This is a genomic window from Idiomarina sp. T82-3, from assembly GCF_001577655.1.
Classification (GTDB): Bacteria; Pseudomonadota; Gammaproteobacteria; order Enterobacterales; family Alteromonadaceae; genus Idiomarina; species Idiomarina baltica.
This window is the reverse complement of record NZ_LSBQ01000005.1, coordinates 57,672-115,342: the sequence shown is the minus strand read 5'-3', so window position 1 is coordinate 115,342 and position 57,671 is coordinate 57,672. Positions and strand designations below refer to the sequence as shown.

Sequence of the window (57,671 nt, the reverse complement as noted above, 5' to 3'; positions counted from 1 at the left end):
ATACACCCGTGCTTGTTTTTCGTTTTCGAGTACACGACTCCCCAACGCAATAGGATGAACCTGGCGAGGTGAAACAACGCGAACTTCTTCGCCTATGGGTCCAGAGGTATCTGCAGCAGGAATTTTGTAACTATTACTGTAGTCAGGCGTTTCCAAACCCGAAGGAACGTTTAACTCGGGTCGTTGCTTTAAGTTGACATAATCAAAGTCACCATTCGCTTGCTCTTTTTCAATCGAGCTACACGACGCGAGGGTAATCATCGCCAACGAAGTCACGATGGCTGTACGGCGAAAATTCATTTCCACTCCTGCTACTTAAGTAAGTGTAATTGGTTGAGGGCGCGCTCGATAACAAGCTGACTGTCTTCGCTTGGCGGCGTCAGAGGTAAACGATAATTGGCGCTACATTTACCCATTAACGCGAGAGCCCACTTAACTGGAATCGGATTTGATTCAACAAACAATGCATTATTGAGTTCACGGAGTTCACTATCGATTTGTTCAGCTTTTTCACGTTCTCCACGAGTCGCAGCATCAACCAGCGCTTTTATTCGGCTTGGCACTACGTTGGCTGTAACACTGATAACGCCATGCCCACCGCGCAACATAAATTCACACGCGGTCGGGTCATCGCCACTCAGCAAAATAAATTGGTTGCCACAGCGACGCTTCAGTTCTTCGACACGAGAAACATCGCCCGTCGCTTCTTTAATGCCAATCACATTATCAATTTCAGCGAGTTGTTCAACCACTTCAGGTGGCATGTCTAATGCGGTTCGACCGGGCACATTATATAAAATCTGCGGTTTATCTGAGGCGTCAGCGCAAGCTGAATAATGGGCGATCAGGCCTTCTACTGAAGGCTTGTTATAGTAAGGTGTGACGTTGAGAAAACCATCGACACCAAAGTGACTCATCTTCTCTGTGAGTTGCACGGCCTCGGCGGTGGAGTTTGAGCCGTTACCTCCAATTACTTTGATGCGGCCATTAGCGAGTTCGACCATCGCAGCAACAACATCAATGTGTTCTTCATGGCTGAGTGTGGTTGACTCCCCCGTTGTGCCTACCGCGACAATTGCGTCTGTCCCGGATTCAACATGGAAATTCACGAGTTCTTCAAGTTCGTTATAGTCGATATTCCCATGCTTAGTCAGCGGTGTGACTAAGGCAACAATACTACCTGTTAGCATATAGGCTCCAAATTCCTAATCATGGGGCCTAATGTTACTGGTAGCCCCAAATAAACACAAGACTAGGAACACGTAGCACGTAATTTGTTCCCTTCATTTTAATCCAAACCCAGCTTCGCTATCATATATATACTGGATCTTATCGTTAGGAGTTAGAAATGGAACGTTTACAAGCTGGCGACAAAGCGCCTAACTTTGAACTTTTAGATAAAAACGAAGAAAAAGTATCTTTACAAGCATTACTGAAAGACCATCGTGTGTTGGTGTATTTCTACCCAAAAGCAATGACCCCTGGTTGCACTGTTCAAGCGCAGAACTTGCGTGATGAAAAAGATCGTTTACTAGAACACAATGTCATCTCAGTCGGTATTAGTCCTGATGCGCCTAAGCGATTAAATAAGTTTACTGAACGTGACGAGCTTAACTTCACGCTACTGAGCGATGAAGATCATGCGATTGCAGATAAGTTTGGAGTTTGGGGTCCAAAAAAATTTATGGGCAAAGAGTACGATGGTATTCATCGAATCAGCTTTCTAGTTGAACAGGACGGTACGGTGAGTCACGTATTTGATAAGTTTAAAACAAAAGAGCACCACCAAGTGGTACTCGATCATTTAGAGCAGAACTAAAGTCATTTCGGAATAAGGCGCACTGAGCGCCTTATTCTTCGGCTGGACTACTCTTCTCAATCAGGGCTTCTCGACTTGACCAAGCGGTTATCACCGCTTTGACTAAGCTCGCCAACGGTATCGCGAAAAATACGCCCCAAAAACCCCAAATACCACCAAAGATAAGCACCGCAGCAATAATATAGACCGGATTAAGGCTCACCGCCTCGGAAAACAATAATGGCACGAGCACGTTGCCATCTAACGCTTGGATAATGAGGTAGCCAATCATCACGTAAATGAATGGACCTGTAGCACCGAATTGAAATAATGCCACTAATGCGACGGGTATGGTCACCACGACGGCACCAATGTACGGTATCAATACTGATAACCCGACTAAAATTGACAGCAACGTCGTGTAACGTAAATCAAAAGCAAAGAACACAGCAAAAGAGGTCACGGCAACCACAATGACTTCCAGAGCTTTGCCGCGGATGTAGTTCATGATTTGCAGGTTCATTTCCTGACCGACTTGCGTAATTAAACGACGGTTAGTGGGCAATATGCGGCTGAAATGAGCAAGGAGCGTATTCCTGTCTTTGAGCATGAAAAAGACTAATAACGGCACGACAATTAAGTAAACCAGCATCGCCATTACATTGACCAGTGAAGTCAAAGAGCTCGTCAATATTTGCTCGCCGAGCCCTACGACACGACGTTTAACAGTTAGCATCAACTCGGTTATTTGCGATTCATCAATCACCGATGGAAACAATTCGGGTAGTTTGTGCAACCACACTTGCAAGTTCGCCAACATATCAGGTAGCTCACGAATCAGCGTTGTGCTTTGTTGCCAGACCACTGGCACGAGCGTAAACAGGCACAGCGTCGCAATACAAATGGTGAGGCTCATAACAATAATGGTGGCAGCCAAACGCCCCATCCCCGCGTCAATCAATCGATTTACAGGCCAATCAAGTAAATAAGCGAGCGCAATCGCAGCTAGAATGGGTGCTAATATTCCACCGAAAAATACAATCAATAGAACCGACACAATGAGCAATAAAAATAGCGTCACTGCATTGGGGTCTGAAAACTTATTCCGATACCACTGCTGAATATGTTGGAACATTCCGAGCTTCCTGTTCGGTGTGATTAAAGGTTCACGATGCTTGCAATCTTACGGTAACACCATAGAGTAGAAAAGGAACTTATTGTAAATTAATAACTCTACGTAGAATATTGCGTTATAACAGCGGTTAATGTGAATGTTGTATCTCAGAAAAACTCAGCGCTTTATGACAAGCGGGATCGCGCTTGCGCTCATGCTAGCGCTTCCCTCCGCGTTTCAAGCACCCGAGGCCCTTGCTCAGCAACATAGAAATCTGCCCGAAATCGGCACCACCGGAGCGGGCTTTATGAGTATTGAGCGAGAAAAAGTCGTTGGCGACTACTATATGCGCCAACTACGCGCAACGGCGCCTATTATTCAGGATCCTGTATTAAACAGCTATCTTAAAGATGTTGGTCAACGTTTAGTGCGTAATGCGGACAACGTGCGCTACCCTTTCTCATTTTTTTGGTTAAATATTAACGAAATAAATGCGTTCGCCTTTATGGGGGGATATGTTGGTGTCCATACCGGGCTCATTCAGCAAGCTCGCAATGAGTCTGAGTTCGCAGCGGTCCTAGGGCACGAAATAGCACACGTAACTCAGCGCCATATTGTGCGGAGTATGCAAGAGCAACAACAGAACATGCCGCTCACAATAGCCGGCGTGATTGGCTCTATCTTGTTAGGGATTGCCAATCCAGAAGCAGGCGCTGCCGGACTCTACACAACGATCGGCGCAACGGGTCAGGCACAAATCAATTATACACGCCTATTTGAACAAGAAGCCGATCGTATTGGCATAACAACACTCGCCAATGCCGGTTTTGACCCCATGGGGGCGCCTAATTTTTTTGGTCGTCTAGCCGACCAATACCGTTACGTATCAAAACCTCCTGAAATGTTACTGACTCACCCCGTTCCCGAGTCCCGTATTGCGGATACGCGCACCCGTGCTGAGGCATTAGGTCGTCGTGATGTACCACAAAGTCTAAACTTTGAACTTGCTAAAGCGCGAGTTGATGCGCGTTATACACGCAGCACGCCGAATAGTGAGTTCGTTAAAATGACCAAAAGCGATAATATCATCACTCAACAAGCCGGCGGCTATGCATTGGCCATCAGAGCACTCGATGCAAGCAATCCTGATACGGCACAACAATGGTTAACCCCGTTACTTGAGCGCGATCCTAGAAATCGTTTCTATATTGATGTGCAAACCGATATTTACCTTGCCTTGGAACAAAATGGTAAGGCACTTGATATGCTGAAGCGTGAGTACACACGAAGCCCTGACGATCCGGTGATTATACTCAACTACGCGAATGCTGCGATTCGTTCAAATGAGGCTGAGCTGGGCGTGAAATTATTGCGCAATTATCTGTTAGCTGAACCAGATTCATTAATTGCCCTCGATCTGCTTACCGATGCCTATCAGCGAACTTCTGATAGAGCCGCGATGTACGAGACACGCGCGGAAGCCTTGGCACTCCGCGGTGGTTTCGATCTTGCTATTGATCAACTACAAACAGCGCAAAATCACACACAGAATAAGCTAACCGAGAAACGACTTAACGCGCGTATTGACCAATTACGCGCCGAAAAGGAACGCCTGAAAGGACTACTCTGAGCGCACTTTAGCAATCGCTTTTCGTAGACTCGCTCGTGTTTGCTCACCCAACAGTGGACCGGTCACCTTTCCACCTGGACCAACAATGTAAGTGGCCGGTAACATACCCGGCTTATCAAACGGTAATTTCGGTGCTGGCAGGCTCAACGCCAAAGGAAAATCAATATCATGTTTTTCCGCCAGCGCGTTGATTTGCTGATTACTCATCGGATCAAAACTGATGCCAATCAGTGTTAGTTGGCTGTCGTCACTGACTTCGTTGTGATAAAACTCGTTAAGTTCAGGCAACTCACGCAGGCAGGGAGTGCACCACTCGGCGAAGTAATTCACCACCACGGTGTTCGCTTTACCATTTTGCCAGTTTATCTGGCTTTCGTTGTTGAGTTGAATGTCCGGCTCTTGTGAACAACCCACTACACCCAATGCTAACACTGTCGCAACTAGCAATGACAATTTCATATTCGGCCCGTATTCGTTATGATAAGAAACAACGTTTGACTAATAGAGTGAATCAATATGTCTAAAGTTACCATATACCATAATCCGCGTTGTTCAAAGTCACGCCAAACGCTTGAGTTATTGCAACAGCATGGTATCGAGCCAACCATTATCAAATACCTCGAAACCCCACCAAGTCAAGCCGAACTGAGCAGTTTGCTGAATAAACTCGATATCAGCCCTAGACAACTGATGCGCACAAAAGAAGCGGTATATAAGGAACTTAAGTTAGCCGACGAGTCGGATGATGAGGTATTGCTCACTTCGATGGTCAATAACCCCAAGCTTATTGAACGTCCGATTGTCGTTAAGGGTGAGAAGGCCGTATTAGGACGCCCGCCGGAGAATGCGTTGGAGTTGATAAAGTGAGTGGCTGTAACGTCGTCATATTTTATTTTAGCCGAGGCGGTCAGACACGTTTACTTGCAGATGCCATAGCCGAAGGCGTTCAGGCAACCGGAGCTGAAGCGCTTTTACGCACGGTCGAAACCGATAGCGATGCCGCGAGTATGCGTGATTTACTTCTTGATAAAAATGAGCTGATCAACTGTGATGCGTTAATAATGGGAAGTCCAACTCGTTTTGGTCACATGAGCGCACACCTGCAAAAATTTTGGGAGACGACCAGCCGCGAATGGCTAAATGGTGATCTAATTGATAAACCTGCAGCCGTTTTTACGACAACCAGTTCATTACACGGTGGTCAAGAGAGTACCCTACTTAATATGGCATTGCCTCTGCTTCATCACGGCATGCTACTAACGGGCATTCCTTATGAGCAACCGAGTTTACATCACGATAATGCAGGTGGTTCGCCTTACGGTGCTGGTGCGTTAAATGCATCATCCAATTTGACATTATCGGCCAATGAGCGAGCCAGTGCCGTTGCTTTGGGTCAACGAGTTGCAACAATTGCACAACAGCTAAAATCAACCAAGGATGCATAACATGGCCGTTCAAATGGCACCAAAAACACGCTTTTTTCGCATCGCCACACAGACCGGTTACTGGCTGCTGTTGGCACTTCTGATTCTGTGGCATGGTCTCATTCCAGAAAGTGACACGAGTGCCCTACCCACTTACCTATCGTTAATTTTTTGGGTTTTACCGATGTTATTTCCACTCGTTGGATTAGTTAAAGGGAAGCCCTACACACACGCTTGGTTTAATTTTATTTTGATGTTCTACTTTTTGCACGGACTCACAACCGTATACACACATCCTGATGAACGTGTATGGTCAGTTTTAGAAATACTTTTCACGACAGTTGCTTTTGTCGGTGCAACAGGGTTTGCACGGCACCGCGGACGTGAATTAGGGCTGGGCCTTAAAAAGCAAAAAGAGGCTAAATAGCCAATACTTGTTTCACAAATGGAATCGTGAGTTTTCGTTGGTGCGCGATAGAGGCTTTATCGAGTTGATCTAAGTGCGCCAACAACCCTGCCATATCGCGTCCCAACCGATGCAACATGAAGATAGCCACATCGTGCGGCAACTGCAAACCTCGCCATTGTGCACGAAGCGTCAATGCGCTTGCCTTGCCATCATCATTGAGTGGGCTGAGTTGAAACGCCGTTGCCCATTGTAAACGAGAACGCAAGTCAGCGAGTTCAACTGATAACTGACTCGCACTCGCATGAGCGGTCATCATCAAGCGACAGTGCTCAGCATCTGTAATCGTGTTAATTAATTTGAATAACTCATAGCACCAAGTGGGGTCCTTAAGTACCGTATCAATATCATCTAGACAGATAATATTGAATGCATCCAAGCCTGCTAGCACTTGCTCGGCGTTGCTTTCTTTCAAATCCGCCAACGGCAAATACATGACTTGGGTGTGTTGTCCAGCTAATGAGACAATCGAATGTAACAGGTGACTTTTCCCTGAGCCCGAAGGACCTGATAAAAGTGTCAAGCGTTCGCCCTGCGTTTCACTCAGAGGTTTTGTTGCGATTTGCTTGAGCCAACGCACCACATTATCATTCTGTTGCTCTAAGTAGGTGGTAAAATTTTCATCATCAGGCAACTGCACTGCAAGTGTTAGTTGCTGAGGTTGTTGCTTACCGGCTGTCATTATTCTGTTGCCACCCACCGATAAGTCGTTTCCTCCTCAGCGCTTTGCTCGCGCAAAGCAAAGGGATCGCGACGCTTTTGTTGTAAACGCCCATCTAACTCAATAGCTTGTAACAGATGATCGGGCGTATCCGTTAAGGTCACCTCAAAGCGGCTGAATGTTGGGCTGTAATCAGTTAGCTTGACTTGCTGTACAGAGGTCACACTCGCAATGAACCTTTGAATATCTAGAATACTTTGCCAACCCTGCAAACCTTCCACACGAATAGGAAACTGAATCAACTGACTCTCACCTGACGCAATCAAAGCAAATTCATTAGCAAGCGATTCATGCAATTGATTCATGAACGGACCTGCAAGAAAGTCGCGTGAATTTGCAAACACTTCGCCCGACTTTCTAATATCGCCCACACGGACCACCCAGTCTAACCGCCAACGGCCTTTTTCGGCTTCGCCCTCGGCTTTAGGTTCATCATCCGTCACGCCGCGTTCTGCTACCTTCGCGACCAAATAGCCATCTGCTCGATATCGCTGTGAAGCGTCGCCAATAGGGGTCAAAAAACGTCCCCAAATGTCAGAAATAGAGACTGACGTTGCATCCGTCAAATCCATTAAAGGAAACTGTAAGGGTAAACCGCGTTGCTTAGCGAGGTGGCGGATCTGTTGAATAAAGATAGACTCGTCGTTTGCTGCTAAAATATGCCGTTTGCCACGCTCGTCGCTACTGGCTACCCACATCAACAATTCCGGACGTCGACTCCCCCAGTAGGGCAGTTGATTAACCTTAAATAACTCAGACAGCTTACGTCCATCAAAGTTGGCGGTAAGATATAACGTATTCCCGTTACGCCGATAACCGTACTGTAATAGGTAGTCGTCCAACTGACTCTTAGCATTCTTTATTGCACGATGCTCGAGTGTCTTCTCGCTTCCCGATATTTTTAATATCACCTGTTCAAACGCTGTGCGCAACGCTTCATCACGTTGGCTCGCTGCCTGCGAAGACACTTCTATTTCCGCTGAGAAAAGATCATCAATAAGTCGACCCTGTGCCGAGAAGCACAGTAATAAACTTACCATACAGATGAAGTATTGAACTGTTGCGCGCATCATAGGCCAGCCTTCAAAAAATCGTTCATGAAATGCATGTTAAACACCCAAACGCAACACGGCAAGTGACAACTTGTGGATAACCTTGTGGGAATGCCCTCGACAACGTAAATTCAAGTAATTTATCGATAGCCTAGTCAAAAACCGGTCACCTCGCTAAAATGAAACAAATTTTGTGACTAGGAACATTATGCTTAAAAAACAATTACGTGGCATTAGCTCGTTATTATCGAGTATCAGCTTGATTGGGGTCTGTGTCGGTATGACCAGTACGCTCCTCAGTTTACGCGCCACGATTGAAGGTTTTGGCACCTTAGTCACTGGTTTTATCATGTCGGCCTACTTTATTGGCTATTTATTTGGCTCGACTCGCGCCCCCAAAGATATTCGTCGAGTCGGTTATATACGTTCGTTTGGCGGACTGGCTGCCCTCGCCGCGGCCAGCGTGTTAGTTCAAGCTATCTGGATTGACCCTGTCGTCTGGTTTGTCATGCGGTTTGTGACTGGCTTTGCGATATCAGGCATCTTCGTCATTGTTGAAAGTTGGCTAAATACCATGGCTGATAACAAGAGCCGTGGCACCTTGTTATCCATTTACCTCGTTATCATTTACAGTGGTCTGATTGCCGGTCAGTTAATACTCGGTGTCGCAGATCCCGGCGGCTTTATCGCCTTTGCCATTGTGGTACTGCTTATCAATTTAGCGCTAATCCCCATCTTAGTAAGCGTTACCGTTGAGCCAACCACGCACGAAAATCGCAAGGTACCCGTTAAAATGTTATTGAATACAGTACCATTGGGGGTTATCAACGCATTTGTAATGCAAGCATGTTACGCCATGTTTTACGGTATCGGTCCGATGTATGCTTCGTATATTGGTCTTTCCGTACTACAGATCACGTTCTTTATGTCAGCGTTTATAGTCGGCGGACTTCTCTCGCAAACACCGTTTGGCTTGCTATCAGATCGCATTGATCGTCGTATTGTTATCGCCATTTGTGCCGCAGGCGGAACCGCTGCAGCTATTTTACTTGCTCAGCTTGGTGCCGGAAATGCCTTACTCATTTATCTAGTCGTAGCGGTGCTTGGCGCCTTTATTCTACCGCTCTACTCGCTCGGTATGGCACACACCAACGATTACCTCGAGAAAGACCAGATGGTTGGTGCCACGGGCGCTATCATCAAAATCGGTGGTGCAGGTAGTATCATTGGTGCGCCGGCGGTCGCTGCGTTAATGCAGTTCGGTGCTATTAACTACTTCTTTCTACTGCTTGGTGGTCTCACCGCTTTTGTGGGTTGTTACGCACTGTACCGCATCACGCGTCGTGCTAAAGCTGAGGAACAATTACACAGCAACTTTGCTATTCTAGCACCGTCACAAACCTCCGATGAGCTATTAACTTCCATGGCGGAAGAGGCGCCAGATGAAGAGGACGATACCGAAGAAGAAGTGGATGGTACGGCGGTACTGAAGCGCTAACGCGCTTCAGTACACTAACAATTACTGAATAAGCTCAGCGACCCAGTCGCGCGCTTCAGCAATGATTTGCTCGAGGTGTGCGGCTGATTTAAAGCTTTCCGCATAGATTTTATAAACCGGCTCAGTGCCTGAGGGTCGTGCGGCAAACCAGCCATCTTCTAACACGACCTTGACACCGCCAAACTGAGCGTCATTACCCGGCGCTTTTGTAAAAATATCGACAACGTTACTTTCAGCTAACGTGGTTAATTTCAATTTGTAGGCTCGAATATCCTTGAAGCGCGCGTTCTGTTCCAACGACGATGTCGTATCAACCCGCTGATAAAACGCTTCGCCGTGCTGCGCACATAATTTTTTGTAATAAGCGCTCGGGGATTCACCGGTGGCAGCTTGCAGCTCTGCCGCCAACAATACCATCACGATACCGTCTTTATCGGTGGTCCAAACATCACCTTGGCGATCAAGCAAAGTGGCTCCTGCACTTTCCTCGCCTGCGAAACCAATATCACCATCACGCAGCTGCTGAGCGAACCACTTGAAGCCAACAGGCACTTCATAAACCTTACGCTGATTATCTTCTACAACGCGATCTATCATTTGGCTAGAAACGAGTGTTTTACCGATTGCAACATCGGCTGCCCATTCCCGCGACTTACACAAATAATCAATAGCCACAGCAAGGTAATGATTAGGATTCATTAGGCCATCCGGCGTAACGATACCGTGGCGATCATAATCGGGGTCATTTCCCCCGGCTAAATCGTATCGATCTTTATAAGCCAACAGACCTGTCATCGCATAAGGTGATGAGCAATCCATGCGTATCTTGCCGTCTTTATCGAGGGTCATAAACTGAAAGCCTGGGTCGACGTGATCGTTGAAAATATCGATATTGAGCCCATAAGTCTCAGCGATTTGGTGCCAATAATCAGCACCTGCGCCACCCATTGCATCGACCGCAAGACGCAGGTTTGCGCCTTTGATAAGGTCCATATTGATACAGCGGGGCAGATCGTCAATATAGTGCTTACGCCAATCAACAAAGACTAACTTTGGATGTGATAACACATCTTCCCGTTCACAGGTATTAACGCCTTGAAGCCCAGACGACAGTAGTGCATTCGCATATTTTTCAATGACTCGCGTAGCATCAGCATCAGCCGGTCCCCCATGCGGCGGATTATATTTAAAGCCGCCATCCTGTGGTGGATTATGTGAAGGCGTGATGACCACCCCGTCACATTGCTTTTGATGGTTTGCGTTGTACATCAAAATAGCGTGACTCAATGCAGGCGTGGGCGTATAACCATGCTTTGTTTGTACATGTACTTCTAACCCATTACCTAAAAACACATCGAGTGCCGAAATGTAAGCCGACTCTGAAAGTGCATGGGTGTCCTTGCCGAGTAGAATCGGACCCTCAATGCCTTGTTCTTCACGATAGGCACAAATTGCTTGTGCAATTGCTAGAATATGTGCTTCATTGAAACTTCGCGCCAGCGCAGAACCGCGATGACCCGATGTTCCAAAACTCACTTTTTGATGAGCTTTACGTGGGTCTGGCTCATACACATAATATGCACTGACCAACTGCGCGATGTTTACGCTATCCGCTGCGGTTGCGGGCTGCCCCGCTCGTTCATGCACCGTCATTATAAAAAGTCCCTAATTTGCTCGACTTCAGGTTTGCTGTATCCAAGCTTTTGCGCAACCTGAGTCAACATCGATTTTTTCTTCGTCGTATTATTGTTCGTCACCACCCAAAAAGGTGATGAGGGAATCGCCTTAGGATTCGTACTATTACCACTGGTCAGCAACGCCTCTTCCGAACGGGCAAAATATTGGCGGTCACGGCCGCGAATAGTCAATACGGTTTCAAACTGTTCGGGATGAGTCTTATACAGCATGCTCAAAATGTAGAGAAATCGTGCCACTACGCTTTTCTGTACATTAACATCTTGCTGATTTAGACGGTTAAACACAGAGTCAGTAGCACGCTCTTCGACCTGCACCGGTTCAACCTGAGCAATGCTGTCGAAGCCCAATAGACGGCGCAAAATATCTGATGCGCTCTCACCGATTTGTTGCGTGTGGCTCGCGATATACGCGTATAAATCGTCTTCAACTTCGATGCGTTTCATCGGTTTTTAATTCCTCATTGTTATCGATTCGCAGGGTTGACTTGCAACCAACCACTAAAGCTCGGAAAATATTAGCAAAGTTTAACACTAAAGGCACAACGATGGCAGAGTCAGAATTACTGCATTACGAAACCATGGGTGACAAGCAGAATCCCGCCGTTATTATCATTCACGGGTTGTTCGGAGATGGAGATAACCTAAAGAGCCTTGCTCGCGATTTGGAGCGCGACTACTTCTGTGTTCTACCCGACGCTCGCAATCACGGTGATTCTCCTCACCATGACAGTATGACCTATACGGAAATGGCGGACGATATTGTGGCACTTGCAGATGCATTAGCCTTAAAGAAGTTTTCGTTAGTTGGTCATTCCATGGGCGGTAAGATTGCCATGGAAGTGGCTATGCGCTACGAAGAGCGTGTCCAAGCAGCGGTGTTCGCAGATATTGCTCCAGTCGCCTATCCTGCTCATCACAACACAATATTAGATGCCTTAGCGGGTTTAGATTTACACCAAATAACGAGCCGCACGGATGCTGATAAACAACTGAGTTCGGTGATCAAAGAAAAAGGTGTGCGCCAATTTTTACTGAAAAACCTCCGCAAGGATGGCGACCATTTCGCGTGGCGACTCAATTTAACCGCGATTACCGAGCGATATGACGATATCGCCGGCAGTGTCAGCCATGGCGATTATTCCGGCCCTTGTTTGTTTATAAAAGGCGGGAATTCAGACTATCTAACCGAACAACATAAATCGCAAGTCACCGAGCGTTTTAGTAATACGCAGGTTAAAGTTGTTGAAAACACTGGGCATTGGTTACACGCCGAAAAACCGCGCATTTTCAATCGTCTTGTAAAGGATTTTCTAGCGAGCCACGGTCGTCTTTAACGGTCGACTGTGCTATTATAAGAGGCGTTTCTGTCGGCCTATAGGGTGGTATCTTAAGGATGTTGGCTGAATATTATGAGCAAATAGAAGTACTCGTTACTAATATTACGCTAGGTATACTTTTCTTACTAATAGGCTTAGCTATTCGAGATGTGCTTAATCGCTCATCGGTCCCCAAATTCGGACGCATTATCGTATGGATGGTGTTGTTTCTTGGCTGCTTTGGTTTTATTGCTAAAGGCATTATCCAAGTGATTTGGGAGGTCGGTGTCTAAAATCGACCGAAAACACATGGCAAAAGAAAACACGGATAAAGTAACGATCGATTTGTTCCTTGATCAACCGCGTAAAGGTCGACCTCGAACAAATCCACTACCACGTAATGAGCAGTTAAAAATTAATAAGCGTCGGCAACTGCAACGAGACCGACGTCAAGGTAGAAAGCGAATAGAATTGAAAGTCGACCAGTCAGTGCATGAGCATTTGAACGAAGTCGCATCATCCTCGGGCTGCACCCGCAGCGATTTAGTCGAAGCGATGATTAAAATCTCGCTGGCAAACCAAGAACAAGTGCTGCCAGCTGTCGTTAATTTAGTAAAATCAGGTGAAAGTTGATTTATGGCAACTGTTGGAATTTTCTTTGGAAGTGATACGGGTAATACCGAAGCGGTCGCCCACATGATTGAAAAAGAACTCGGCAAAAAGCTTGTTGAGGTCAAAGATATTGCAAAATCGAGTAAGGAAGATATTGCGAGCTACGATCTTCTTTTATTTGGTATCCCCACTTGGTATTACGGGGAAGCGCAGTGTGACTGGGATGACTTCTTCCCTGAGTTAGAAGAAATTGATTTTACTGACAAACTCGTCGCCATCTTCGGCTGCGGAGACCAAGAGGATTACGCCGAGTACTTCCTAGACGCAATGGGTATGGTGCGCGATATCGTTGAAGCAAGAGGAGCAATCATTGTTGGTCATTGGCCAACCGAGAGCTATCACTTTGAGGCGTCAAAAGGGTTGGTCGATGAAAATCATTTTGTGGGTTTAGGTATCGATGAAGATCGTCAGCCAGAACTGACAAAAGACCGTGTTACCCAATGGTGTAAACAGGTTTATGAAGAGATGTGTCTCGCAGAGCTAGCCAACTAGGATGGTTTTGCGCTATTTTGAGCAGAGCTATTGAACAACTAAACAAAAAGCGAAGAGCACCATGGCGACAAATGATGAACAATTGAAAAAAGCTGGTCTTAAAGTAACGTCCCCACGCGTAAAAATTTTGGAGATCCTTAAGCAACCAGATAATCAGCATATCAGTGCCGAAGACGTCTACAAGATTTTGCTTGAGCAAAAGGATGAAATTGGCCTCGCCACGGTTTACCGCGTGTTAAACCAGTTCGATGATGCAGGTATTATTACCCGTCACCATTTTGAAGGCGGTCGTTCGGTCTTTGAACTCAGTGCGAAAGAACACCACGATCATTTGGTGTGCTTAACCTGCGGTCACGTGTTTGAGTTCGAAGATGATGTTATCGAAGAACGTCAGGTACGTATTGCCGAGCAAAATAAAATCAAACTAACTAATCATAGCTTATATCTTTATGGCGAGTGTCAACGAGGTGAAGGTTGCGAATATAAAGCAGCTGAGGAAGCCTAACGATGGCACTGCGTTGGCTTATCTATGGTGCAAATGGATACTCAGGTAAACTCATTGCTCATAAAGCCGTCGCACGAGGTTATCACCCTGTACTTGCAGGGCGTAACGCAACCGAAATCGAACACTTCGCTGGGGCGCTTCAGCTCCAGCACCGTGTTTTCAGCCTTTCAGATCCGTCACAGGTCAAACAGCAACTGATTGACATCGATCTGGTTATCAATTGTGCAGGTCCTTTCAGCAAAACGGCCGCCCCGCTCATTCAAGCCTGTATTAGCACCGCTACGCATTATCTTGATATTACTGGCGAGATTGACGTGTTTGAATATGCACACTCGCAGTCTGAGGCTGCTAAAAAAGCAGGTATCGTGCTCTGCCCAGGTGTGGGCTTCGATGTTATTCCTACGGATTGCTTGGCTGCGCGTTTATACGCACAGATGCCCGACGCAACACACCTTGCTTTGGGGTTTGATTCGGCGTCCAGAATGAGTCGTGGTACGGCTAAAACGAGTATTGAGCGTTTAGGGCATGGAGGTGCTGCGCGTATCGACGGTATTGTCAGCTCAGTGCCATTGGCATGGAAAGAGCGCCGCATTGACTTTGGTAACGGTGTTAAGTCGGCGATGACCATTCCATGGGGCGATGTGGCGACCGCATTTTACACCACGTCGATACCCAATATTGAGGTCTATATTCCAGCGCCGCCCAAACTGATTAAACGGCTCCGTCTGGTTAATTGGTTTCGTTGGATATTTAAATCACGTTGGATACAAAAGCAGCTCAAGGCAAAGGTTGATCAACGTGATAGCTCAGGTCCGGATGAAAGCGCGCGTAAAGCCAACCCGACCTATATTTGGGGAGAGGTCAAAAATAAACGTGGAGACACGAAGTCTATGCGCTTCAAAATAAAAAATGGCTATACCGTCACAGCAGAAGGAGCCGTTGAAGTCGCACTTTATATTTTACAACATGAAGCTTTGCCAGGTGGCTATTACACGCCATCTCGCCTATGTGGCGCCAAACTACTCGACTCGTTTATTGAACATTAAAAAACCGGCTCATGAGCCGGTTTTTTTGTTGATAAGCACTTATGCAGCATCGCCCTGCTGTTCGATTTTAGCCCAGCTATCACGTAGACCCACGGTTTGGTTAAAGATAAGGCGCTGTTCTTTCTCAGCGTCACTATCCAACACATAATAACCTAAACGTTCAAACTGGTACGGTTGCTCAACTTTCGCCTCGGCTAAGTTGGCTTCAACAAAGCCGTGCTTAACCACGAGTGAGTCAGGGTTTAGCGCAGCGAACAAGTCATCTTCCGCAGCAGGATTCGGCACACGGAACAGACGGTCATAGATACGAAACTCAGCTTCTTTCGCTGTATCTGCCGAAACCCAATGGATAACGCCTTTCACTTTACGACCATCGGCTGGATCTTTGCCCAAAGTATCAGGGTCATAGGTACAGTATACGGTCGTTACTTGCCCGTCACTATCAACATCACAGCGTTCAGCCTTAACCACATAACCATTTCTGAGACGAACTTCTTTGTCTAACACCAGTCGCTTAAACTTCTTGTTAGCCGATTCACGGAAGTCTTCACGTTCAATGTAGACTTCACGTGAGAAAGTTACTTGGCGGCTCCCCATATCCGGGTTATTCGGATGATTAGGCGCATCAAGTAGCTCCTGCTGACCCTCTGGATAGTTTTCGATAACCAGTTTAATGGGGTCCATTACCGCCATCGCACGCGGTGCGTTTTCGTTTAAGTCATCACGGATACAGGCTTCAAGCATACCCATTTCAACTTGGTTATCCATTTTGGTGACACCAATACGACGACAGAACTCACGGATAGACGATGGCGTGTAGCCACGACGACGCAAACCCGCAATACTCGATACACGAGGGTCATCCCAACCTGAAACTTTGCCTTCCTCAACCAAGTTATTGATGATGCGTTTACTCATCACGGTATATTGCAAGTTCAAGCGCGAGAATTCGATCTGCTGAGGATGACAGTCGATACTGATATTATCCAAAACCCAGTCGTACAAACGGCGATTATCTTGAAACTCCAAAGTACACAATGAATGCGTAATGCCCTCTAACGCATCAGAAATACAATGTGTGAAGTCATACATTGGATACACACACCACTTGTCACCGGTTTGGTGGTGATGCACGTGTCGCACGCGATAAATCACCGGATCGCGCATGCACATGAACGGCGATGCCATATCAATTTTAGCTCGTAAGCAACACTCACCATCCTTAAATTCGCCCGCTGTCATACGCTTGAATAAATCCAAGTTTTCTTCGACCGACGTGTCCCGGTAAGGGCTGTTGGTGCCCGGCTCTTTCAGCGTGCCACGCATTTCACGCATGGTCTCTTGGTCAGAGAAATCCACGTACGCGAGTCCCTTTTCAATGAGCTCCATCGCAAACCCGTGTAACTCATCAAAGTACCCCGATGAATAACGAGGCTTACCTTCCCACTGATAACCTAACCAAGCAACATCGCGTTTGATCGACTCGACGTAATCAACTTTTTCTTTTAATGGGTTGGTATCATCAAATCGCAGGTTACAGGTACCCTGGTAATCTTCGGCAATACCAAAGTTCAACACGATTGATTTAGCATGACCAATGTGCAAAAAACCATTCGGTTCCGGTGGGAACCGAGTATGTACTGACGTATGCTTTCCTTCTGCCAAATCTTTATCAATAATTTGGCGAATAAAATTACTTGGACGATGCTCAGTTTCTGACATGCGTGTATGTTCTCCAACAACTTTTGAGCTCAAAAAAGGATATTACTTATGATCGCAATTAATGATCCGTCTGGCAAGCAGGTGTGATGCCAAAAAAGTCATAATAGTTCTTTAATTGCTGTTGTACTTTAGCAACTTCAACTCGAGTAAACTGCACGGTTTGACCCGGTCGACATTGTGCCAAACGTGACAGATCCAGTGGACTTATATTACCAAGCTTAGGGTACCCCCCCAACGTTTGGCGATCGTTCATCATAATAATAGGTTGGCCATTCGGTGGCACCTGCACTGAGCCAATATTGATTCCCTCTGACACTAAACCTTTGCCCGCATACTCAATGGCAGGCCCTTCGAGTCGAATCCCCATCCGATCGCTTTGCTGGCTAATTTTATACTCGTGGAAACTCAGTTTTTCGCGCTCAGCCATGGCAAACTGATCGTACTGAAACCCGGGTATCAGACCTAAGACCGGTGGCTTACTGTAATCAGGACGGTAACGCCATGGAATGCGCTGCGTTAACTCACAGGTTGAAGACTCAATAGCCAATGTATCGCCTTTTTGCAGCGCACTACCATCACCGCGGTGACCGCCTAATTGCTCACGCTTAACCGTCGCGCAACTGCCCCATTGCGGCTTGACCTGTATTCCACCTGCAACAGCTAAATAGGCCCGCAATCCGCTACGTGCAGGCCCAATACTCAACACCTGCCCCGCTTCAACCTGAAACGTCTCCCAAATATTGCGCTCTTCGTCATCCAGTTTTAAGCTAACATCTGCACCGCACACGGCGACTGCAGCAGCGGTGGAAAACTTAAACTTTGAGCCACCCAATACAATTTCAATCTGAGCGGCACCCGGCTCATTTTTTAGCAGATAGTTGCCCCATAAAAAGGCATTCTCATCAATAGGTCCGCCGCGTGTTAAGCCTTTTTTTAAGTAACCTAAGCGACCAAAATCCTGAATAGTGGCGTACATGCCGGGTTCAATCACTTCAATCATTCGAATGCCTCCACTGAGCCGCCAGCCGCGATAAACTCATCCTTTGAAATCGCCTTAAATCGCACCGTATCACCTGAGTTAAGTTGATTCAGAATGCCTTTCTGAGGTTCATATAATGGAAAGGTCGTGCGACCAATGATGTTCCAACCGCCAGGCGATGCTAAGGGATAAATTGCTGTTTGCCGTTCAGCAATGGCAACACTCCCCGCTGGAATTCGTGTTCTAGGTGAATCCAGCCGAGGTGCCTGTAAATCTTCGGCGACTTCGCCCATGTAAGCAAAGCCCGGTGCAAACCCCAATGCATATACGCGATAGCTGTCCCGACAATGGCGCTCTATAACCTCCTCGACACTACATTCGTGAAGCTCCGCAATACGTGCTAAATCAGGCCCGACCGTCTCGTCGTAATAAACAGGAATGACGTGTGTTTGCCCCTGCTCCGCGTTAACCTGTTGGAGTTCAGGCAGGGACTCAATGATAGCTTTGATCGAGGCACGTATATCGGTATCTGAATGCCGGGTAATATCGTAATAAACCATGAGCGATGAGTATGCCGGTACGGTTTCGAGTATCGCTAAATCGCTGCTGGCTATCGCTGAATCAAGTTGCAGTACGCGTTGGTTCGCCTCGATGCTGATCTCATCTGCAAAATAGACGATCACCGCATCAGCACCCGCATTGACTATGGAAGGTTTCACGCTCAGTTTCCCTCTTGTTGTTATTCGGGTATCGAGTGGAGTAACTCACGTATTTTCGACACGGTTTCGACCGCGGATGGGTTGTCGCCGTGAACGCACAGTGAGTCGATACTAATCATTCGCTCGTTACCATCTTTGTCAATAATAGGCTCGCGTCGAGCAAACCGGTTCGCTTGTTCAAGTACATCGGCTTCCTCGGTCAGCACCGAGCCGCTTTGCTTTCGTGATACAAGCCGACCTTTATGGTTATAGCGACGGTCTGCAAAACCCTCAAACCATAAGTAAACGTCATAGTTAGATGCTAATGCCTGCCACTCAGAGTTTTGCGGAGTTGCCATAACCATCAGTGGTAGCGGTTGACGTTGTTGGGTTTGCAAGTAACTAACTGCCTTACACACCGCTTTAAATATCTCACTGTCACGCAGCATATCATTATACAACGCACCGTGAGGCTTAACGTAAGCAACCGATTCATCATAACGTGCGGCGATACCATTAAGTGCACCGACTTGATACATGATGAGAGCAATAATTTCTTGCTCTGAGCAGTCCATATGCCGCCGCCCAAAACCAACAAGATCTGGATAGCTCGGGTGAGCCCCAATCTTGACTTGGTGTTGTGCTGCCAGTGCCACCGTCTGAGTCATCGTCAGTGGGTCGGATGCGTGAAAGCCACATGCAATATTAGCGCAGTCGATGTGCGGCATGATAAGTTCATCCTCGCCCATCTTATAAGCGCCAAAGCTCTCACCGATATCACAGTTGAGTGTAATTTTTCTAATCGTATGCGTATTCATACGACAAAGTATATCATGATTTGGTTTTGTCTTGTTTACGTGCGGTAATGTCACCTGTTAATCGAGTGTAGCTCACTGCAAACAAATACAACCCGACACCGATACTGGCAATTTGCAGGGCAGGTAAAGCCAGCACGACTAGCTGGTGTTTAGCGAAAATAGCGACAGCACCCACGAGCCCCATCGTCGTTAAGCCGCTTGCTATCAAAGTAATCGGAGGCAGCCAACTCAATAGCTTTTGAATACGCAACAATGCGAGTAAACCACCCAAAATGATGCCCCATGCAACTGGCACACCCAGTTGATACCAACTCAATTGATAGTCAGCAATTGCAGCGACTAATTGGTCTTGTGAAGCGGTATAAAAAAATAGACCCACCGCGCCCGCTAAAATGACAATTCGCTTAAAAAGATTCATGCCTGCTTTCCTTACAGCGCTAAGCTCACACAATAAATAATAATGCCTATCACGGGCACCCAAACAATTGGAGACTGATACCACTTGAGCGGCTGTTTACTTTGTTCATTCAGCTTATTCAACGTGGGCAACCGATACAGCCAAATTAAAGCCACCAGCATTAAGCCTGCGCCCGTTAGCCGAATGGTAGTATCAAACTCGCTTACGACTCCGAGTACAGCTAAAAGTAAACCTACAATCAGCAGTACTATTGCAGTAACACGTTGCCACATTTATTCACCTCGTTATTATTATGCTTTGGTCGAATACCACCATAACGCTTTTTTAACAGACAAAAAAGAATATGTTACCTTAGAGCCTACGCTGACAGGGATTGAACAATACATGCAGATATTTAAACGAATGGCGCTGATCATTGCGGCCGCTGGCGTGACCTTTGGTTTAATCGTAATAAGTATCGTGGTGTACCAGTACACCATCATGGCACCCGACCTACCCCATGCCGGTGACTGTCAGTTACAACAACTCGAACAAACTCAAGATCGTGCTGCTGAAGTGCACACCTATCAATGTACTCGCGGTTCAGAAACGACTTGGCAGGGTACCGAGATATGGCTCTATGAACCTTTGACTGAAGAGTGGCAGCGGATGTTAACCGTTGCAGGCGAACCCTGTGTGCGCATTCGCCTCAACGAGCGTCGTCTAACGGTCTCCCATGCGGGCAACAAGCTCGATTTTAACCTCGCTGAACCGGTCTTTATCTACAAGGATAAAGAAGGCACAAGCCATAGCTTGGCTGTCGCAATCGATAACCAAGCAACGGCATGCGATGATTAATTAGGTCAGTTTGAGCACCCAACTCAGCGGTAAGCGCTTCATTAAAAAACCAATAACGCACCACGGCCAACCGGGTACATAGGCTTTGACGGGCGCTTTCTCTATGGCTTTTACCATTTTACGACAGCCCTCTTCGGTGCCAATCATAAAGGGTGTGTTCTTTACTTTTTCATTAATTTCCGAGCGAATATAACCCGGGAATAATGTGGTGACTTTGATAGGACTGTTGTTGCCATAGGTCTTAAGCAAATCAGCGCGGATCCCTTCAGACATCGATGCTAAACCGGCTTTGGTTGCCGCATATACCGTCATTGCACGCGGCATGCCACGCAATGCACTCATCGAGGCGATGGTGATCAAATGACCTCGCTCTTGTGCTCTGAAAATACCCATAGCCGCCTCGCATTGGGCCAACGCAGCAACAAAGTTCGTTTCAGCCGTGGCTCGATTAGCGGCAAAGTACCCTGTGCCTAACGAAGCGCCTTTACCCATCCCAGCATTAACAACGATTTTATCAATCGCGCCTGCCTCTGATTTAAACCGCTCAAACACGTCAAATACATCATCGTGTTGGTTAACATCAAGCGCTGCAATGTATACGTTGGCTTTTGGGTAAGCTTGCTCGATTTCACTTTTCAATGCTTCTAAACGCTCAATGCGCCGTGCGCACAGGCACAAATGATACCCTTTACTGGCAAATTCCCTTGCCATGCCCTCGCCCAGTCCAGAACTGGCGCCCGTTATTAATACGGTTTGTTGTTTTTGCATAATACACGTCCATTTATTGTTTTATTTTGCGACGGCAACGCCATAACAAGTAGTTGACCAAAAACCAGAAGTTTTTAAACGCTGGATTATTCGTTTGCTTATGGTGATAACGATAATAAATCTGCTGAGCAATTACGGCGAGGCGGAATAAACCAAACACCTCATAGAACTTAAAGTCAGCCACCGCTACGCCCGTCTGCTGACAATAATAGTCGATGATTTCTGCTCTATTTAACATACCTGGATAATCACTCGGTTGTCGTTTCGTCGCCCGGGCAATTTTGTCGTCGTCAGATTGAATCCAGTAGGCCAACGCATTACCCAGGTCCATCAGCGGGTTACCGAGCGTCGCGAGCTCCCAATCAAGAATGCCAATGATGTGAGTCGGATCATCGGCATCTAATACTAAGTTGTCCAAACGAAAATCATTGTGCGTCATGCAAATGGTCTCGTCGCTCGGTTGGTTTTCTCGAATCCAGCGCATGATGCTTTTAGCGCCAAATACGTTCCATGTTTTCGCCCGCTCAAATCGATTGCACCACCCTTCTACCTGCCGCTGGGTATAGCCTTTGCCTTTCGCTAACCGTCTTAGACCCGATGCATTGATATCTACATTATGTAACGCGACAAGGCGGTCAATCGCGTTTAAACATAATTGCCGCGCTTGTGTTTCACTTAACTCCAGTTGGCGGGGAAAGTGACGACGCGGAATAATTCCCTCTATATGACGCATCACATAAAATTCAGCACCAATAACCGACTCATCCTTGCAGTGTGCAAGCACTTCCGGCACCTCTGGAAAATACGGCTTAAGCGCTTTTTGAAAACGATACTCGCGCCCCATGTCGTGCGCCGACTTCGCCTTAGTGCCATCGGGAGGACGACGCAAAACAAGAGTAATATCTCGGTAGTCGAGTCGATAAGTCCAATTTGATGCCCCGCCGGTATACTGAGTAATAGCTAAATCGCCCGAAGACTCACTGACCACCTCAGGTAGTTCGGCTTTTAGCCACGCATCAAGTGACTCAATGGGTAATGACTCTTCCGTTCTAACCGGAGAAGACTGGTCAAGTACGCTATTTGCATCAACGCTCATTCATTCGCTCCTGCCATGCTCTTACTTCAGTTTTAGCAATGGTTGCACGATGCACTGCGTCAGGGCCGTCGGCAATACGCAATGATTTAGCGACCGCTAATAAATCGGGTAAAGGCGTATCATGACACATCGCGGCGCCACCATACAGCTGCATGGTTTCATCCACCACACGTTGCAGTACTTGCGGCGCAACCAATTTAATAGACGAAATCGCTTTAATCGCCTGCATTGCACCCACCTTATCAATTTGCCATGCTGCATGAAGGGTGAGTAAACGCGCTTGATCAATGGCAACCCGTAAATCTGCGAGACGTTCTGTATTGCCACCCAACTTTAATAAAGGTTGCCCAAACGCAATACGCGATGTACCGCGCTCGATAAACATATCGAGCGTCCGTTCAGCAGCACCGATGGCGCGCATGCAATGATGAATACGGCCTGGACCTAAACGTCCTTGCGCTATTTTAAAACCTGCACCCGGTCCCACGATGATATGGTCCTTAGGTACGCGCACATCATCAAATACCACTTCGCCATGACCATAAGGCGCATCGTATTCGCCTAGCGCAGGGAGCATGCGCTCAATATATACGCCGGGTGTATTTAAAGGCACAATCACCATCGAATGACGGCTATGCTTATCAGCATCCGCGTCCGTCAAACCCATCACGATGGCAAATTGAGCGTCGGGATGCCCAAGCCCTGTGCTCCACCATTTACGTCCGTTTATCACCCACTCATCGCCGTCAGCGGTAATCGTGGATTGCATGTTGGTTGCATCAGATGACGCCACATCAGGCTCCGTCATACAAAACACCGACCGAATATCCCCTGCCAGGAGAGGTTCAAGCCATTGCGTCCTTTGCGAGGCACTCCCAAAGTGATACAGCACCTCCATATTGCCGGTATCAGGTGCATTACAATTAAAGATTTCCGGCGCCAACAAGCTGTGCCCCATACACTCGGCTATAGGCGCGTACTCAAGAGTTGTTAGTCCCTGCCCAAGCTCAGCGTCGGGCAAAAACAGGTTCCATAACCCCGCCTTCTTAGCCATGGCTTTTAGTTCTGCCACATGCGGTGGCACCTGCCATTCACGCCAGTGCGGACCGGCATTAAGACGTTGGTTTTCTTTACGATAATCAGACTCATAAGGGACGATATGCTGTTCGATAAATTCTTGTACGCGTGACAAATAATCACAACTTTTATCTGAAAGTGAAAAGTCCATTCTACGTTTCCTTTAAATACCTAATAACCGCATTGTAGGCATGAATGATTTTCTGGTACAACCAGTTTAAGCCGATTACTCTGCTTGTAGTGGAGTCCAATTTCCATTACGGTTAAAAACAAAATAGAAAAATTAATCTATGCGCATAATAATAGTCACTTTTCTTCTTCTGCAGTTAACAGGCTGTACAGCCCTCGTTGCTGACCAAGTAGCTCACCCCCATGGAATGAATCTAAACTTTATTGATGAACAATCAGCTCTAGAAATCTTTAACCTGCAGCCCCGGAAGGTCGGTAACCTGGATTATTTTTATGCACCTGCCGCTGGATTTGCTCAACAAGAAACGGCGTTTGAAAGCACCATTAATGTGGCGCTGACCAACAGCAAAACGGGCACCACCACGACCACCCCATATCACTATGACGACAGTCATGCGCGTAAACTATCAAAGCAAAGTGAGCCGCGCGGTCAGGTTATTATGCTACACAGCTACAGCACCGACAGCCGTTCACTTTATCTTGATAGTCGAGCACTGCGGGCGCAAGGATACGATGTGCTGCTGTTAGACTTGAATGGTCATGGGCGTGCAAGTGATAAGCCGGTGAGTTTTGGTCCGGCGGATGTTGAGCGTTTACATCAACTAGTCACTTTGAGCCGTGACAACTCAAACTTGCCGCTGTTGCTGTACGGAAAGTCCTATGGTGCAAGCGTGGCTGCACAATATATCGCGAAGTATGGCAACATCGACGGTTTCATCGGCATCGCCCCGATGAATAACTTCACCGAAGCCGCGCTTATCGAGACAAAACGCAGCTCGCCTTGGCTAACCCAATTTATTAGCGATGAGTATATTACCGCAGGTATCGAAAGCGCTGCTGCTTCGGTCGGAGCGAATGTCGAAGAGGCCAATACCGCACGTATCTTGGATAATCACCTGCAACACAACAGCTGGCCTCCGTCACTGATTTTTGTTGGTGAGCTTGATAAACTCAGTAAAAAAGAAACTTTTATATCGTTTGATGACAACTCAAAAGTTAAAGTCATCACGCTACCCGAGCGCCCACATATGGCGATGATGGTGTACGACAATACGATCGATAAGCAGCTATCCGAATGGCTTGTAATGTTTGAAAAGAGAAAATTACCTTAAACACATTAAGTTAAACATAAGATACAAAAAACCCGGCGCGAGGCCGGGCTTTTTATGAGCTTAAACAGCGTTGATTACCAACCTGTTTTCTCACGTACTGCTTTGCCGATATCAGCCAAGCTACGTACAGTTTTGACGCCAGCCGCTTCAAGTGCAGCAAACTTCTCGTCAGCTGTACCTTTACCGCCTGCAATGATCGCACCTGCGTGGCCCATGCGCTTACCTGGAGGCGCTGTAACACCTGCAATGTAAGAAACAACAGGCTTAGTCACGTGGTTTTTGATGTATTCCGCAGCTTCTTCTTCTGCAGTACCACCGATTTCACCGATCATGACAATTGCTTCGGTCTCTGGATCCTTCTCGAACAGCTCTAAGATGTCGATGAAGTTAGAGCCTGGGATCGGGTCACCACCGATACCAACACAAGTAGACTGACCGAAACCTTCGTCAGTAGTCTGCTTGACCGCTTCATAAGTCAACGTACCCGAACGTGAAACGATGCCGACTTTACCTTTCTTGTGAATGTGACCTGGCATGATACCGATCTTACATTCGTCAGGAGTGATAACGCCAGGGCAGTTTGGACCAATCATACGAACACCTTTGTGCGTCAAGTATTCCTTAACGTACAACATGTCCAATGTTGGGATGCCTTCAGTAATACAAACAATCAGTTCGATACCCGCGTCCGCAGCTTCGATGATTGAATCTTTACAGAAAGGTGCAGGTACATAGATAACTGATGCTGTTGCGCCAGTCGCTTCCACCGCTTCTTTAACAGTGTTGAAGACAGGTAGACCTAAATGCTCTTGGCCACCTTTACCCGGTGTTACACCGCCAACCATTTGCGTACCATACGCAATTGCTTGCTCAGAGTGGAACGTACCTTGACCGCCAGTGAAACCCTGGCAGATAACTTTGGTATTTTTATCGATCAAAACGCTCATTATTGACCTCCTGCCGCAGCAACCACTTTATCAGCAGCGTCAGAAAGGCTTTCTGCTGCGATAATGTTTAGGCCACTTTCATTCAATTTCTGCGTACCTAGTTCTGCATTGTTACCTTCAAGGCGAACAACAACCGGTACTTTAACGCCCACTTCTTCGACGGCACCGATGATACCTTCAGCGATCATGTCACAACGAACGATACCACCAAAGATGTTAACCAGTACGGCTTTCACAGAGCTGTCAGACAAGATGATTTTGAATGCTTCAGAAACGCGTTCTTTAGTTGCACCGCCACCAACGTCAAGGAAGTTTGCAGGTTCGCCACCACTCAACTTAACGATGTCCATCGTACCCATCGCCAAACCAGCGCCGTTAACCATACAACCGATGTTGCCATCGAGTGCAACGTAGTTGAGTTCCCACTTAGCCGCTTCTGCTTCACGCGCGTCGTCTTGTGACGGATCGTGCATTTCGCGGATTTTCGGCTGACGGTACAATGCGTTGCTATCGATACCTACTTTAGCGTCTAGGCAGTGCAAGTTACCTTCGTCAGTGATAACGAGCGGGTTGATTTCAAGCAATGCTAAGTCGTATTGCTCGAACATTTTCGCTAAGCCTAAGAAGATTTTAGTGAATTGCTTCACTTGATCTGCAGAAAGGCCCAATTTGAAACCTAACTCACGACCTTGGAAAGGCTGTGCGCCTACGGTCGGATCGATTTCAACTTTCAAGATTTTTTCTGGTGTTTCTTCAGCGACTTTTTCGATTTCAACGCCGCCTTCAGTTGATGCCATGAACACGATTTTACGTGAACCACGGTCTACAACTGCACCTAGGTAAAGCTCGTCTGCAATGTCAGTGCAGCTTTCAACTAAAATCTTAGCAACCGGCTGACCATTTTCGTCGGTTTGGAAAGTTACTAAGTTTTTACCTAACCACTGCTCAGCAAAAGCGCGAACTTCGTCAGTGCTTTTTACCAACTTCACACCGCCCGCTTTACCGCGGCCGCCAGCGTGAACCTGACATTTAACAACCCAAGTGTCTCCACCAATACGTTTTGCCGCTTCAACTGCTTCATCAGCAGTATCGCACGCAAAACCTTCAGATACTGGCAAACCAAACTCTTTAAAGAGTTGCTTACCCTGATACTCATGCAAATTCATGATGCTCTTCCGATTCGTTGAAACAACAAAAGCAGCGAAATGCTGCCTACCCGAATACCGCGCCGAATTCTAACGCGTACGGCGCAAAAATAACAGCCGTAAGCTGGAATCCAACTTACGGCTGAGTGCTCAGCGTCTTTAGATATCCAGGATAAGACGTTGAGGATCTTCCAACAGCTCTTTAACCGTGACTAAAAAGCCAACCGATTGTTTGCCGTCGATAATACGGTGGTCATAAGACAGTGCCAAATACATCATTGGCAAAATCTCAATTTTACCATCCACCACCATGGGGCGTTCTTGGATTTTGTGCATACCCAAAATCGCGCTTTGTGGTGGGTTCAAAATAGGAGTTGAAAGCAGTGAACCAAACACACCACCATTAGTGATTGTGAAGTTTCCACCCTGCATTTCTTCCAATGTGAGTTTTCCATCACGTCCTTTGATAGCCAATTCACGAATACCGTTTTCCATGTCTGCGATCGACATTTTGTCAGTATCACGTAACACAGGCGTGACCAACCCACGTGGTGTTGAAACTGCGATACTTACATCGAAGAAGTTGTGATAAACGATATCATCGCCGTCAATCGATGCGTTGACATCAGGGAAGCGTTTTAATGCTTCTGTGACCGCTTTAACGTAGAAGCCCATGAAACCTAAGCGTGTACCGTGTGTTTCTTCAAACACATCTTTGTACTTTTTACGAAGGTCCATAATCGGCTTCATGTTGATTTCGTTAAACGTCGTCAACATTGCCGTGTCGTTCTTAGCTTGTAATAAACGCTCGGCGATACGTTTACGTAAACGCGTCATCGGCACACGTTTTTGGTCACGGTCACCCGCCGCTTGCGGCTGCTGAGACGCACTCTGGCTGCTGCTAGAGCTTGGCTTAGACTGTTGGCCTTTAACGTGTTTCTCAACGTCTTCTTTGGTCACACGACCACCTTTGCCGGTACCTTTTACGTCACTCGGCTTCAAACCATGCTCGCCTAACAAGCGACGCACAGCTGGCCCTGCGACTTCGCTGTCGCCTTCATCTTTCTGCTCAGCTGAAGTGTCTTCAGACTTTGCCGAGGATTTATCAGAAGAACCTGATGCAGCTGCGCCCGCTTCAACCGTGCCAATCACATCGTCAGCACCCACTGTCGCGCCTTCGTCTTGCGTGATTTCAGCCAATACACCATCGGCTGGCGCGACAACTTCAAGAACCACTTTGTCAGTTTCAATATCGACAAGGTTTTGGTCGCGCTTAACAGCGTCGCCTGCTTTCACATGCCAAGTTGCAATGGTTGCATCAGAGACAGATTCAGGTAACTGCGGTACTTTGACTTCAATTTTTTCGCCCGAGCCTGATTTTTCAGAAGCATTGTCGTCTTTTGACGAACTTTCTTCTTTCTTATCTTCTTCAGCCGAATCTTTGCTATCGCTATCGTCGTTGCTATCGTCACCCGCGCCTTCTTCGATTTTGCCAATCACTTCTTCAGCAGTCACCGTGGTGCCTTCGTCAGCAATGATTTCGCCAATGACGCCATCGGCTTCAGCGACAACTTCGAGCACTACCTTATCGGTTTCGATGTCAACCAGATTCTGGTCACGCGACACTTTGTCACCTGGTTTTACGTGCCAAGTTGCGATGGTGGCATCGGCAACAGATTCGGGTAATTGAGGAACTTTAATATCAATCGCCATGGTTCATCTTCACCTATTTAATGGTTAGCGCTTCGTCAACGAGTTTTTGTTGCTGTTTATTGTGCTCAGATAAATAACCGACTGCCGGAGCAGCTGATGCGGCTCTGCCGCGATAGGTTAATTGAGCACCTGATGGAATAGCCGCCCAGAAATTATGTTGGCTGCTGTACCAAGCACCTTGGTTCTGGGGCTCTTCCTGACACCAAACAAAATCTTTGACGTGCTGATAATCTTTCATAATCTCTGCGACTTCTTCCGCAGGGAACGGATAAAGCTGTTCGATACGGATAATAGCCACATCATCTTGTTCGCGTTTACGGCGTTCTTGTAACAGATCATAGTAAACTTTACCTGAACACAAGACCACGCGTTTTACTTTTTTCGGATCCAAGTCATCAATTTCAGCGATGGCATTTTGGAAGCCGGTATTCTCTAAGTCACTCATTTCAGAAATAGCTAATGGGTGACGTAGTAACGATTTAGGTGTCATCACCACGAGCGGACGGCGCACCGGACGCAATTGCTGACGACGAATCATATGGAACACTTGCGCAGGTGTCGTTGGTACACAAACTGACCAGTTATGATCAGCTGATAGCTGCAAGAAACGTTCAAGGCGTGCAGAAGAGTGTTCTGGACCTTGTCCTTCGTAGCCGTGCGGCAGCAATAAAGTCAAACCACATAAACGACCCCACTTCTGCTCACCCGAGCTTAAGAACTGGTCAACCACAACTTGGGCACCGTTGGCAAAATCACCAAACTGGGCTTCCCACATCACCAACGACTTGGGTTCAGCGGTCGCATAGCCATATTCGAACGCCACTACAGCCGCTTCCGATAACACCGAGTCGTAGATTTCTACCACACCTTGATCATCTTTAATGTGATTCAACGGCATGTAAGTCGATGCATCTTTTTGGTTATGCAACACGGCATGACGATGGAAGAACGTACCACGACCCGAGTCCTGACCCGTCAAACGGATATGGATACCCTTATCTAACAAGGTGGCATAAGCTAAGGTTTCTGCAAAACCCCAGTCCATCGGCTTATCGCCTTTGGCCATTTTCATGCGTTCTTGATAGACCTTAGCAACGCGAGAGTTCAGCTTATGTTCTTCTGGATACTGGGCAATCTTCTCACCCAATGTCGCCAGCGTCGATTTTGACACTTTATAGTCATAGTCGACGTCCCAATCGTTGCCCACGTATGGGCTCCAATCGACCGAATGCTTACGCATCGGACGGTGTTCTTCAACGACGACCTCACCTTTATCTAAGGCATCACGGTAGTCTTGTACCCATTGTTTCGCGTCGTCTTCACTAACCACATTGGCCTTTGACAAACGTTCCGCGTAGATTTCACGCGGCACTGGGTGCTTTTTCACCTTCGCATACATCAATGGCTGCGTAGCACTTGGCTCATCTGCTTCGTTGTGACCGTGGCGGCGATAGCACACCAAATCAATTACAACGTCACGTTTAAAGGTATTACGGAAGTCCAGTGCCAATTGCGTTACAAAGACCACGGCTTCAGGATCATCTGCGTTAACATGGAAAATCGGTGCTTGGACCATTTTCGCAATATCAGTACAGTACTGCGTTGAACGCGCGTCTTCTTGCTTAGATGTGGTAAAGCCAACTTGGTTATTCACCACGACACGTACAGATCCGCCTACCTGATAGGCACGCGTTTTAGACATGTTAAATGTCTCTTGTACGATACCTTGACCAGCGATTGCCGCATCCCCATGAATGGTTATCGGCAATACTTTATCGCCTTTAGGATCTTGTAAACGATCCATGCGCGCGCGCACCGAGCCCATAACCACTGGATTAACGATTTCTAAGTGTGATGGGTTAAAGGCTAGCGCCAAGTGAACATCGCCACCGGGCGTTGCAAAATCTGACGAAAAGCCCATGTGATATTTAACATCACCTGAACCTTTGTTGGCCGCATGTTTGCCGGCGAACTCATCAAATAAATCTTGTGGTTTTTTACCGAGCACGTTGACTAGGACGTTTAGACGACCCCGGTGGGCCATGCCAATAACGACTTCTTGCGTGCCTTGCTCGCCTGAGCGACGAATCAATGACTTCAATAGTGGGACTAAGCTATCGCCACCTTCGAGTGAGAAACGCTTAGCACCTGGAAACTTAGAGCCCAGGTATTTTTCTAAACCGTCGGCAGCAGTCAATTCACGTAAGATGCCGGTCTGCTGCTCTTTATCAAAGCTTGGCTTACCGCGGACACCTTCTAAGCGCTGCTGAATCCAACGTTTTTCCTCTGTCGACACGATGTGCATATATTCTGCACCAATCGGGCCACAATAAATATCTTCTAACGCTTTGTGAATATCCTTGAGCTTCATCGTTTCGCTGCCAACGGCTAGCGAACCAACGTTGAACTCACGGTCCAAATCGTCTTTAGTTAAATCATGAAAAGCAAGTGAAAGGTCGGGTACCTCTTCTTGTTTCCACAAGCCAAGAGGATCAAGGTTAGCGTGTTGATGACCACGAAAACGGTATGCATTAATGAGCTGTAAAACGCGTACTTGTTTCTGATCCGCTACTGACGACTGACCGCCAGCTTGCTTGAGTTTATTCTTCGCAAGCGTACGAAACTGTTCCCGTACGTCACTTAATTTAGCATCTACTGCATGGTCATTGGTTGGCAATGAGTCGAACATATTTCGCCACTCATCACTCACTGCAGTAGGATCATCGAGGTAAGCTTCGAACATTTGTTCGATATAAGCGATATTGCCTCCGGCTAGATGCGATGATTCTAGCCATTCACGCATTACACCCTCTTGCATTGCGTATCCTTCACACTCAATTTGTTCAAACTATAAGAAATAGCCATCCGTGAGCCGGATGGCCATCTTCAGCATCAATTATAACGATTTCTTGCTAAGGCGCTGCAATTAAACTGCACGGCTCAGCAACATCGATTTAATGTGACCGATTGCCTTCGTTGGGTTCAACCCTTTAGGACAAACATTCACACAGTTCATGATGCCGTGGCAACGGAACACACTGAAGGCATCGTCAAGGTCATCAAGACGTTGTTCAGTCGCCGTGTCACGACTATCGATCAAGAAGCGGTATGCATGCAACAAACCGGCAGGACCGATAAACTTATCTGGGTTCCACCAGAATGATGGGCACGAAGTTGAGCAACAAGCGCAGAGAATGCACTCGTACAAGCCGTCTAACTTCGCACGCTCTTCTGGCGATTGCAGACGTTCACGCGCCGGTGGCGTTTTCTCATCATTGATAAGATACGGCTTAATTTTTTCGTACTGTTTGTAGAACTGACTCATGTCTACAATCAAGTCACGGATGACAGGTAAGCCTGGTAACGGGCGAATCACGATCTTGCCACCTTTCAAAGATGACATTGGCGTGATACATGCCAAACCATTTTTACCGTTCATGTTTAAACCGTCAGAGCCACACACGCCCTCACGACATGAGCGCCGGAACGCTAACGACGGATCTTTTTCTTTTAATTTAATCAAAAGATCCAGCACCATCAAATCCTGATTCTCTTCAATTTCAAGAGAATAGTCTTTCATGTATGGTGCGTCATCAACATCCGGGTTGTAACGATAAATCGAAATATTAACTGTTTTCATCGTTTTAACCCCTTATTAATAAGTACGTGCTTTCGGAGGGAAAGCTTCACGTAGCTTAGGTGCCATATTCACTTCACGCTTAACCATCTGCTCGTCTTCTGGGCGGTACACACTGTGTACTAACCAGTTATCATCGTCACGGTCAGGATAGTCAGCACGACTGTGCGCACCACGGCTTTCCGTACGGAAGTTGGCCGCTACAGCAGTAGAATAAGCTGTTTCCATCAAGTTATCGAGCTCCAAGCACTCAACACGCTGAGTATTGAACTCTTTAGATGTATCATCCAAACGTGCATTTTTCAGACGCTCGCGGATTTCTGCCAGCTCTTTAAGACCATCAGCCATCGCATCGCCTTCACGGAATACCGAGAAGTTCATCTGCATGCATTGCTGCAAGTCCTTCTTAATTTGCGCAGGGTCTTCACCTTTCTGGGTGTTTTCCCAACGGTTAAAGCGGGTTAGCGCTGCATCGACATCGTCTTTTGACGCTTCGCGTGCTTCCGCATTCGCAGCCAAGTGTTCACCTAAGTGCATACCTGTTGCACGGCCGAATACGACCAAGTCAAGCAGTGAGTTACCACCTAAGCGGTTCGCACCGTGTACCGATACACAGGCGATCTCACCACAAGCAAACAGGCCTTGAACTGGTTTTGATTGACCATCGCTATCGATGTCCAATACTTGACCGTTCACGTCTGTTGGAATACCACCCATCATATAGTGACAGGTTGGGATGACCGGAATCGGTTCTTTAACCGGATCGACATGAGCAAAAGTGCGTGATAAGTCGCATACACCCGGTAGACGGCTCTCAAGCGTCTCTTTACCCAGGTGATCGAGCTTCAATTTCAAGTGCGTACCCCAAGGGCCATCGCAACCACGACCTTCGCGAATCTCGGTCATCATTGAACGTGCAACGACGTCACGCGATGCCAAATCTTTTGCGTTTGGCGCATAGCGTTCCATGAAGCGCTCGCCATCTTTGTTAAGCAAGTAACCACCTTCACCACGGCAACCCTCGGTTACCAAGCAACCTGCACCTGCGATACCGGTTGGGTGGAACTGCCACATTTCCATATCTTGTACAGGTACACCGGCACGTAATGCCATACCTACGCCATCGCCCGTATTGATGTGCGCGTTGGTCGTAGAAGCATAAATACGCCCTGCACCGCCGGTCGCCAATACGACCGCTTTAGCTTTCACATAGTAGACTTCGCCGGTCTCAATATTCATCGTCGTGACACCGCACACAGCGCCGTCTTGGTTTTTAACGATGTCGAGTGCATACCACTCAGAGAATACCGTAGTCTTATTTTTCACGTTTTGCTGGTACAATAAATGTAGCAGAGCGTGACCGGTACGGTCCGCGGCAGCCGCTGTACGCGCCGCTTGCTCACCGCCAAACTCTTTTGATTGGCCACCGAAAGGACGCTGATACACTTTACCATTTTCAAAACGCGAGAATGGTAAGCCCATGTTTTCGAGCTCTAAGATCGCTTCTGGACCGCTCTTACACATGTACTCAATTGCGTCTTGGTCGCCAATGTAGTCTGACCCTTTGACGGTATCAAACATATGCCATTGCCAATCGTCTTCGTGGGCGTTACCCAAAGCAACGGTGATACCACCTTGCGCAGAAACAGTGTGAGAACGCGTTGGAAACACTTTGGACATCAACGCACAGCTCATACCTTCTTGGGAAATTTGCAACGCAGCACGCATGCCTGCGCCGCCCGCGCCGATTACAACGGCATCAAATTCTAAAGTTTTTACGTTCACTTACACACCCCACAGTACAAACAAGCCAGTGAGCCAAACGATGATGAGCCCAACGCTGAATACGAACTGAATAAAAGCGCGTACACCCGAGGCTTTAACATAGTCCGTAAGTACTTGCCAGATACCAATCCAGCCGTGTACTAACACGCCGGTAAGCGCTAACAACGTGAACACTTTCATCCACAAATTCGAAAATAAGCCCGTCCAGTTGGCGTAGGTTACGTCCGCTGTTGACGCAAAGAAGCCCACCATGAACAAGACATATAGCAACATAACGACTGCTGAAGCACGCAACAAAATGAAGTCATGCGGGCCGCTACGTCCAAAGGTTCCAGCTTCTCTTACCATAACCACACCCCTACTAAAACTGACACGATAATCGAAATCACGATGGATGCAGTGGCACTGGCGCGGCCTGAATCAAGCTCTTCCCAGAAGCCCATATCCATGATCAAGTGACGAATACCAATGATTAAGTGGAATCCTAACGCTGTCAAAATACCCCAGCCAATGAACTTCGCGATAAAGCTAGTCATTATGCTTTCTACTTGAGCAAATCCCTCAGGACCACTGAGAGACGTTGCGAACGCCCAAATCAAGAAGGCCAGTGACACAAGCATAATGACACCGGAAACCCGATGCAGGATAGATGCTTTGGCAGCGGCAGGAAACTGAATGGTAGATAAGTCTAAGTTTACAGGTCTTTCTTTTTTCACGATAGATTGCCTTTCAATAAAGCACCAAGAAATGTAAAGAATGCCCGGAGCACTGTTAATTAATGCCACCTCGACGTATGTGAGTATATCGACCATAGCATTGAATTACAATGTCCAATGCCTATAACGGACATCGAAAGAATTTGGATTAAGACTAAAGTTGTATCTCGCATAAAAATGTAATCCTGTATTCACTTTATGCACGTATAATGATCGAGAGCGAGTTGCCATGTCCTTTACAAAAATTGACATTTGGCACGCATTTCGAGTTAAATTAGCGCACTTTTTAAAAAGTAGATGCAAGGAGAAGTCCTTATGGCTGATCGTAAAGCCACTTTACAGATCGATGGACAGTCAATTGAGTTACCCGTTTTATCCCCTTCTGCTGGTAAGGATGTCGTAGATGTCCGCAGCTTAGGCAAACACGGATATTTCACCTTTGACCCAGGGTTTTTAGCAACCGGCTCATGTGAGTCTAAGATCACATATATTGATGGTGAAAACGGTGTCTTATTGCACCGCGGTTACCCTATTGGCGATCTCGCCACCCAAGCGGATTATCTAGAAGTCTGCTACATGTTGCTTCACGGCGAAGCACCTGATGAAAAGCAATACCAAGATTTCCGTAAAACCATCACCAAACACACGATGGTTCATCAGGGCTTGCACAATTTCTTTAATGGTTTCCGTCGCGATGCTCATCCAATGGCAATGCTATGTGCTGTTACGGGCGCATTGTCTTCGTTCTACCACGATGATTTGGACATTCATGATCCAGATCAACGCTTACGTAGCGCCTACCGCTTGATTGCGAAAATTCCGACAATCGCAGCGATGGCTTACAAGTTCAGCATCGGTCAACCGTTCGTTTATCCGCGTAACGACTTAGGCTATGCGGAAAACTTCCTGAACATGATGTTTTCTGTACCTGCAGAGGATTATGAAATTAGCCCTGCTGTTGCAAAAGCAATGGACCGTATCTTTATCCTTCACGCCGACCACGAACAAAACGCTTCAACGTCGACTGTTCGTTTAGCAGGCTCTTCAGGTGCTAATCCATACGCATGTATCGCGTCAGGTGTTGCATCGCTATGGGGTCCTGCACACGGTGGTGCCAATGAAGCGTGTTTGCGTATGTTGGCTGAAATTGGTTCAGTAGAAAACATTCCTAAGTACATCGAAAAAGCAAAAGACAAGAACGACCCGTTCCGCCTTATGGGCTTTGGTCACCGTGTTTATAAGAACATGGACCCACGTGCAACGGTCATGCGTGAGTCATGCCACGAAGTACTGAAAGAATTGAAACGTGACGATCCATTGTTGGATGTTGCGATGGAACTTGAGCGCATCGCGCTTGAAGACGACTACTTTGTAGAGAAGAAGTTGTTCCCGAACGTCGATTTCTACTCAGGTATCGTACTTAAAGCGATTGGTATTCCAACCAACATGTTTACCGTAATCTTTGCGTTATCGCGTACGGTGGGTTGGGTATCACACTGGCACGAGATGATGAGCGAAGAGAGCCAAAAAATTGGCCGTCCTCGCCAATTATACACAGGCCACACGCAGCGCGACTTCAAACCAATCAAGAAGTAAGTGGTATCGTAAGTGACCTGCAAAGACATACAGAGCGCCCCGAGGGGCGCTTTTTTTGTGCTCGATGACAGGATAAAGGCGCCTCTAGTTCCCCATCACTGTACCGGTTTGAGCGATTGCCACAATCGATTTTATTAAGAGTACATACGATTAAATCCCACGGTTTACGTGCAACCACAGGGTAATTTCATTATAATACAGCGCAATTTTGTCTATTGCGCCGCTAATGGCACTTACAACATATAGAGAGGCTTATGCAGCAAGTAGTTAACGTACAGCAACCCGTAATTACTCCGCGTCGCTTCAAAGTTTACCAACATCGTCAGTTGGATAAGATTGAAGCACTTAAACGCGTACCCGATGATATTCGATTCGAAATGAAAGTGGTCGCGAACGTATTACCGTTCCGAGTCAACGAGTATGTTTTTAATGAGCTCATCGACTGGGAAAACGTACCTAACGATCCGCTGTTTCAGCTCACCTTTCCACAAAAGGATATGCTTGATCCCAGTGCATTCCAACGTATGGCTGATTTGATGTCAGGCAAGCATACGACCAATGAAGTCTTTGACCTCGCTACTCAGTTGCGCCAAGAGATGAATCCGCATCCAGCCGGGCAAATGCAGATGAACGTACCTCACGTTGATGGCGAACCATTGCCAGGCATGCAGCACAAGTATCGCGAAACGGTTTTATTTTTCCCTGCTCAAGGTCAGTACTGCCATAGCTATTGCACCTTTTGTTTCCGCTGGGCTCAGTTCGTCGGTAAAGCGACACGCTTCAACTCCAATGATGCCGATCAACTACATCGCTATCTGGCACAGCATAAAGAAGTGACTGACTTACTCGTTACAGGCGGTGACCCAATGGTCATGCGTACACGTAAATTGAAGCATTATTTGGAGGGGCTACTGCAGCCTGAGTTCGACCATATTAAAACGATTCGTATTGGCACTAAAGCGTTGACATTTTGGCCGTACCGCTTCATTACGGACCCCGACGCTGATGAATTAATGCGTTTGCTTGAGAAGCTTGTGCGTGGGGGGAAACATGTCTCCATTATGGCGCATTTGAACCATCACAACGAATTACGCACCGAAGTCTGCGAAGAAGCAATTCGTCGTTTACGTGCCACAGGCGCACAGATACGCTGTCAGGCGCCTTTATTACGCCACATTAATGACGACCCTAAAGTATGGGCGGATATGTGGGAGCGCGAAGTTCAGCTCGGCATGATCCCCTATTATATGTTTGTCGAACGTGACACAGGCGCTAAACGTTACTTTGAAGTGCCGCTTGAGCGTACATGGGAAGTATTCCAACAAGCTTATCAACAAGTATCGGGTATTGCGCGCACAGTTCGGGGTCCATCGATGAGTGCAGGTCCTGGTAAAGTTGAGGTACAAGGTGTGACTGAAGTGGCTGGCGAAAAAGTCTTCGCGTTACGCTTCATTCAAGGCCGTAATCCAGACTGGGTACAGCGTCCATTCTTTGCTAAATATGACCCAGACGCAACTTGGTTACATCAATTGAAACCGGCCTTTGGAGAGGACAAGTTCTTTTTCGAAGACGAGTATGCGCAGATGGCAGCGATGGACTAACCATCGCTGCTACGCGCTTTATTTTATACGCTGGCGGGCTTGTTCTAAGTCCTCTGGCGTATCAATCCCTGCGGCTGGGGGCATAATGGCCTCAGCAACATGAATTTTCTCGCCATGCCACAGCACGCGCAACTGCTCCAATGACTCGATACGCTCAAGCGGGCTCTCATTCCAAGCCACATAGCGTTTAATAAAGTCCGCACGATAGGCATAAATGCCGATATGTCGCATGTAACCATCGACCTGTTCAGGCTGCTGATCGTTCAATGACTTAAATTGGTCGCGGTTGTATGGAATAGGCGCTCGACTGAAATAAAGCGCATACCCTGCCGAGTCACACACCACCTTTACTGCATTCGGGTTGAACACTTCATCGGAGGTCGCCATCGGCACTGCTAATGTCGCCATCGGTGCAACACGTTGATTCGCCAAGTTATCAGCCACTTGCCGGATAATTTCAGGCGGAATAAAAGGCTCATCACCTTGAACATTAACCACGACTTGATCTTCGGACAAGGCCAACTGCTCTACGACCTCAGCCAGCCGTTCTGTACCCGATTGATGTTCGCTCGAGGTCAGCATACTGCGTCCACCAAAACGTTCCACTTCATCAGCAATACGCTGATCATCTGTAGCAATAATCACTTCAGCCGCACCACTTTGCAAAGCGCGCTCATAAACATGTTGAATCATCGGCTTGCCGCCAATATCGGCTAGAGGTTTACCTGGTAAACGGCTCGATGGGTAACGCGCAGGAATAATTACAGTAAAACTCATAAAGGTACCTGCTCCATCTCATCCGAACTCAACGTTTTAGCCTTTTCGCTCATAAGCACAGGGATGCCCTCTTCCAGTTCAAATGCTAATTGTTCGCCTCGACAAACGAGCCACTGCTTGGCCTCATGCCACACTAACTTGCCTTTACAGCTAGGGCAGGCAATTATGTTCAGTAAACCTTTATCAAAACTCACGGTTAAACCTCATTTATGAATATGCCGAATTGCCTCAAGCAAATCAGCCTTAAATTTATCAGGAAATTGTGCAGATATCGGTTGATAGTACCAATTATCTGTCGCTATGCCACGACACTTCGCGGCATCTTTCTGAGTCATCAGTAGCGTTTTATCTTTGAACACCTGCAAATCGTCGGCTGTAAACCGGTAATGATCAGGAAACGCTTGCGTACTGGCAAGCTCGATGCCTTGATGACGTAAACTAGTAAAAAATCGCTCTGGATTACCAATGCCGGCCAACGCGTAAAATGCGCCATGTTCTGGCAGCTCAACCACTTCGTCATCAATGACACGTCGCCAAGCCTGTGCTTTCACCTCGCCCACATAGTGAGCAAACGGGTGTTGAGCATAGAGTGACAATACCCAACGCGCTCCACGCAAACGCCAAGGTCCTTCTCTCAATGGACCTGTTGGTAACAGCCAACCATTACCTAGACCTCGCTCAGCATCGACCAAAATTACTTCTAAGTCACGACCCAGCGCATAGTGTTGCATACCATCATCGCTAATAACGAAATCAATGTTCGGATGTTCGGCTAAAAGGTGTTTAGTCGCGTCGGCGCGGTTGGGGCTAATAACCACAGGTACACCGGTAATCTGACGTAACATCAGCGGTTCATCTCCCGCTAACTCAGCAGTATCGTCGACCGCCACATGATGCGGACTTTGAGCTTTAGCACCGTAACCTCGACTCACAATGCCCGGTGTGTAGCCCTCAGATTTAAGCATATCAACTAAAGCCACGACCGTTGGTGTTTTGCCGGTACCGCCCACACTAATGTTGCCGACCACAAGCACGGGTACAGGCGCCTTAAATGACCGTATCAACCCCATACGATAAAACGAACGTCGCAAATTGGTCAGTAGCCAAAACAGCAGCGACAATGGCGTAAGAAGATACAATAACGGGTGTAAGCGTTTGCGATACCATTGTCGCTCGAGCCACATCTAATTAACTCCACTAAATTGCAGGTTATGTAGCTGGTAATAAGGTCCCTCGTTCGCTAATAACGACTGATGATCCCCACGCTCGACAATATGCCCGTTATCCATGACTAATATTTCATCGGCATTCTCAATCGTGGATAAACGATGTGCTATTACAATTGAAGTTCGATTGGTACGTAACACGCCCAATGCCTTTTGAATATGACGCTCAGACTCTGTATCAAGCGCTGACGTCGCCTCATCGAGTATCAAAATAGGTGCATCCTGCAGTAACGCACGCGCGATAGCGATACGTTGGCGCTGTCCACCTGATAGCATGACGCCGTTTTCGCCCACCATGGTGTCTAAGCCGTGACTCATATTGTCGGTAAACTCGGTGACGTAAGCTTGCTCTGCGGCCTTAATAATATCTTCTCGCGAAACATTCTTTGATGTTCCGTAGGCAATATTATTGGCAATAGTATCGTTAAAGAGTGTGACATGCTGCGACACTAACGCAATCTGACGACGTAAACATTTTAAACGGTAATCTTGTATGTTCCGCCCATCAATCGTCACCTCGCCGTTAGTTACGTCATAAAAGCGAGTTAATAGATTTGAAATCGTTGATTTGCCGCTCCCCGAGCGCCCTACTAAAGCGAGGGTCTTACCTTCTCCCACCGCAAAGCTGATATCGTCCAAAGCGGGGTCTTCGTGTTCATTATAGCGAAACGTCACATGATTAAACTCAATATCACCTTTAACTCGTTCCACCATATGTGTGCCCTTGTCAACCTCAATGGGCTGGTCGAGAATCTCGAATACACTTGAGGCGGCCGCTAAGCCGCGCTGAAAATCACTATTCACGTTACTCAACTGTTTCAATGGTCGCAGCAACATAATCATTGATGTCAATAACGTGGTAAACGCACCCGCCGATAAGTTTTCCAACATCTCGGGAAAACTGGCAATAACGAGGACCATCGCCAAGCTCAACGACGCAATAAACTGGATCACCGATGTGCTGATCGCGCGCGTGCTCACCAGTTTCATGTTTTGGTTGCGAGTGATGTTGTTGATTTCGCCAAAGCGTTTTGACTCGAGCTTTTGACCTTCATGCATGACCACAACTTTGTGCCCGTTGATCATTTGTTCGGCAGTGGTCGTGACGTTCCCCATCGCAGTCTGAATACGCCCACTGACAACACGAAAACGTTTCGATACAACTCCGACAAATTTAGCAATGACGGGCCCAATCACCAAGAAAACCAAGCTAAGCTGCCAGCTCTGATAAAACATCAAACACAACAAACCGACTACAAATCCGCCATCACGGATTAAGATCAGTAAAGCACGACTGCTTGCTTCGGCCACCTGTTGGGTGTCGTAAGTGATTTTAGATATCAAGTCACCCGTAGAATGGTTGTCATGAAACGCCACCGGTAGCTTCATGAGGTGCTCAAACAGTTGCTGACGCATGCGTGTTACCACTTTAAAACCCACCCAGCTTAAGAAATAGGTAGAAATGAAGTTGAATAACCCGCGCACAATAAAAAACACCGGCACGAATACGGCCCCCCACAGCAAGACACTTGAGTCTTGTTGAGTCAAACCTTCGTCTATGAGTGTTTCAATTTGTGAGAAAAAGAGAGTATCGACGCCTGCGTAGCCCAACATACCGATGATAGCGACGATAAAGGCAGATTTGTAAGGCTTTATATAAGATGCGAGCCGCTTAAGTGAGCTCGTTTGTTCCTTGTTAGAATCCATGCAATGCCATTAGTTTCTGAAAATCCCAGCTATTTTATCTGCTTTATATCACGGTTGGCTAGTCGAACTGTAGGACTTTGCATTCGTTTTGTCGAATAACGCGGGTGTTTTCAGGCGCCACACACGGTCTTTGATAGCAATCGATAACTGCCCCCAATCTGCCGTCGTCGCCCATTGACTGCCGAAATCTAGCGCTCTTTGTTGAGTATACATATCGGGCATTCCATAGGCGTTGGAACGTCCGACACTGACTAAGGTCACGTCAGGCTGAGTCGCCCCAAGTAGCAACGACCCTAACGAAAAAGCACTGCCATGATGCGGTGCCACCAGTATTTCAACAGGTCCAACTAATTGCTCTTCAACCATCATACGCTCTTCGGCAAAACCGATGTCGCCCGTTATTAGCCAGTCAATGGCACCATAGCTAAATTGGTAAACACACGACGCCGCGTTACTATTTTTAACATCGACGCGGTTTGGCCACAGTACCTTCCAAGAAATACCGCGCCAGCGTCCGCGCTGCCCAACTTGACACGGCTGCTGAGTCATCGTGCCAAACCATTGCGCATTGGGTAGCCGCGTTTGTGCTAAACGCCAGTCGCCACTGTGATCTGAATCACTGTGGGTAATAGAAACCCGTTCTACCGTCAAGCCACGTTGCTTAAGAAAGGGTTCAATCACTGACTCAAAGTGACCACGTCCACGATAGAACCTTCGTCCCAAATCGATAAGCCAAGCCTTATTTTGCCGTTCAATGACCAGCGCCTGCGCTTGACCGACATCCAACACATGAAACATAACATCCGCTTTTTGCCCTCGTTCTAAGAAATAATAACCGCTTGCAATAGCCGCCAACACAGCACTTCCTATCGAGAAATACCGCGGTAGCCAATACGGCAACAGCAGCGCCAGCGCGAATAACCAAAAAATCGTGCCAGTGACTGTCGGCAATGTGCTCGAAAACCATACTATCGGCACATCAGCAAGCGTTGTTAGTAATGGCTGAATCACTATTAACGGCTGTTCGGCTAGCCACCAGAGATTCGCTGCAAAACTATCTGACCAACACATCGCTGCTATTGCGCCCAGAAGCGTTAAGGGAAGCACCCAGATAGCAATAATAGGCACAACGAATAGATTGGAAAACGGTGCAATCAATGACACGCCGTCAAAAAACGCTAGCGATATCGGCCCCATCAGGGTCAAGAATAATAATTGCAGGTAGAGGGTCTGCCAGATACGTGTTACCCACGATGCAGATGGCTTATTGTGCCAACTCCACTGGCACAATAAAATGACGGTGACAGCTAAAATTGAAAACCAAAAACCAATATCGTGCCAACTACCCGGGTCGTTTACGACCAAGATAATCGCGGCATACCAAAGCCTTTTCCATGAGCGGGTCGTTAAACCGAGCCATCGCTGCCCCCAAAAAAGCAACAACATAAGCCATGCGCGTTGTGCTGAAATAGCAAAGCCAGCTAATGCGGTGTATATAAGTGCTCCCAACAACGCAATAACTGCAGCGACTGGATTCAAGACTAAACGCTCTCGGTTACGCAGTAAGAATCCACGGTGAGGAAACACCGATAGACACTGCCTAATCAATAAAAAAACAAGTCCCGCAACCAAACTGATATGTAACCCAGAAATCGCCATGAGATGTTGCAAACCATGACGTTGCCAAACCACGCGTTGCGCCTGCGGGATGTCACCTCTATAACCGATTGCTAACGCTTGCAGTAAGCCGCGAAACTCAAGATCAGCGTGTTGAAACGAATCGTAGATCCGCCAACGGAGGGATGGCGCTACCTGATTTAGTTTCATAGCGCGCACGTAACCTTGCTTTGCGAGCTGCTTAGCCCACAGGTAGCGCGCCGGTCGTTCACCTCCCTGATTCCAATATGTGGTAGGATTTTTTAAATTGATTTCGGCGCTATAACGCTGCCCAGGAGCTAATTGATACCTCTTCGAGTCGCCATACCAATATAATTGCACCCGGCATTGACAGTCCTCGACGAGGACGCGTCCCGCAAACGAGACTCGGGACAATTCGGCAACAAAGCGACTTCTTTCATCACCGTGGTAATCAACTTGCTCTATTTTTAAGTGAACCAACAACCACTCGCGGTCCGGCAATCGGCTCTGTTGCTCAGCCAGGTTTGATACAAAATAAGTTCCTGAGAGTATTCCTATAAGAAGTAAAATAAAATGGATAAGAAATCGTCGAAAGTGGGAACAAAACGGTACAAGGCAACTCACCACAACAATCACGAATGCGACTAGCCACGTTTCGATTAAGTGAGTAGAATACAGCGCCATTACTGTTCCGGCGAGCAAAGTTAACGAGCTGTATCCCATTCGGTGTTTCCAGTTCAGTCGCACAATTAGATGTAAACGGGAATTGCAATGGCAAGACGCATGATCAAAAAATGGATGCCGAATCATGAAAAAATTCGCCAAACACGCGCACTGAGGGTATTTGGTTCATTATTGCATGATGCTAACTTGTGGCACTTAAATCGCCGCTCTGCCTCGGGTGCGTTTGCGGTGGGGTTATTTTGTGCATTTATCCCGGTTCCGTTTCAAATGCTTCTAGCCGCAGCAGGCGCCATTATGTTTCGGGTCAACCTGCCGCTGTCAGTTGGCTTAGTCTGGGTATCTAACCCCATTACCATGCCACCCCTGTTTTATTTCTGCTACGAGGTTGGTCGCGTGGTTCTTTCTGCACCCGCGCATCCTTTTAATTTTGAATTAAGTTGGGACTGGCTTATCTATAGTATCGAGACCATCGGTCCTGCATTTTTACTCGGCTGTTTTATAATGGGCACGCTAACAAGTTTGGTGAGTTACATTACCATTCGTGTTATGTGGCGTGTATCCGTTGTGCGCGCCTGGGAGGCGCGCCAACATCGTGGTAAACAGCGCAATTAATGATGTTCATGTAATGCTTGCGCAGGTTCTATTTGTGTTGCTCGCCACGCAGGATAAAGTGTGGCAATCGCACTCATCGTAATTGCGACACAACACACCAGCACGACATCAATCCAACGCCATACAGACGGTACTTCACTGACGAAGTATACGTCGTCGGATAAAACCTGAAAGTGTAATGCTTGCTCCAGTAGAAGAATGATTTGCGGTAACGCAGAAGCCAATGCAACGCCCCATAGGCTCCCCCAAAATGCACCTTTCAATCCACTCAACGTGCCTTGCCAAAAGAACGTAGCAACAATACGACGGTTATCTAATCCCATTGTTTTCAACATTGCGATCTGCGGTCGCTTCTTTGTCACTGTCATGACTAATGTGGAAACAATATTAAAGCATGCAACCGCCATCACGAGTACGAGAACCAAGTAAATCACCGTGCGAACGAGCTCAATATCACGGTAGAGGTGTCCCTGCGTACGCATCCAGTGATCGACATACACCAACTCGGGTAACTGATTACCCACTGAATTCGCCACCTGAGACGCTTGAAAAACGTCAGTTACTTTTAATTCTACCGTCGAGACACCGTGTTTAATTTCACCAATAACGCGAGCCGTATCAAGACTGACATAGCCCATTTGATGATCGAGTTCACCACCGAACTCAAATAGTCCGACGACTTTCAAACGGTGACGTTGCGGCGAACGAAACTGTTGACTACTTTTATCGGCAACCAACAGTTCTAATGTATCACCCACCTCAACACCGTAAGTGTGCGCAATACCCTGACCCAACACGATGGTGTTGAGTTGATTGAGTTGCGCTCGCGCACCCTCAGTAAAAAACTCAGTGGCACTCGGATGAGGACCATTAGGTGCGATACCCTCTAACATGATTCCTTTGAACTGATCACCCGAACGAAGCATCGCAGTTTGTTTGATCACCGGATAAGCCTCAGCGACTCGGCTATCACGTTTGGCGATTTTGACGATACGTGCCCAGTTATCAAAGGTGCCTTCTACTTTGGTAAATGAAGCATGAGGAACCGCTTTAAGTAACTTCTGTTCTAACACGTTCTCAAAGCCATTCATCATTGACAGGCTCGCTATCAACACAGCACAACCGAGCACAATGCCCACCGTCGATGATGAAGCAATAAAGGCGAATAAACCTGAACGACTGCGGCGTTCAGAAAAGCGTTGAGCTAATTTAAATGTAAGCATTAAATCGTATCCACAGCAGTTAAACAGCCATCATGGAGTCGATAAACCGAGCCTATCCGCTCAGCAAGCGCCATATCATGCGTAACAATAATAAATGCCGTACCAAATTCTTTATTCATTTCAAGAATCAACTCAAACACTGACTCTGCCGTTTGCCCATCCAAATTACCCGTTGGCTCATCCGCAACCACAAGTTTGGGCTTATTGGCGAATGCGCGAGCGATCGCCACTCGCTGTCGTTCACCACCAGACAACTGCGCGGGACGGTGATGCATTCGTTCGGATAAACCCACTCGTTCAAGTAAAAGCTGCGCTCGCTCAGTTGCAATGCTCTCAGTCTCACCCGAGATACGGAGCGGCATCGCAACATTCTCCAATGCGTCAAACTCTGGTAACAAGTGATGAAACTGATACACAAAGCCAATATTTTGGTTTCTAAGCTGCGCCTTTTGTGAGCCCGTTAACTGTGTAATTTCAGCATCCTCAAAATACACCTCACCGGATGATGGAACATCTAAGCCGGCCAATATATGAAGCAATGTACTTTTACCAGAACCTGAACTGCCAACTATTGCCATCACCTCGCCATGTTTAACTTCAAGGTTAACGTGCTTCAACACTGTTACCTGGTTATCACCATCTCGGAAAGTCTTGTTCACATTGTGGGCTGTGATCAAATCATTAGTCATATCTTAACGCCTCGGAAGGTTCAGTTTGTGCCGCTTTGGCTGCTGGGTAGAAAGCGGCAACAAGGGCGAGTATCAGTGCGAAAAAAGCGATGAAGCAGACCTGCGTCCACTCAAATTGAACGGGGAGCTGTTGTCCTAAACCGGCAACAAAATGCGTTCCCAGTGTTTGCAAAATAGGGTTAATAAACAGCGCCAAAAGGATACCTAGCAACAACCCTACCGAGGTACCCACAACCCCTATGTAACAGCCCTGAATAAGAAATACTCGACGCACTTGAGCCTGAGTTAAGCCAATGGTTTGTAAAATTGCGATATCATGGCGTTTATCATCAATCACCATCGCCAACGCCGACAGTGTATTAAATGCGGCAACAGCAATGATCAGTGCGAGCATCAACCACATCATACGTTTTTCCATACCGACCGCATCAAACAGTTGACCATAACGTTGTCGCCAATCCGTCACGGACAATGTGCTATTCGAACGAATGATTGAAGCAACTTTCGGCGCATTGAAGGCATCATTGAGCTGGAGCTGAACTTGCTTTTGTGCTGCGCGGGGATCACGAATTAAACGGGCTACATCATCAATGTTTGCAACCGCTAAGTGCTTGTCTAAGTCAGATTGCATTGCAAAAACCCCCACTAGTCGAAAAGTTCGCTGTGAGGGGAGCATACCGAGTGGACTATAGACGGCCCCCTTCGATGAGACGATACGTACCTTATCACCAATCGCTAACTTCAGTTGATTCGCAAGCGTTTGACCTAAAATAATATTGTATTCACCCGTTGCAAGTCGACTCCACTGTCCCGCTATTAATGCCTGCTCGAGCGCTGTCGGAATCGTGCGATGAGCCGAATCACCGGTGTCAAAACCTTGTAACGTCACGACGGCAAGATTACCCGGCACTTGCACAAGCGCTTCGGTAGACACATAAGGAGAAACCGACTGCAACGCGCCTTTTGGCAGTTTTTCGGTTACATCATCAAGCTCAGCAAGCACATGATCGCCGTAGAGCTGAACGTGGGGGACACCGCCTAGAATTCTTTGTTTAAGCTCATTCTCAAAGCCATTCATTACGGACATCACGACAACCAACGCCATCACTCCGACAGCGATTCCGCCTAATGCGAATCGTTGAATAAACCGGGTGAACGCCGAGTACGCTTTTGTTCGGCTATATCTCAACGCAATAGAAAGTGTAATTGACCGCAAACGACGCCCTTGAAATGATGGTTGCTTATTAGGAAAGGTCAAGGATAATGAGTTGTTAGCAGCCTGACAACTTTGCGAGACAAAAATGCAGCCAAATCAGTCTATTAATTTACGTCCTATTGGCGACTATTTTACTGTAGCTGATAGCTTACCTGTGCAACTGACGCCCGTAGCTGTGGACTCTGTTCCTTCTGAACAGGCACTTCATTCGGAGATCCCGGAGCTTTTTAAGCTTTGCTCAGAGCTTGCTGGGAGTGATCAGTCGGCACTCCAGCGAGTGCGTTCAGAAAACCCGAACTCTCCTGCGCTCGTTGATGCCTTAGCACTCATCAACCAGAGAATGGGAATGATGCTCGGATATTTATTGAGTCAAACACACGGTAACGAGTATGCACTTACCGCTCATGAATTTGGTGGCGGTGGGTTTCGTGTCAATTCTGACACGAGATGGACTGTGGGCGATACTTTTCAGGCTAATTTAATATTTCGCGAGGAGTCGCTGGCTATCTATTGCTATGTCGAGTGCACTGAGTCTGAAACAATATCCGATGACAACTATCAAGCGACCTTCCAATTTGCTCAGATTAGGGAGCAGGACCATGAACACGTAATACGTCATAGCTTGCATAGCCAGACTCGTCACCTCAAAGCGCGAGCAGAGCAACGCAAACAGTCGAGCAAATCAGAAAACTCCGAGCGATAACATCCAAATTGCTGGTGATTTAAGTATAATGCAACACAGAATTGTAGTTAACATTAGGTTGTCATGACTAAAGTTTCGGTTTTTAATCCCCCTTACACAGACTCGCCCCAGAAAGACATCAGTTGGACCGATCTCAACGGAAGCTCGCCTGCATTGGCGCTAGCAAAAGTCATAGATAGAACGCCTGGGCGGGTACTTGTCGTGACCGCCGATGCAAATCAAGCGCACCGGCTGGAACAAGAAGTTCGCTATTTCGCAGGTGAGCATACAGATTATCATGATGATATTACCGTTTTCCCAGACTGGGAAACGCTACCTTATGATACCTTTTCACCACATCAAGACATCATTTCCGAACGTCTGAGCGTGCTTGCCCGTCTCCCACAAGCCCGTCGTGGCGCGTTAATTGTTAGTTTAAACACGCTGTTACAACGTATCGCCCCAGTCGAGTTTGTACAAAGTCAGTCGCTCAACCTCACCGTCAACCAACAACTTGATGCCCTTGCGTTGCGCGAGCAACTTGAGCGTAATGGGTATCGTGCAGTTGAGCAAGTCATGGAACACGGTGAGTTTAGTAGTCGTGGCTCAATCTTAGACCTGTTTCCGATGGGCAGTACAACCCCCTATCGGATTGATTTCTTTGACAACGAAATTGATAGCATCCGTCCGTTTGATCCTGAAACACAACGCTCTTTGACACCGGTTGAATCCGTCAAACTCCTCCCGGCTCATGAGTTTCCGTTAACGAAGGCGGGTATAGAGCATTTCCGTTCAGCCTTTAGAGAGCGTTTCGAAATAAGTAATGAGCGCGAATCACTTTACCAGCAAGTAAGTAAAGGCCAAACGCCAGGTGGCATTGAGTACTACTTACCGTTGTTTTTTGAACAAACGGCGACATTATTTGATTACCTACCTAACGACGCATTGCTCGTTACCTTTGGCGATATTCAAGGCACTCTTGAGAAGCTCTGGATCGATATAAATCATCGTTATGAGCAACGACGCTACGATCAGCAGAAGCCGTTATTACATCCAAACGAAATATTCATGTTGGCGGAGCAGGTTCATAGCCGCTTTAAGCAAATGCGTCGCATTCGAGCCGCAATTCCAAGCGGTAAACCAACACCCGGTGCGGTGTCCTTCAATACTGCACCTGTGACAGACATCGCTGCGGAACATCAAAATAAGCAACCCTTTGCCAAGCTAAAGCAGTTGATCAGCACTGCGATAGATCAGGGGCAACGTTTGCTATTCGTCACCGAGTCCGCCGGACGAAAAGAAGCACTGCACGATATACTTGGGCGCATTGGTTACCCTGCACCGAGTGTTGTTCACTTCAGTGACTTTGAACAATCCAATGAACCGCTGGCACTGACAGTCGGCCCCATCATTAATTCGGTTCATTTAAAATCAGAAAATATCTATCTAATTACCGAAACCGAGTTGATGGGCAATCGTGTCTCACAACGACGTCGACGTGAACAAAAACCGACGCAAAGCTCCGACGCGCTCATTCGCAACTTAGCCGAACTCAAAATTGGACAACCTGTGGTTCACATAGACCACGGTGTGGGTCGCTATCAAGGCCTAACAACTCTTGACGCGGGCAACGTCACCACTGAATTTGTCACTATCGAATACGCTCAACAATCAAAGCTGTATGTACCCGTGGCAAGCCTGGATGTATTGAGTCGTTATAGCGGGGGGGAGGAGAACCATGCCCCACTGCATAAACTCGGAAACGACAGTTGGGAGAAAGCCAAAAAACGAGCGGCTGAGAAGATCCGCGATGTAGCGGCAGAATTACTTGATGTTTATGCAAAACGAGCGTCCAACGAAGGATATGGCTTTACCATTGATGCATACGACTACCAACGTTTTGCGGATAGTTTTCCATTTGAAGAAACGACCGACCAACTGAACGCAATTAATGCGGTAGTGCAAGATATGGCGGCGCCCCACCCGATGGACCGTCTGGTTTGTGGCGATGTAGGCTTTGGTAAAACGGAAGTCGCGATGCGTGCCGCTTTTATTGCTGTAAACGACAGTCGTCAGGTGATGGTTTTGGTGCCTACAACCTTGTTAGCTCAACAACATTACGACAACTTTAAAGACCGATTTGCCGACTGGCCCGTGCGTATCGAGGTGCTATCACGCTTTAAGACCGCTAAGCAGTCAAAGCAAATTATTGCCGATACTGAAAGCGGTCAAGTCGATATTTTGATTGGTACTCATAAGCTATTACAGGGCGACATCAACGCGAAAGCGCTTGGTTTATTGATCGTCGATGAAGAGCACCGCTTTGGTGTTCGTCAGAAGGAAGCGATAAAAAGATTACGTGCTAACGTCGATATATTAACATTAACGGCCACGCCGATTCCCCGCACACTGAATATGGCGATGAACAACATTCGTGATTTATCCATCATCGCAACCCCTCCGGCGCGGCGTTTAGCAGTTAAGACCTTTGTTAGAGAACACGACAATGCCACTATTCGCGAAGCAATCTTACGGGAAACGTTGCGGGGCGGACAGGTATACTTTCTACACAACAATGTAGACACCATTGAAAAAACGGCAAGAGAAATAGAAGCGCTTGTTCCCGAGGCAAGCGTCACAGTTGCTCATGGACAAATGCGGGAGCGTGAACTTGAACGCATCATGAGCGACTTTTATCATCAACGTTTTAATGTGTTGGTTTGTACGACCATCATAGAAACCGGCATCGACGTGCCGTCGGCTAATACCATTATCATTGATCGCGCAGACCATCTTGGTCTAGCTCAGTTACATCAGCTAAGGGGACGTGTGGGTCGCTCTCACCACCAAGCGTATGCCTATTTATTAACGCCTCACCCAAAACGAATGACAAAAGACGCCCTAAAACGGCTTGAGGCTATCGCACAACTAGAAGATCTAGGTGCCGGATTCATGCTTGCGACACACGATCTCGAAATTCGTGGTGCGGGCGAATTACTGGGTGATGACCAAAGCGGTCAAATAGAGAGTATTGGCTTTACACTCTACACTGATATGTTAGGGCAAGCTGTAGAATCTCTTAAGAATGGTCAGGAACCAACGCTTGAGGGGTTAACCCGAAATCGAGCAGAAATTGATTTGCGTATTCCCGCTTTGTTACCTGATGACTATATTGCCGATGTTAATATTCGCTTGAACATTTATAAGCGTATTGCTGGTTGCAATAATGATGAACAACTCGAGGATATTCAGGTTGAGCTTATCGATCGATTTGGCTTGTTACCCCAAGCTAGCAAAAACTTAATCGCACAAACACGCATACGCAACCACTCAGAAGCGTTAGGAATACGTAAAATTGATATGGGTAATCAAGGCGGTACGATAGAGTTTGGTGAAACAACTAAGGTGAAGCCGGAGACCATTATCGGACTCATCCAAAAATGTCCGAATCATTATCGCCTCGAGGGACCGACGAAACTCAGAGTCACTCAGTCGATTGAGGATACTCAAAGCCGCTTAGAACTGATACAGTCGCTTTTAGATGAGCTTGCTAGTGATAAATAGATCTGAGGAAAACAACATGAAGTGTAAGGGGCTAGTTTTTGGGTTACTGACGCTGAGCAGTCTATTCGCTTTACCCAAAGCACAAGCCAAGCAGGACCCTGAATACTGGCGCTGGTTTGAAGTTGAAGTGTTGCTATTCAAACACACAGTTGAGCAAGATATCAGTGAACAGTTTCCGCTTCATCTTGAACCAATTGATACTTCCAATGCAAATGACTTGATTGCACAAGTGGTCAATGCAAATCACCACAACTTGCGAGCCAATTTACCACTTTGTGAACTTGCAGAGCACAACTGGCAATGGAATTCCCTGCCCTGTAGTTATGAGGACGAACGTCTTAGCATCGAAATAAATGGTAGTCCTTTCAACCGTCCGAGCAAACTCTCACAGCTCGTCAAACTTCCTGTTCATTTTTTTGGGCCTGAAAAAGATATCAAAGATGCCCGCAGTCCTTTTTTAGTCCCTAAAAGCCACTGGGTGCTGAATGAAACCGAGCAAACGCTGGAGCAGCGCGGCTTAGCACAGCCCTTGCTGCACCTAGCTTGGCGACAACCTGTTTTTGGTCGTGATGATGGTTACAAATTTCATCTTTACGGCGGTAAAAACTTTGCTCATCGATATCAGTTTAACGGCTTTATGAAACCTCAAGATTCAGTCAAGTTCGCTCCTAGCACCGTTCGTAACGAACTTGACCCGCTCTCTCAACGGATGCAGAACATAGAGCAATTATTCGACATTCTCGCAAAGGGGCAACACCGTTTTGGTGCAAATGAGGACGGACAGTCCCTCGCACCGTTGCAAACTGAACCCAATAGTAAGCCGGTGTGGGAACTCGATGGCACACTTCATATCTTTCTAGTGGGCAATTATTTACATATCAAAGGCGATTTTAATCTTCGTGAGGAAGTTTTCATCGCTCCGCCGAATGGCGATCTTGCCGCACAAGCGTCAACATTGCTGACCTCAACGCAGGATAAAACTGAGGAAGAGCGATTTTTGCGTAGCTACCGCTTTGACCAGTTACGTCGGGTGATTAGTCACGAAACACACTACTTTGATCACCCCAAATTGGGTATGATTGTACAAATACGTCGTACCGATTTATCTGCGCGACGCTATTAGACCACCGGTTTCAACTTTTAGGAGCGACAATGGAAAAGTATGAAGAGCTTTTACTCGCGTTACGTAAAGTCATTCGAGCCATTGATCTGCACTCCAAACAACTCAACAAATACTCGGGATTAACCGCGCCACAGTTACTCATTCTACGTGAAATTGTTGCTCGGGATGGTATTACCGCAAGTGAAGTCGCGCAAAATATCACGTTAAGCCCGGCAACGGTCTCAAATGTTATTGAGCGAATGGAGCATCGCGGTTTAATCTATCGTCGACGTAGCAACACCGATAAACGTCGAGTGTTGATGTACATTACCGAGCAAGGTCAATCGCTACTGGCTCAAGCGCCACAACCCTTACAGGAAGACTTTATTGAGAGGTTTCAAGCACTTGATGAGTGGGAGCAATCCTTGCTGCTATCATCAATGCAACGAATTGCGACCATGATGGATGCTGAGCGGCTTGACGCAGCCCCCGTCTTGGAAGTAGGTAGTTATCACAAAATGGACAAGCATTCATGAATAAACTTTTTATCGCCATGGCTGTGCTACTCAATGCCACAGCCGCCTATGCTCAAGACTGTGGTGAAAAGCAAGCCGAGATTACCCCGATATCCACTATTCAAGGTGAGGAATGGCAATCTCCTCTAGTTGGGCAGAACGTAACCACTTCGGGAACAGTCACAGGAAAATGGACGGCTAACGATCAGCTGGCTGGTTTTTTCATACAAAGCACTGAGCCCGATAACAACCCGAGAACATCCGAAGGTTTATTTGTTAGCTCAACAACCCAACAACCTTTTTCAGAAGGCGATTTTGTGGTTGTTACAGGACAGGTGGCAGAAGCCAACGAACAAACACGTCTCGTTGACGTGACTTCGCTTTCGGCATGCCCTCAAGCACGCCCGCTACCCGCGCCCGTTGAAGTTCAGTTGCCTTTTGAAAGTAACGAACAACGCGAGCAACTGGAAAACATGTTAGTTACACTAGTCGCCGAAAGTGGGCAAGAACTAACAATCTCCGGTCATTATCAATTACCACGTCATGGCTACTTTGACGTATCCAGTGGTCGTTTGTTTACCCCATCACAAATTGTTGAGCCAGGTGCTGACGCACGCGAGCAAATGCGCATCAACCAATTGAATCGTGTTCAAGTAGACGATAACAGTGATGTTGAACCCAACACACTTCCGTTTGAACAGCTGACGAGCTCAGCGCAAAACTCAATGCGCAGCGGAACAACGATGATGCCGATTGTTGGCATTCTTACAGAGTTTCGTGGTAGAGCACGCATTCAGCCTACGGAAGCCGTAGTCGCAAAACATATTAGCGAGCCAGAAACACCTAAGGCAAAAGATGAGTATCTACGAATCTCAAGCTTTAATGTGCTGAACCTGTTCAATGGCGATGGTGACAAAAATGGTTTCCCGACCGAACGCGGTGCGAAAAGCTTCGATGCGTATCAACGCCAACAAGCTAAAATTGTCTCAGCGCTGGTCGACATTGACGCCGATGTATTTGGCTTAATGGAGGTTGAGAATGACGGTTACGGCTCCGACAGTGCAATTGTACAGCTCGTTAATCAGTTAAATGAGGCACAAGATAGCCCGTATGTTATCGCCGAGCCAAGAGCTCAACGATTAGGTGACGATCAAATTGCTGTCGGTCTCATTTACAATCGTAATCGCGTTAAACCGATTGGTCATGCGCATACAATAACTCAAGGTCCTTTCCGCTCAGGTAGCCGACCACCTTTAGCGCAAGTGTTGGAGGACAAACAATCGGGGCAGCAATTTACCGTTATCGTAAACCACTTCAAGTCGAAAGGTGGATGCCCTGACAATGGACCTAACGCCAACCAAAATGATGGTCAATATTGTTGGAATCAGCAACGCCTTGACTCAGCCGCGGCGCTACTTGAGTGGGTCAAGCAAAATGCGTTCCCAGCACCTGTGCTATTGGGGGACTTCAACGCCTACTACAAAGAAGATCCGGTACAGTACATAGCGAACCATGGTTTTAGTAACGTCTCGCACGCCGACGAATACTCTTATGTATTTGATAGTCAAGCCGGTGCGCTAGACCACGTGTTTATTGATCAGGGTTTGACCGACAGCGTTAAAAATGTCCAACATATCCATTATAATAGTGATGAACCCACGGTATTTAGCTACCAAGATACCGAGTACTTCAAGGTGGGACCCTATCGCTCATCGGATCACGATCCAGTGTTTATCGATGTTGAGTTCTAATGCTGCTTGTTACCAAACCTGAGCTCAAACTCAATACCTAGCATCCAGTGGCCTCGACGGGTTTCATAACGTTCCTCTCGAGGCCAATGGTGCCCCACCCATGTCTCCATCAACAGCCACGACTTGTATATTCGGCGCCTATCAAGTACCCGAATACCATAACCCGTTACCGTAACAGGCGCTTCGTTTTCTCCTTCGGACCAAATTTCTGTTGCATAGGCATGATCATTACCTGTTAAAAAATAGACCGTTGCCGATGAGCCCCACCGCACACCCTGCGTCTCTTGAGCAAAGGTCCCGATCGCGGACCATTTAGCGACAACATGTGTTGTTAATTGAGTTTCGGTATCGATACGTTGTGCAACACCAAAACCATCACTATCGCGCCAAAATACTGAGGATTCCCAGCGCATTAAACTGATATCTGACAAAATACTATCAACCCGATAGCGAGCACGCGCATAGGTATCAAGCTTAATACCGCCCCGCACCCCAACACTGTAGGTCAACCGGTGTGCTTCGTTTACTTGACGGCTAAAACCTAGCCCAATGAGCCACTCATCATCTGTATTTGGGGAGTTGATCACTGAGGGCTTACCCACGTCCTGCTGGTCTAAAAACTCACCCTCATCGACTTGGCCTAGAAAAGCCGAGAAATCTTTTTTTGCGTGTGGCAGCTGAAATCGGGCACGAAATCGTGAATCGACTTCAAACTTATGGTAACCCGACCACTGCGGCGCGACTGTTAAGCGCCCATAAGTTTCATGTTCACCACTGTTCATACCTCGGTCAGCAAAAAAACTGTCAACCCAGCGAGCGCTGGACTCAACGGAGGTCTCTAAACCATATCTAAACTGCTCAAGCCAACCATCTGAGGTATTTTCTTGAGACACCGAACTCGAGTCATTCGCATCTGATTGCGCCTGTGCAAGGGAAGGTGCTGTCCATAGCACGAGCATAAAAATTCCACTCACATAAATCTTTTTCATCCCAACTGACCTATATTGTTATTAGAAGCAGTAATGCAGGAGGCTTTTTATGTCCAAATATATATTCATCATGCTCGCTGTTCTTTTCACTCACTTGAGCATGGCACAAAATGAAATCAACGAAAAGCAATCTCACGAGCAAATAGCGACTTTTGCTGGCGGCTGCTTTTGGTGTGTTGAGGAAGCATTTGAGCAAATGAACGGCGTTCGAGAGGTCATTTCAGGTTTTAGCGGTGGAACAGAGCTCAACCCGACCTACCAGGAAGTTTCCGCAGGTAAAACAGGTCACACTGAGAGTGTACAAGTCTATTATGATCCTAACATTGTTTCATACGCCGCCCTTTTGCAAAAATTCTGGCGTATCATTGACCCCACGGATAATAAAGGTCAATTTGTCGATCGTGGTCAGCAGTACCGTCCAGAAATTTTTTACCACACCGATCAACAACGTAAAATTGCTCAGCAAACCAAACAATATCTAGCCGAACACGGACCATTCAAAAAGCCTATTGTCGTGCCAATAACACGGTTTAAGTCCTTCTATCCCGCCGAGGACTATCATCAAAATTATTATGATAAAAATCCGATCCGCTACAAAGTCTATACGTTTAATTCAGGACGTTATGACTTCATCGAGAAGTTCTGGGGAGATACCTCAGATATCGATTATCAACAGTACACCAATCAAAATCCCAATGGAGTCAATCAATCGGATGCAGCGCAAGCACGTTGGAAAAGTTACAGCAAACCGAGTGATGAAGTGTTGCAGCAAAAGTTAACTGACACTCAGTTTGAGGTAACACAAGAGGATGGTACTGAGGAGCCATTCAATAACGCTTATTGGGATAACAAGCGCCCCGGCATTTACGTTGATATTCTAAGTGGTGAGCCCTTATTTTCATCTACAGATAAATACAAATCGGGTACCGGTTGGCCCAGCTTTACCCAGCCGATCACATCCGATGCGGTGGTGGAAAAAGAGGATAACAGCTGGTTTTACACACGCACAGA

The 57,671-nt window shown here is 47.1% G+C and carries 57 protein-coding genes (2 of these 57 cut by a window edge); 23 read left to right on the top strand and 34 right to left on the bottom strand.

All coding sequences use genetic code 11. The features are described 5' to 3' along the window. A protein-coding gene (gene bamC / locus AWU56_RS05050) for an NlpB/DapX family lipoprotein (RefSeq protein ID WP_272978121.1) crosses the window boundary here: on the bottom strand, nucleotides 1–300 show its start. It extends 798 nt beyond the left edge of the window; only the first 300 of its 1,098 coding nucleotides appear in the window; it begins with the start codon at nucleotides 298–300; the stop codon falls past the left edge of the window. An 11-nt stretch (nucleotides 301–311) separates the two neighbouring features. Continuing rightward, nucleotides 312–1,190 carry a 4-hydroxy-tetrahydrodipicolinate synthase gene (dapA, locus tag AWU56_RS05045; RefSeq protein ID WP_006955483.1) on the bottom strand — a complete coding sequence of 293 codons (879 nt, stop codon included), beginning with the start codon at nucleotides 1,188–1,190 and terminating at the stop codon, nucleotides 312–314. 158 nt (nucleotides 1,191–1,348) lie between these two features. Between dapA and bcp the strand changes: the two genes are divergently transcribed. Further along, the gene (bcp, locus tag AWU56_RS05040) at nucleotides 1,349–1,819 is read left to right on the top strand and encodes a thioredoxin-dependent thiol peroxidase (RefSeq protein WP_006955484.1); all 471 of its coding nucleotides are present in this window, start codon (nucleotides 1,349–1,351) and stop codon (nucleotides 1,817–1,819) included. A 31-nt stretch (nucleotides 1,820–1,850) separates the two neighbouring features. On the opposite strand, the gene AWU56_RS05035 is transcribed toward bcp, so the two are convergent. Further along, complete coding sequence (locus AWU56_RS05035; RefSeq protein ID WP_006955485.1) at nucleotides 1,851–2,933, bottom strand: AI-2E family transporter; 1,083 nt, start codon at nucleotides 2,931–2,933, stop codon at nucleotides 1,851–1,853. 136 nt (nucleotides 2,934–3,069) lie between these two features. On the opposite strand from AWU56_RS05035, the gene bepA reads away from it, so the two are divergent. Next, nucleotides 3,070–4,542 (top strand): beta-barrel assembly-enhancing protease, encoded by a 1,473-nt coding sequence (gene bepA / locus AWU56_RS05030; RefSeq protein WP_286681925.1) that lies wholly within the window; start codon nucleotides 3,070–3,072, stop codon nucleotides 4,540–4,542. Here the strand turns inward: bepA and AWU56_RS05025 are convergent. Further along, nucleotides 4,534–5,001 carry a TlpA family protein disulfide reductase gene (locus AWU56_RS05025; RefSeq protein WP_286681924.1) on the bottom strand — a complete coding sequence of 156 codons (468 nt, stop codon included), beginning with the start codon at nucleotides 4,999–5,001 and terminating at the stop codon, nucleotides 4,534–4,536. The genes bepA and AWU56_RS05025 overlap by 9 nt on opposite strands. A gap of 57 nt (nucleotides 5,002–5,058) precedes the next feature. Between AWU56_RS05025 and arsC the strand changes: the two genes are divergently transcribed. The 3 genes from arsC to AWU56_RS05010 are packed head-to-tail and all read left to right on the top strand — an operon-like array spanning nucleotide 5,059 to nucleotide 6,393. Next, nucleotides 5,059–5,409 carry an arsenate reductase (glutaredoxin) gene (gene arsC / locus AWU56_RS05020; RefSeq protein WP_006955488.1) on the top strand — a complete coding sequence of 117 codons (351 nt, stop codon included), beginning with the start codon at nucleotides 5,059–5,061 and terminating at the stop codon, nucleotides 5,407–5,409. Beyond that, the gene (locus AWU56_RS05015) at nucleotides 5,406–5,987 is read left to right on the top strand and encodes an NAD(P)H-dependent oxidoreductase (protein WP_006955489.1); all 582 of its coding nucleotides are present in this window, start codon (nucleotides 5,406–5,408) and stop codon (nucleotides 5,985–5,987) included. The genes arsC and AWU56_RS05015 overlap by 4 nt, the downstream gene beginning before the upstream one ends. A gap of 1 nt (nucleotide 5,988) precedes the next feature. After that, nucleotides 5,989–6,393, top strand: coding sequence for a DUF2069 domain-containing protein (locus AWU56_RS05010; RefSeq protein ID WP_006955490.1), 405 nt, complete (start codon nucleotides 5,989–5,991; stop codon nucleotides 6,391–6,393). On the opposite strand, the gene hda is transcribed toward AWU56_RS05010, so the two are convergent. Both hda and AWU56_RS05000 read right to left on the bottom strand, forming a co-directional pair. Beyond that, nucleotides 6,386–7,114, bottom strand: a complete 729-nt coding sequence (gene hda / locus AWU56_RS05005; protein WP_006955491.1) for a DnaA regulatory inactivator Hda — start codon at nucleotides 7,112–7,114, stop codon at nucleotides 6,386–6,388. The genes AWU56_RS05010 and hda overlap by 8 nt on opposite strands. Further along, nucleotides 7,114–8,226 (bottom strand): DUF2066 domain-containing protein, encoded by a 1,113-nt coding sequence (locus AWU56_RS05000; protein ID WP_286681923.1) that lies wholly within the window; start codon nucleotides 8,224–8,226, stop codon nucleotides 7,114–7,116. The genes hda and AWU56_RS05000 overlap by 1 nt, the downstream gene beginning before the upstream one ends. Nucleotides 8,227–8,413: 187 nt before the next feature. Here AWU56_RS05000 and AWU56_RS04995 point away from each other — a divergent pair, with 187 nt between their 5' ends. Then, nucleotides 8,414–9,703: an MFS transporter gene (locus tag AWU56_RS04995; protein ID WP_006955493.1), complete on the top strand. Its 1,290-nt coding sequence runs from the start codon at nucleotides 8,414–8,416 to the stop codon at nucleotides 9,701–9,703. A gap of 21 nt (nucleotides 9,704–9,724) precedes the next feature. On the opposite strand, the gene pgm is transcribed toward AWU56_RS04995, so the two are convergent. Both pgm and AWU56_RS04985 read right to left on the bottom strand, forming a co-directional pair. Further along, a complete protein-coding gene (gene pgm / locus AWU56_RS04990; protein WP_286681922.1) occupies nucleotides 9,725–11,356 on the bottom strand; it encodes a phosphoglucomutase (alpha-D-glucose-1,6-bisphosphate-dependent) in 1,632 nt (543 codons plus the stop codon). Next, entirely contained in the window at nucleotides 11,356–11,844 is a 489-nt protein-coding gene (locus AWU56_RS04985; RefSeq protein WP_286681921.1) for a replication initiation regulator SeqA, read from the bottom strand. The genes pgm and AWU56_RS04985 overlap by 1 nt, the downstream gene beginning before the upstream one ends. Before the next feature lie 101 nt (nucleotides 11,845–11,945). Here AWU56_RS04985 and AWU56_RS04980 point away from each other — a divergent pair, with 101 nt between their 5' ends. From AWU56_RS04980 to AWU56_RS04955, 6 genes are all read left to right on the top strand, one after another. Beyond that, nucleotides 11,946–12,734, top strand: a complete 789-nt coding sequence (locus AWU56_RS04980; RefSeq protein ID WP_286681920.1) for an alpha/beta fold hydrolase — start codon at nucleotides 11,946–11,948, stop codon at nucleotides 12,732–12,734. A gap of 59 nt (nucleotides 12,735–12,793) precedes the next feature. Beyond that, on the top strand, nucleotides 12,794–13,009 hold the full coding sequence (locus tag AWU56_RS04975; RefSeq protein WP_006955498.1) for a DUF2788 domain-containing protein: 216 nt from the start codon (nucleotides 12,794–12,796) through the stop codon (nucleotides 13,007–13,009). Further along, the gene (ybfE, locus tag AWU56_RS04970; protein WP_006955499.1) at nucleotides 13,002–13,349 is read left to right on the top strand and encodes a LexA regulated protein; all 348 of its coding nucleotides are present in this window, start codon (nucleotides 13,002–13,004) and stop codon (nucleotides 13,347–13,349) included. The genes AWU56_RS04975 and ybfE overlap by 8 nt, the downstream gene beginning before the upstream one ends. 3 nt (nucleotides 13,350–13,352) lie before the next feature. Beyond that, nucleotides 13,353–13,880 carry a flavodoxin FldA gene (gene fldA, locus AWU56_RS04965; protein WP_006955500.1) on the top strand — a complete coding sequence of 176 codons (528 nt, stop codon included), beginning with the start codon at nucleotides 13,353–13,355 and terminating at the stop codon, nucleotides 13,878–13,880. Nucleotides 13,881–13,941: 61 nt separating this feature from the next. Beyond that, entirely contained in the window at nucleotides 13,942–14,385 is a 444-nt protein-coding gene (gene fur, locus AWU56_RS04960) for a ferric iron uptake transcriptional regulator (RefSeq protein ID WP_006955501.1), read from the top strand. A gap of 2 nt (nucleotides 14,386–14,387) precedes the next feature. Beyond that, entirely contained in the window at nucleotides 14,388–15,431 is a 1,044-nt protein-coding gene (locus AWU56_RS04955) for a saccharopine dehydrogenase family protein (protein ID WP_286681919.1), read from the top strand. Nucleotides 15,432–15,470: 39 nt separating this feature from the next. On the opposite strand, the gene glnS is transcribed toward AWU56_RS04955, so the two are convergent. Genes glnS through AWU56_RS04925 form a run of 6 tightly spaced genes read right to left on the bottom strand, consistent with a single transcriptional unit; the run spans nucleotide 15,471 to nucleotide 20,338 of the window. Then, the gene (gene glnS / locus AWU56_RS04950) at nucleotides 15,471–17,153 is read right to left on the bottom strand and encodes a glutamine--tRNA ligase (RefSeq protein ID WP_286681918.1); all 1,683 of its coding nucleotides are present in this window, start codon (nucleotides 17,151–17,153) and stop codon (nucleotides 15,471–15,473) included. 58 nt (nucleotides 17,154–17,211) lie between these two features. After that, entirely contained in the window at nucleotides 17,212–18,153 is a 942-nt protein-coding gene (locus AWU56_RS04945) for a 5-oxoprolinase subunit C family protein (protein WP_272978111.1), read from the bottom strand. Continuing rightward, nucleotides 18,150–18,851, bottom strand: coding sequence for a 5-oxoprolinase subunit PxpB (pxpB, locus tag AWU56_RS04940; RefSeq protein WP_286681917.1), 702 nt, complete (start codon nucleotides 18,849–18,851; stop codon nucleotides 18,150–18,152). Before pxpB ends, AWU56_RS04945 begins: the two co-directional genes overlap by 4 nt. 20 nt (nucleotides 18,852–18,871) lie before the next feature. Continuing rightward, nucleotides 18,872–19,648 carry a 5-oxoprolinase subunit PxpA gene (locus AWU56_RS04935; protein ID WP_071462570.1) on the bottom strand — a complete coding sequence of 259 codons (777 nt, stop codon included), beginning with the start codon at nucleotides 19,646–19,648 and terminating at the stop codon, nucleotides 18,872–18,874. 13 nt (nucleotides 19,649–19,661) lie between these two features. Next, nucleotides 19,662–20,066: a hypothetical protein gene (locus AWU56_RS04930; protein WP_071462569.1), complete on the bottom strand. Its 405-nt coding sequence runs from the start codon at nucleotides 20,064–20,066 to the stop codon at nucleotides 19,662–19,664. A gap of 11 nt (nucleotides 20,067–20,077) precedes the next feature. Further along, nucleotides 20,078–20,338 carry a hypothetical protein gene (locus AWU56_RS04925; protein WP_006955508.1) on the bottom strand — a complete coding sequence of 87 codons (261 nt, stop codon included), beginning with the start codon at nucleotides 20,336–20,338 and terminating at the stop codon, nucleotides 20,078–20,080. Nucleotides 20,339–20,450: 112 nt separating this feature from the next. Here AWU56_RS04925 and AWU56_RS04920 point away from each other — a divergent pair, with 112 nt between their 5' ends. Next, entirely contained in the window at nucleotides 20,451–20,903 is a 453-nt protein-coding gene (locus AWU56_RS04920; RefSeq protein WP_006955509.1) for a hypothetical protein, read from the top strand. Here AWU56_RS04920 and AWU56_RS04915 read toward each other — a convergent pair whose 3' ends face one another. The 3 genes from AWU56_RS04915 to AWU56_RS04905 are packed head-to-tail and all read right to left on the bottom strand — an operon-like array spanning nucleotide 20,904 to nucleotide 23,995. After that, entirely contained in the window at nucleotides 20,904–21,671 is a 768-nt protein-coding gene (locus AWU56_RS04915) for an SDR family oxidoreductase (RefSeq protein ID WP_006955510.1), read from the bottom strand. Between the two features lie 13 nt (nucleotides 21,672–21,684). Next, entirely contained in the window at nucleotides 21,685–22,767 is a 1,083-nt protein-coding gene (locus AWU56_RS04910) for a phosphotransferase family protein (RefSeq protein ID WP_286681916.1), read from the bottom strand. Then, nucleotides 22,757–23,995 carry an acyl-CoA dehydrogenase family protein gene (locus AWU56_RS04905; protein ID WP_286681915.1) on the bottom strand — a complete coding sequence of 413 codons (1,239 nt, stop codon included), beginning with the start codon at nucleotides 23,993–23,995 and terminating at the stop codon, nucleotides 22,757–22,759. The genes AWU56_RS04910 and AWU56_RS04905 overlap by 11 nt, the downstream gene beginning before the upstream one ends. Before the next feature lie 139 nt (nucleotides 23,996–24,134). Between AWU56_RS04905 and AWU56_RS04900 the strand changes: the two genes are divergently transcribed. Next, nucleotides 24,135–25,145 carry an alpha/beta hydrolase gene (locus AWU56_RS04900; RefSeq protein WP_286681914.1) on the top strand — a complete coding sequence of 337 codons (1,011 nt, stop codon included), beginning with the start codon at nucleotides 24,135–24,137 and terminating at the stop codon, nucleotides 25,143–25,145. A gap of 74 nt (nucleotides 25,146–25,219) precedes the next feature. Here AWU56_RS04900 and sucD read toward each other — a convergent pair whose 3' ends face one another. The 8 genes from sucD to sdhC all read right to left on the bottom strand — a co-directional run bounded on the left by sucD (nucleotide 25,220) and on the right by sdhC (nucleotide 35,088). Next, a complete protein-coding gene (gene sucD, locus AWU56_RS04895; protein WP_006955516.1) occupies nucleotides 25,220–26,092 on the bottom strand; it encodes a succinate--CoA ligase subunit alpha in 873 nt (290 codons plus the stop codon). Next, a complete protein-coding gene (gene sucC / locus AWU56_RS04890) occupies nucleotides 26,092–27,258 on the bottom strand; it encodes an ADP-forming succinate--CoA ligase subunit beta (RefSeq protein ID WP_006955517.1) in 1,167 nt (388 codons plus the stop codon). Before sucC ends, sucD begins: the two co-directional genes overlap by 1 nt. A 138-nt stretch (nucleotides 27,259–27,396) precedes the next feature. Further along, nucleotides 27,397–28,950, bottom strand: a complete 1,554-nt coding sequence (gene odhB / locus AWU56_RS04885) for a 2-oxoglutarate dehydrogenase complex dihydrolipoyllysine-residue succinyltransferase (RefSeq protein ID WP_286681913.1) — start codon at nucleotides 28,948–28,950, stop codon at nucleotides 27,397–27,399. A gap of 13 nt (nucleotides 28,951–28,963) precedes the next feature. Beyond that, on the bottom strand, nucleotides 28,964–31,768 hold the full coding sequence (locus AWU56_RS04880) for a 2-oxoglutarate dehydrogenase E1 component (RefSeq protein WP_006955519.1): 2,805 nt from the start codon (nucleotides 31,766–31,768) through the stop codon (nucleotides 28,964–28,966). 108 nt (nucleotides 31,769–31,876) lie between these two features. Continuing rightward, nucleotides 31,877–32,590: a succinate dehydrogenase iron-sulfur subunit gene (locus tag AWU56_RS04875; RefSeq protein WP_006955520.1), complete on the bottom strand. Its 714-nt coding sequence runs from the start codon at nucleotides 32,588–32,590 to the stop codon at nucleotides 31,877–31,879. Nucleotides 32,591–32,605: 15 nt separating this feature from the next. Further along, nucleotides 32,606–34,372, bottom strand: coding sequence for a succinate dehydrogenase flavoprotein subunit (gene sdhA / locus AWU56_RS04870; protein WP_006955521.1), 1,767 nt, complete (start codon nucleotides 34,370–34,372; stop codon nucleotides 32,606–32,608). Next, nucleotides 34,373–34,720 (bottom strand): succinate dehydrogenase, hydrophobic membrane anchor protein, encoded by a 348-nt coding sequence (gene sdhD, locus AWU56_RS04865; RefSeq protein ID WP_006955522.1) that lies wholly within the window; start codon nucleotides 34,718–34,720, stop codon nucleotides 34,373–34,375. Beyond that, entirely contained in the window at nucleotides 34,714–35,088 is a 375-nt protein-coding gene (gene sdhC, locus AWU56_RS04860; protein WP_040487923.1) for a succinate dehydrogenase, cytochrome b556 subunit, read from the bottom strand. The genes sdhD and sdhC overlap by 7 nt, the downstream gene beginning before the upstream one ends. Before the next feature lie 315 nt (nucleotides 35,089–35,403). Here sdhC and gltA point away from each other — a divergent pair, with 315 nt between their 5' ends. Together gltA and AWU56_RS04850 are read left to right on the top strand one after the other, a co-directional pair. Then, nucleotides 35,404–36,684 carry a citrate synthase gene (gene gltA, locus AWU56_RS04855; RefSeq protein WP_006955524.1) on the top strand — a complete coding sequence of 427 codons (1,281 nt, stop codon included), beginning with the start codon at nucleotides 35,404–35,406 and terminating at the stop codon, nucleotides 36,682–36,684. A gap of 254 nt (nucleotides 36,685–36,938) precedes the next feature. Further along, a complete protein-coding gene (locus tag AWU56_RS04850) occupies nucleotides 36,939–38,285 on the top strand; it encodes a KamA family radical SAM protein (protein WP_286681912.1) in 1,347 nt (448 codons plus the stop codon). 18 nt (nucleotides 38,286–38,303) lie between these two features. On the opposite strand, the gene kdsB is transcribed toward AWU56_RS04850, so the two are convergent. From kdsB to AWU56_RS04825, 5 genes are read right to left on the bottom strand one after another with little or no spacing between them, the layout of a single operon-like run. Further along, on the bottom strand, nucleotides 38,304–39,062 hold the full coding sequence (kdsB, locus tag AWU56_RS04845) for a 3-deoxy-manno-octulosonate cytidylyltransferase (RefSeq protein ID WP_286681911.1): 759 nt from the start codon (nucleotides 39,060–39,062) through the stop codon (nucleotides 38,304–38,306). Further along, nucleotides 39,059–39,256 carry a Trm112 family protein gene (locus AWU56_RS04840; protein WP_006955527.1) on the bottom strand — a complete coding sequence of 66 codons (198 nt, stop codon included), beginning with the start codon at nucleotides 39,254–39,256 and terminating at the stop codon, nucleotides 39,059–39,061. Before AWU56_RS04840 ends, kdsB begins: the two co-directional genes overlap by 4 nt. Before the next feature lie 9 nt (nucleotides 39,257–39,265). Next, on the bottom strand, nucleotides 39,266–40,246 hold the full coding sequence (gene lpxK, locus AWU56_RS04835; RefSeq protein WP_286681910.1) for a tetraacyldisaccharide 4'-kinase: 981 nt from the start codon (nucleotides 40,244–40,246) through the stop codon (nucleotides 39,266–39,268). Beyond that, entirely contained in the window at nucleotides 40,247–41,995 is a 1,749-nt protein-coding gene (msbA, locus tag AWU56_RS04830; protein ID WP_006955529.1) for a lipid A export permease/ATP-binding protein MsbA, read from the bottom strand. Nucleotides 41,996–42,043: 48 nt separating this feature from the next. Next, nucleotides 42,044–44,317, bottom strand: coding sequence for a DNA internalization-related competence protein ComEC/Rec2 (locus tag AWU56_RS04825; protein WP_286681909.1), 2,274 nt, complete (start codon nucleotides 44,315–44,317; stop codon nucleotides 42,044–42,046). An 87-nt stretch (nucleotides 44,318–44,404) separates the two neighbouring features. Between AWU56_RS04825 and AWU56_RS04820 the strand changes: the two genes are divergently transcribed. After that, nucleotides 44,405–44,929: a DUF2062 domain-containing protein gene (locus tag AWU56_RS04820; protein WP_040487877.1), complete on the top strand. Its 525-nt coding sequence runs from the start codon at nucleotides 44,405–44,407 to the stop codon at nucleotides 44,927–44,929. Here AWU56_RS04820 and AWU56_RS04815 read toward each other — a convergent pair. The 3 genes from AWU56_RS04815 to AWU56_RS04805 are packed head-to-tail and all read right to left on the bottom strand — an operon-like array spanning nucleotide 44,926 to nucleotide 48,057. Next, a complete protein-coding gene (locus AWU56_RS04815) occupies nucleotides 44,926–46,152 on the bottom strand; it encodes a lipoprotein-releasing ABC transporter permease subunit (protein ID WP_272978021.1) in 1,227 nt (408 codons plus the stop codon). The genes AWU56_RS04820 and AWU56_RS04815 overlap by 4 nt on opposite strands. After that, nucleotides 46,152–46,841, bottom strand: coding sequence for a lipoprotein-releasing ABC transporter ATP-binding protein LolD (gene lolD, locus AWU56_RS04810; protein WP_006955533.1), 690 nt, complete (start codon nucleotides 46,839–46,841; stop codon nucleotides 46,152–46,154). Before lolD ends, AWU56_RS04815 begins: the two co-directional genes overlap by 1 nt. Then, a complete protein-coding gene (locus AWU56_RS04805; protein WP_286681908.1) occupies nucleotides 46,834–48,057 on the bottom strand; it encodes a lipoprotein-releasing ABC transporter permease subunit in 1,224 nt (407 codons plus the stop codon). Before AWU56_RS04805 ends, lolD begins: the two co-directional genes overlap by 8 nt. Nucleotides 48,058–48,142: 85 nt before the next feature. On the opposite strand from AWU56_RS04805, the gene AWU56_RS04800 reads away from it, so the two are divergent. From AWU56_RS04800 to AWU56_RS04780, 5 genes are all read left to right on the top strand, one after another. Beyond that, nucleotides 48,143–48,760 carry a PilZ domain-containing protein gene (locus AWU56_RS04800; RefSeq protein WP_272978020.1) on the top strand — a complete coding sequence of 206 codons (618 nt, stop codon included), beginning with the start codon at nucleotides 48,143–48,145 and terminating at the stop codon, nucleotides 48,758–48,760. Between the two features lie 63 nt (nucleotides 48,761–48,823). Next, on the top strand, nucleotides 48,824–52,303 hold the full coding sequence (gene mfd, locus AWU56_RS04795; protein ID WP_286681907.1) for a transcription-repair coupling factor: 3,480 nt from the start codon (nucleotides 48,824–48,826) through the stop codon (nucleotides 52,301–52,303). A gap of 16 nt (nucleotides 52,304–52,319) precedes the next feature. Continuing rightward, complete coding sequence (locus AWU56_RS04790) at nucleotides 52,320–53,426, top strand: CsiV family protein (RefSeq protein WP_286681906.1); 1,107 nt, start codon at nucleotides 52,320–52,322, stop codon at nucleotides 53,424–53,426. A gap of 29 nt (nucleotides 53,427–53,455) precedes the next feature. After that, entirely contained in the window at nucleotides 53,456–53,941 is a 486-nt protein-coding gene (locus AWU56_RS04785; protein WP_006955538.1) for a MarR family winged helix-turn-helix transcriptional regulator, read from the top strand. After that, nucleotides 53,938–55,671, top strand: a complete 1,734-nt coding sequence (locus AWU56_RS04780) for an ExeM/NucH family extracellular endonuclease (RefSeq protein ID WP_286681905.1) — start codon at nucleotides 53,938–53,940, stop codon at nucleotides 55,669–55,671. The genes AWU56_RS04785 and AWU56_RS04780 overlap by 4 nt, the downstream gene beginning before the upstream one ends. Here AWU56_RS04780 and AWU56_RS04775 read toward each other — a convergent pair. Then, nucleotides 55,668–56,660, bottom strand: coding sequence for a hypothetical protein (locus AWU56_RS04775; RefSeq protein ID WP_272978017.1), 993 nt, complete (start codon nucleotides 56,658–56,660; stop codon nucleotides 55,668–55,670). The genes AWU56_RS04780 and AWU56_RS04775 overlap by 4 nt on opposite strands. Before the next feature lie 49 nt (nucleotides 56,661–56,709). Here AWU56_RS04775 and msrB point away from each other — a divergent pair, with 49 nt between their 5' ends. Next, nucleotides 56,710–57,671: the 5' portion of a peptide-methionine (R)-S-oxide reductase MsrB gene (gene msrB, locus AWU56_RS04770; protein ID WP_286681904.1), read on the top strand. Its footprint extends 172 nt past the window's final position; the window shows 962 of its 1,134 coding nt (coding positions 1–962); the start codon lies at nucleotides 56,710–56,712; its stop codon lies off the right edge, out of view.

Coding starts and splice junctions, on each gene's coding strand:
- AWU56_RS04905 (WP_286681915.1), bottom strand. CDS start 23,995: ATGGACTTTTCACTTTCAGATAAAAGTTGTGATTATTTGTCACGCGTA.
- kdsB (WP_286681911.1), bottom strand. CDS start 39,062: ATGAGTTTTACTGTAATTATTCCTGCGCGTTACCCATCGAGCCGTTTA.
- AWU56_RS04775 (WP_272978017.1), bottom strand. CDS start 56,660: ATGAAAAAGATTTATGTGAGTGGAATTTTTATGCTCGTGCTATGGACA.
- fur (WP_006955501.1), top strand. CDS start 13,942: ATGGCGACAAATGATGAACAATTGAAAAAAGCTGGTCTTAAAGTAACG.
- lpxK (WP_286681910.1), bottom strand. CDS start 40,246: ATGTGGCTCGAGCGACAATGGTATCGCAAACGCTTACACCCGTTATTG.
- sucC (WP_006955517.1), bottom strand. CDS start 27,258: ATGAATTTGCATGAGTATCAGGGTAAGCAACTCTTTAAAGAGTTTGGT.
- glnS (WP_286681918.1), bottom strand. CDS start 17,153: ATGTCAGAAACTGAGCATCGTCCAAGTAATTTTATTCGCCAAATTATT.
- AWU56_RS04800 (WP_272978020.1), top strand. CDS start 48,143: ATGCAGCCAAATCAGTCTATTAATTTACGTCCTATTGGCGACTATTTT.
- lolD (WP_006955533.1), bottom strand. CDS start 46,841: ATGACTAATGATTTGATCACAGCCCACAATGTGAACAAGACTTTCCGA.
- AWU56_RS04915 (WP_006955510.1), bottom strand. CDS start 21,671: ATGCAAAAACAACAAACCGTATTAATAACGGGCGCCAGTTCTGGACTG.
- fldA (WP_006955500.1), top strand. CDS start 13,353: ATGGCAACTGTTGGAATTTTCTTTGGAAGTGATACGGGTAATACCGAA.
- sucD (WP_006955516.1), bottom strand. CDS start 26,092: ATGAGCGTTTTGATCGATAAAAATACCAAAGTTATCTGCCAGGGTTTC.
- AWU56_RS04955 (WP_286681919.1), top strand. CDS start 14,388: ATGGCACTGCGTTGGCTTATCTATGGTGCAAATGGATACTCAGGTAAA.
- AWU56_RS05035 (WP_006955485.1), bottom strand. CDS start 2,933: ATGTTCCAACATATTCAGCAGTGGTATCGGAATAAGTTTTCAGACCCC.
- AWU56_RS04995 (WP_006955493.1), top strand. CDS start 8,414: ATGCTTAAAAAACAATTACGTGGCATTAGCTCGTTATTATCGAGTATC.
- AWU56_RS04930 (WP_071462569.1), bottom strand. CDS start 20,066: ATGAATCTTTTTAAGCGAATTGTCATTTTAGCGGGCGCGGTGGGTCTA.
- AWU56_RS04825 (WP_286681909.1), bottom strand. CDS start 44,317: ATGGCGCTGTATTCTACTCACTTAATCGAAACGTGGCTAGTCGCATTC.
- AWU56_RS05000 (WP_286681923.1), bottom strand. CDS start 8,226: ATGATGCGCGCAACAGTTCAATACTTCATCTGTATGGTAAGTTTATTA.
- AWU56_RS04790 (WP_286681906.1), top strand. CDS start 52,320: ATGAAGTGTAAGGGGCTAGTTTTTGGGTTACTGACGCTGAGCAGTCTA.
- AWU56_RS04785 (WP_006955538.1), top strand. CDS start 53,456: ATGGAAAAGTATGAAGAGCTTTTACTCGCGTTACGTAAAGTCATTCGA.
- hda (WP_006955491.1), bottom strand. CDS start 7,114: ATGACAGCCGGTAAGCAACAACCTCAGCAACTAACACTTGCAGTGCAG.
- odhB (WP_286681913.1), bottom strand. CDS start 28,950: ATGGCGATTGATATTAAAGTTCCTCAATTACCCGAATCTGTTGCCGAT.
- mfd (WP_286681907.1), top strand. CDS start 48,824: ATGACTAAAGTTTCGGTTTTTAATCCCCCTTACACAGACTCGCCCCAG.
- AWU56_RS04875 (WP_006955520.1), bottom strand. CDS start 32,590: ATGAAAACAGTTAATATTTCGATTTATCGTTACAACCCGGATGTTGAT.
- AWU56_RS04985 (WP_286681921.1), bottom strand. CDS start 11,844: ATGAAACGCATCGAAGTTGAAGACGATTTATACGCGTATATCGCGAGC.
- AWU56_RS04925 (WP_006955508.1), bottom strand. CDS start 20,338: ATGTGGCAACGTGTTACTGCAATAGTACTGCTGATTGTAGGTTTACTT.
- gltA (WP_006955524.1), top strand. CDS start 35,404: ATGGCTGATCGTAAAGCCACTTTACAGATCGATGGACAGTCAATTGAG.
- AWU56_RS04920 (WP_006955509.1), top strand. CDS start 20,451: ATGCAGATATTTAAACGAATGGCGCTGATCATTGCGGCCGCTGGCGTG.
- dapA (WP_006955483.1), bottom strand. CDS start 1,190: ATGCTAACAGGTAGTATTGTTGCCTTAGTCACACCGCTGACTAAGCAT.
- AWU56_RS04975 (WP_006955498.1), top strand. CDS start 12,794: ATGTTGGCTGAATATTATGAGCAAATAGAAGTACTCGTTACTAATATT.
- AWU56_RS04900 (WP_286681914.1), top strand. CDS start 24,135: ATGCGCATAATAATAGTCACTTTTCTTCTTCTGCAGTTAACAGGCTGT.
- AWU56_RS04850 (WP_286681912.1), top strand. CDS start 36,939: ATGCAGCAAGTAGTTAACGTACAGCAACCCGTAATTACTCCGCGTCGC.
- msbA (WP_006955529.1), bottom strand. CDS start 41,995: ATGGATTCTAACAAGGAACAAACGAGCTCACTTAAGCGGCTCGCATCT.
- bcp (WP_006955484.1), top strand. CDS start 1,349: ATGGAACGTTTACAAGCTGGCGACAAAGCGCCTAACTTTGAACTTTTA.
- AWU56_RS05025 (WP_286681924.1), bottom strand. CDS start 5,001: ATGAAATTGTCATTGCTAGTTGCGACAGTGTTAGCATTGGGTGTAGTG.
- pgm (WP_286681922.1), bottom strand. CDS start 11,356: ATGACGGTGCATGAACGAGCGGGGCAGCCCGCAACCGCAGCGGATAGC.
- AWU56_RS04820 (WP_040487877.1), top strand. CDS start 44,405: ATGGCAAGACGCATGATCAAAAAATGGATGCCGAATCATGAAAAAATT.
- sdhD (WP_006955522.1), bottom strand. CDS start 34,720: ATGGTAAGAGAAGCTGGAACCTTTGGACGTAGCGGCCCGCATGACTTC.
- AWU56_RS04815 (WP_272978021.1), bottom strand. CDS start 46,152: ATGCTTACATTTAAATTAGCTCAACGCTTTTCTGAACGCCGCAGTCGT.
- AWU56_RS04935 (WP_071462570.1), bottom strand. CDS start 19,648: ATGAATACGCATACGATTAGAAAAATTACACTCAACTGTGATATCGGT.
- AWU56_RS04980 (WP_286681920.1), top strand. CDS start 11,946: ATGGCAGAGTCAGAATTACTGCATTACGAAACCATGGGTGACAAGCAG.
- AWU56_RS05010 (WP_006955490.1), top strand. CDS start 5,989: ATGGCCGTTCAAATGGCACCAAAAACACGCTTTTTTCGCATCGCCACA.
- AWU56_RS04910 (WP_286681916.1), bottom strand. CDS start 22,767: ATGAGCGTTGATGCAAATAGCGTACTTGACCAGTCTTCTCCGGTTAGA.
- AWU56_RS04945 (WP_272978111.1), bottom strand. CDS start 18,153: ATGATTGAAGTGATTGAACCCGGCATGTACGCCACTATTCAGGATTTT.
- AWU56_RS04780 (WP_286681905.1), top strand. CDS start 53,938: ATGAATAAACTTTTTATCGCCATGGCTGTGCTACTCAATGCCACAGCC.
- bepA (WP_286681925.1), top strand. CDS start 3,070: ATGTTGTATCTCAGAAAAACTCAGCGCTTTATGACAAGCGGGATCGCG.
- arsC (WP_006955488.1), top strand. CDS start 5,059: ATGTCTAAAGTTACCATATACCATAATCCGCGTTGTTCAAAGTCACGC.
- AWU56_RS04880 (WP_006955519.1), bottom strand. CDS start 31,768: ATGCAAGAGGGTGTAATGCGTGAATGGCTAGAATCATCGCATCTAGCC.